General features: G+C 58.4%; 38 protein-coding genes and 2 pseudogenes. 22 read left to right on the top strand and 18 right to left on the bottom strand.

Annotated features, from left to right (window positions below; all coding sequences use genetic code 11):
* Both AB4048_RS23740 and AB4048_RS23735 read left to right on the top strand, forming a co-directional pair.
* Positions 1-132, top strand: a pseudogene (locus AB4048_RS23740) (IS630 family transposase); the annotation flags it as partial.
* A gap of 96 nt (positions 133-228) precedes the next feature.
* Positions 229-834, top strand: a complete 606-nt coding sequence (locus AB4048_RS23735; RefSeq protein ID WP_442204452.1) for a hypothetical protein — start codon at positions 229-231, stop codon at positions 832-834.
* Here AB4048_RS23735 and AB4048_RS23730 read toward each other — a convergent pair.
* The 3 genes from AB4048_RS23730 to AB4048_RS23720 form a co-directional block, all read right to left on the bottom strand.
* Positions 817-1,353: a hypothetical protein gene (locus AB4048_RS23730; protein WP_442204451.1), complete on the bottom strand. Its 537-nt coding sequence runs from the start codon at positions 1,351-1,353 to the stop codon at positions 817-819. The genes AB4048_RS23735 and AB4048_RS23730 overlap by 18 nt on opposite strands.
* 752 nt (positions 1,354-2,105) lie before the next feature.
* On the bottom strand, positions 2,106-2,918 hold the full coding sequence (locus AB4048_RS23725) for a TIM barrel protein (protein ID WP_442204450.1): 813 nt from the start codon (positions 2,916-2,918) through the stop codon (positions 2,106-2,108).
* A 192-nt stretch (positions 2,919-3,110) separates the two neighbouring features.
* Entirely contained in the window at positions 3,111-4,139 is a 1,029-nt protein-coding gene (locus AB4048_RS23720; protein WP_442204449.1) for a LacI family DNA-binding transcriptional regulator, read from the bottom strand.
* A 42-nt stretch (positions 4,140-4,181) separates the two neighbouring features.
* Here AB4048_RS23720 and AB4048_RS23715 point away from each other — a divergent pair, with 42 nt between their 5' ends.
* The 4 genes from AB4048_RS23715 (at position 4,182) to AB4048_RS23700 (ending at position 7,634) form a co-directional block, all read left to right on the top strand.
* The gene (locus AB4048_RS23715; RefSeq protein ID WP_442204448.1) at positions 4,182-5,402 is read left to right on the top strand and encodes a fatty acid desaturase family protein; all 1,221 of its coding nucleotides are present in this window, start codon (positions 4,182-4,184) and stop codon (positions 5,400-5,402) included.
* A 35-nt stretch (positions 5,403-5,437) separates the two neighbouring features.
* Positions 5,438-5,752, top strand: a complete 315-nt coding sequence (locus AB4048_RS23710; protein ID WP_442204447.1) for a MocE family 2Fe-2S type ferredoxin — start codon at positions 5,438-5,440, stop codon at positions 5,750-5,752.
* 10 nt (positions 5,753-5,762) lie between these two features.
* Positions 5,763-6,989 carry an NAD(P)/FAD-dependent oxidoreductase gene (locus tag AB4048_RS23705; protein ID WP_442204446.1) on the top strand — a complete coding sequence of 409 codons (1,227 nt, stop codon included), beginning with the start codon at positions 5,763-5,765 and terminating at the stop codon, positions 6,987-6,989.
* Between the two features lie 84 nt (positions 6,990-7,073).
* Entirely contained in the window at positions 7,074-7,634 is a 561-nt protein-coding gene (locus tag AB4048_RS23700) for an NADPH-dependent FMN reductase (RefSeq protein WP_442204445.1), read from the top strand.
* A gap of 19 nt (positions 7,635-7,653) precedes the next feature.
* Here the strand turns inward: AB4048_RS23700 and AB4048_RS23695 are convergent, their stop codons facing one another.
* Together AB4048_RS23695 and AB4048_RS23690 are read right to left on the bottom strand one after the other, a co-directional pair.
* Entirely contained in the window at positions 7,654-8,256 is a 603-nt protein-coding gene (locus AB4048_RS23695) for an SGNH/GDSL hydrolase family protein (protein WP_442204444.1), read from the bottom strand.
* Between the two features lie 44 nt (positions 8,257-8,300).
* The gene (locus AB4048_RS23690) at positions 8,301-8,750 is read right to left on the bottom strand and encodes a serine O-acetyltransferase (RefSeq protein ID WP_442204443.1); all 450 of its coding nucleotides are present in this window, start codon (positions 8,748-8,750) and stop codon (positions 8,301-8,303) included.
* 507 nt (positions 8,751-9,257) lie between these two features.
* On the opposite strand from AB4048_RS23690, the gene AB4048_RS23685 reads away from it, so the two are divergent.
* The 7 genes from AB4048_RS23685 (at position 9,258) to AB4048_RS23655 (ending at position 15,423) form a co-directional block, all read left to right on the top strand.
* Positions 9,258-10,391, top strand: a complete 1,134-nt coding sequence (locus AB4048_RS23685) for an O-antigen ligase family protein (RefSeq protein WP_442204442.1) — start codon at positions 9,258-9,260, stop codon at positions 10,389-10,391.
* Between the two features lie 245 nt (positions 10,392-10,636).
* Positions 10,637-11,032 carry a glucuronosyltransferase gene (locus tag AB4048_RS23680; protein WP_442204441.1) on the top strand — a complete coding sequence of 132 codons (396 nt, stop codon included), beginning with the start codon at positions 10,637-10,639 and terminating at the stop codon, positions 11,030-11,032.
* A complete protein-coding gene (locus AB4048_RS23675; RefSeq protein WP_442204440.1) occupies positions 11,029-11,523 on the top strand; it encodes a glycosyltransferase in 495 nt (164 codons plus the stop codon). Before AB4048_RS23680 ends, AB4048_RS23675 begins: the two co-directional genes overlap by 4 nt.
* Positions 11,520-12,380 (top strand): glycosyltransferase family 2 protein, encoded by an 861-nt coding sequence (locus AB4048_RS23670; RefSeq protein ID WP_442204439.1) that lies wholly within the window; start codon positions 11,520-11,522, stop codon positions 12,378-12,380. Before AB4048_RS23675 ends, AB4048_RS23670 begins: the two co-directional genes overlap by 4 nt.
* Before the next feature lie 8 nt (positions 12,381-12,388).
* The gene (locus AB4048_RS23665; RefSeq protein ID WP_442204438.1) at positions 12,389-12,856 is read left to right on the top strand and encodes an acyltransferase; all 468 of its coding nucleotides are present in this window, start codon (positions 12,389-12,391) and stop codon (positions 12,854-12,856) included.
* 36 nt (positions 12,857-12,892) lie between these two features.
* Complete coding sequence (locus AB4048_RS23660; RefSeq protein WP_442204437.1) at positions 12,893-13,936, top strand: polysaccharide pyruvyl transferase family protein; 1,044 nt, start codon at positions 12,893-12,895, stop codon at positions 13,934-13,936.
* Positions 13,937-13,968: 32 nt separating this feature from the next.
* Complete coding sequence (locus AB4048_RS23655) at positions 13,969-15,423, top strand: oligosaccharide flippase family protein (protein ID WP_442204436.1); 1,455 nt, start codon at positions 13,969-13,971, stop codon at positions 15,421-15,423.
* Positions 15,424-15,433: 10 nt separating this feature from the next.
* Here AB4048_RS23655 and AB4048_RS23650 read toward each other — a convergent pair whose 3' ends face one another.
* Complete coding sequence (locus AB4048_RS23650; protein ID WP_442204435.1) at positions 15,434-16,378, bottom strand: beta-1,6-N-acetylglucosaminyltransferase; 945 nt, start codon at positions 16,376-16,378, stop codon at positions 15,434-15,436.
* Between the two features lie 446 nt (positions 16,379-16,824).
* Here AB4048_RS23650 and AB4048_RS23645 point away from each other — a divergent pair, with 446 nt between their 5' ends.
* Positions 16,825-19,116: a polysaccharide biosynthesis tyrosine autokinase gene (locus tag AB4048_RS23645; RefSeq protein WP_442204456.1), complete on the top strand. Its 2,292-nt coding sequence runs from the start codon at positions 16,825-16,827 to the stop codon at positions 19,114-19,116.
* 57 nt (positions 19,117-19,173) lie between these two features.
* On the opposite strand, the gene AB4048_RS23640 is transcribed toward AB4048_RS23645, so the two are convergent.
* The 6 genes from AB4048_RS23640 to AB4048_RS23615 form a co-directional block, all read right to left on the bottom strand.
* The gene (locus AB4048_RS23640; RefSeq protein WP_442204434.1) at positions 19,174-20,322 is read right to left on the bottom strand and encodes an alginate lyase family protein; all 1,149 of its coding nucleotides are present in this window, start codon (positions 20,320-20,322) and stop codon (positions 19,174-19,176) included.
* 125 nt (positions 20,323-20,447) lie between these two features.
* Entirely contained in the window at positions 20,448-21,383 is a 936-nt protein-coding gene (locus AB4048_RS23635; protein ID WP_442204433.1) for a glycosyltransferase family 2 protein, read from the bottom strand.
* Between the two features lie 103 nt (positions 21,384-21,486).
* Complete coding sequence (locus AB4048_RS23630) at positions 21,487-22,287, bottom strand: CpsD/CapB family tyrosine-protein kinase (RefSeq protein WP_442204432.1); 801 nt, start codon at positions 22,285-22,287, stop codon at positions 21,487-21,489.
* 77 nt (positions 22,288-22,364) lie between these two features.
* Complete coding sequence (locus AB4048_RS23625; RefSeq protein WP_442204455.1) at positions 22,365-23,864, bottom strand: GumC family protein; 1,500 nt, start codon at positions 23,862-23,864, stop codon at positions 22,365-22,367.
* Positions 23,865-24,050: 186 nt separating this feature from the next.
* Positions 24,051-24,731 carry a sugar transferase gene (locus AB4048_RS23620; protein WP_442204431.1) on the bottom strand — a complete coding sequence of 227 codons (681 nt, stop codon included), beginning with the start codon at positions 24,729-24,731 and terminating at the stop codon, positions 24,051-24,053.
* Positions 24,732-25,535: 804 nt separating this feature from the next.
* On the bottom strand, positions 25,536-25,874 hold the full coding sequence (locus tag AB4048_RS23615; RefSeq protein ID WP_442204430.1) for a hypothetical protein: 339 nt from the start codon (positions 25,872-25,874) through the stop codon (positions 25,536-25,538).
* Here AB4048_RS23615 and AB4048_RS23610 point away from each other — a divergent pair.
* From AB4048_RS23610 to AB4048_RS23590, 5 genes are read left to right on the top strand one after another with little or no spacing between them, the layout of a single operon-like run.
* Positions 25,873-30,585: a DUF4082 domain-containing protein gene (locus AB4048_RS23610; RefSeq protein ID WP_442204429.1), complete on the top strand. Its 4,713-nt coding sequence runs from the start codon at positions 25,873-25,875 to the stop codon at positions 30,583-30,585. The genes AB4048_RS23615 and AB4048_RS23610 overlap by 2 nt on opposite strands.
* Before the next feature lie 12 nt (positions 30,586-30,597).
* Positions 30,598-31,812: a GTP-binding protein gene (locus tag AB4048_RS23605; protein WP_442204428.1), complete on the top strand. Its 1,215-nt coding sequence runs from the start codon at positions 30,598-30,600 to the stop codon at positions 31,810-31,812.
* A 28-nt stretch (positions 31,813-31,840) separates the two neighbouring features.
* Complete coding sequence (locus AB4048_RS23600; RefSeq protein ID WP_442204427.1) at positions 31,841-32,161, top strand: hypothetical protein; 321 nt, start codon at positions 31,841-31,843, stop codon at positions 32,159-32,161.
* A gap of 26 nt (positions 32,162-32,187) precedes the next feature.
* Entirely contained in the window at positions 32,188-34,338 is a 2,151-nt protein-coding gene (locus tag AB4048_RS23595) for a peptidase domain-containing ABC transporter (RefSeq protein ID WP_442204426.1), read from the top strand.
* Positions 34,335-35,726, top strand: coding sequence for an HlyD family type I secretion periplasmic adaptor subunit (locus AB4048_RS23590; protein WP_442204454.1), 1,392 nt, complete (start codon positions 34,335-34,337; stop codon positions 35,724-35,726). The genes AB4048_RS23595 and AB4048_RS23590 overlap by 4 nt, the downstream gene beginning before the upstream one ends.
* Positions 35,727-35,814: 88 nt before the next feature.
* On the opposite strand, the gene AB4048_RS23585 is transcribed toward AB4048_RS23590, so the two are convergent.
* Both AB4048_RS23585 and AB4048_RS23580 read right to left on the bottom strand, forming a co-directional pair.
* Entirely contained in the window at positions 35,815-36,330 is a 516-nt protein-coding gene (locus tag AB4048_RS23585; protein WP_442204425.1) for a hypothetical protein, read from the bottom strand.
* A 39-nt stretch (positions 36,331-36,369) separates the two neighbouring features.
* Positions 36,370-37,557, bottom strand: a complete 1,188-nt coding sequence (locus AB4048_RS23580; RefSeq protein ID WP_442204424.1) for a glycosyltransferase family 2 protein — start codon at positions 37,555-37,557, stop codon at positions 36,370-36,372.
* Between the two features lie 366 nt (positions 37,558-37,923).
* Between AB4048_RS23580 and AB4048_RS23575 the strand changes: the two genes are divergently transcribed.
* Positions 37,924-38,742: a WecB/TagA/CpsF family glycosyltransferase gene (locus AB4048_RS23575; protein ID WP_442204423.1), complete on the top strand. Its 819-nt coding sequence runs from the start codon at positions 37,924-37,926 to the stop codon at positions 38,740-38,742.
* A gap of 253 nt (positions 38,743-38,995) precedes the next feature.
* Here AB4048_RS23575 and AB4048_RS23570 read toward each other — a convergent pair whose 3' ends face one another.
* The 3 genes from AB4048_RS23570 to AB4048_RS23560 form a co-directional block, all read right to left on the bottom strand.
* On the bottom strand, positions 38,996-40,507 hold the full coding sequence (locus AB4048_RS23570; protein WP_442204422.1) for an O-antigen translocase: 1,512 nt from the start codon (positions 40,505-40,507) through the stop codon (positions 38,996-38,998).
* A 91-nt stretch (positions 40,508-40,598) separates the two neighbouring features.
* On the bottom strand, positions 40,599-41,912 hold the full coding sequence (locus AB4048_RS23565) for a polysaccharide biosynthesis/export family protein (RefSeq protein ID WP_442204421.1): 1,314 nt from the start codon (positions 41,910-41,912) through the stop codon (positions 40,599-40,601).
* 929 nt (positions 41,913-42,841) lie between these two features.
* Complete coding sequence (locus tag AB4048_RS23560; RefSeq protein ID WP_442204453.1) at positions 42,842-43,837, bottom strand: glycosyltransferase family 2 protein; 996 nt, start codon at positions 43,835-43,837, stop codon at positions 42,842-42,844.
* Positions 43,838-44,529: 692 nt separating this feature from the next.
* Here AB4048_RS23560 and AB4048_RS23555 point away from each other — a divergent pair.
* Positions 44,530-45,912, top strand: coding sequence for a glycosyltransferase family 4 protein (locus tag AB4048_RS23555; RefSeq protein ID WP_442204420.1), 1,383 nt, complete (start codon positions 44,530-44,532; stop codon positions 45,910-45,912).
* 541 nt (positions 45,913-46,453) lie between these two features.
* Positions 46,454-46,929: pseudogene (locus AB4048_RS23550) on the top strand (integrase core domain-containing protein); the annotation flags it as partial.
* Between the two features lie 96 nt (positions 46,930-47,025).
* On the opposite strand, the gene AB4048_RS23545 reads toward AB4048_RS23550, so the two are convergent.
* A partial coding sequence (locus AB4048_RS23545; protein ID WP_442204419.1) for a transposase occupies positions 47,026-47,271 on the bottom strand: 246 nt, incomplete at its 5' end.

The following is a 47,271-nucleotide window of genomic DNA, read 5'->3' as shown; positions in this document are numbered from 1 at the left end:
TGGCTCTCGAACCGAGTCTTCAAATCATACGACGACATTGTCGATCACTGCTGCGATGCCTGGCGAAAGCTCGAAAGCCAGCCATGGCGGATCATGTCCATCGGTCGCAGAGAATGGGTCAATGGGTTCTGATCAGCGAGGATCCGTATAAGAACTACAGCCCAACCTCGTCGTCACTTAATCCCCTATATCTTGATGGCCACGTATACGGGAACACGGTCGAGCCGAATGTTCACCGCTTCATTTGTGCGTCAAGAAGGTCGACCGTGGATCGACCTCGAACGCGGTGTTTATCATAGGGCTGCACCGCGCGAGAATGTGCCGCCAACGAAACAGGCTCCGTCAATCAAAATCCCCATGCGTCTGCTGCGATATATGCGGCGCTGGTATAGGGCGGGCCGCAAATACCCAATCGAATATCAAGGCGAACCGATCACTAAGAGCCGCGCACTTCACCGGCTCATAAAGGAGCTGTTTCCAGACAGAGGGCTCGTGCCGCATTGCTTTAGGCATACCGCCGCGACTTGGTTGATGCGCAAGTCAGAGCTTTCGGTGCACGACATCGCCGGGTTCCTTGGAATGTCCCTTGAGATGCTTGATCGGGTTTATGGGAAACATCGCGTTCACCATCAGCAGGGTATCGATGATGCAATCACAAAGGGTGGGATTGGAAAGACAAAAAGGGATGAAACCGACGGTGAAGACTTCAGCTATGGCAAGATCGCACCGGGCGATACCGGGAGAAACAACTCAAATAAGGCCAAACCAACTCAGATCAAAATGTCCGAAAGAGCCCAGAAACTGGGGAAGAAGCTACTAGTCGCGGCTGAGTAAACAAAATTCGGGAAACGCAGCTTCAAACTCATCGGTCGCCCTTTGACGGACAGAACGAAGCTTCAGCCAATCCCCAAGAAATCGAAAGCGATAATATGACGAACATAGGACCGTCGATATCGACGAGATCTTCTCCACTGCGGTCTGAATGATTGCAGGCACCTTACTCAAACCAAACGCTCGAACGAAAGGCCTCTGATTATAGGCGAGGCTGCCGTCAAAGCTATTGATCAGCAATCGTACACCCAGCGATTGGGCAATGCGCGCGTACCAGTCGACAAACCACAAAGCATCGCTAACGATCAAGTCTGGACGTTGTCGCTGCAACTCCTCACTCAATCGGGACGCCTCCCGCCCAACTCCCGCAGTGACTTTGGGGTAAACCGTTAGATAGTATAGGTAGTGACAAAAGCTGGTGAAGATACCGGGCCGCTTAAAGAAACTATCCAGTTTCTTGTCCAGTTCCTGCCGCGGAATAACGTCCAGCTCAAAAGACTCGAACTGGAAGCGCTTCAACAATGGAACACATTCGCCGGCGATATAGCATTTGATATGATACCCCGCCTACTTCAAGGTATCTGCCATCTTCAGAAGGGGCTGGAGGTGTCCGAAATCATGAATAAAACAGATGATCGCGACCGAGCGCTGTTTATGCGGTGCTAGGGGAAAGTCCACAAAGTATCTCCTTGTCTCGACGACAGAGACGCCCACCGAATCCACCGAGGCAATGCACGGGCTCTCATCAATAGATTGATCTCTGACTGTTGCAATTCACCTCAATGCGTTCATCAATACTTACGCCTTTGCCTGCCGCAATAACAGGATGTCTCGCTGTAGCCTGATGATAGCCGATAGAGTGTTGCGTCGATGACGTTCGATCCTGACATCCGGCGGGCTCATCGCGGCGAAGATTTCCTGCCAGCGGATCGATACCGCACATATGCCCACCCCGGACCAGGCGGTACTATATATTTGTTTTCGTTTGCATTTTCTGAGCGCTCAGTTTCTTTTCTCTCTGACCAATCTAATCAATCAGGAACGAGCGGATAGTCCGACAATGGGGGTTTCACTTCGTCCGTGTGGCAAGCGCGAATAATACCTTTGACGGCTACCCGCCACCTATGGATACGGATGCTACTATGGCCGTGCTTGGCGGAATAATGGCCGGAGCGCGATCGGCGAAGGGGGCAGGCGAGCGAGCTTCTCGCACAATGGGCGGCGGACGAGGTTTCCCGCAATCTTCGCGAAAGCTCGCTCTGTCGGCAATTTCCTCAGACGGCTTGCGCGATGAACGCCATGCTAGCCTTGAGCGGCCGTGCGGGATCCGTAAGCGCGTGGACTTCCGTCGCAAAGGGCTCGAAGGAGAAGGGACCGTCGTAACCGTCGGCAATCAGCGCGCGGATCTGGCCGATATTGTCGAGCCGGTCCTTGCCATCGACCAGAACCCGATGCGGGTCGCGCATCTCGGCGACCGTGACGCTCGGATCGACCACGCCGGATATATGGATGAGGCCCGTCAGATGCCCAAAAAGCGGCGCTTCACCCGCGAGATGGTGGTGGAAGGTATCGTGCACGAGCCGGAACGTTGCCTGAGCGCCGAGTTCCTCGATCGCGTTGGCGGCTTCCGTCTTCGAACTCAGCGAGCAGACGGAGAAGCCGAGCGGCTCGACGAGGCCAATGATGCCTGCGGCATCGAGCATGGGTCTGAGCGCCGCAAGCGCGGCCAGCAGATTTCTGTGGCGGACACCCTCGTCCTTCCCGCTCCCGTCATTGACCGGAACAAGCACGAGCGCCTTGGCACCGCAATCGCGCGCATAGGCGATAAGTTCCGCCGCTTCCTTGGCGCGTTCATCGTTCCATTCGTTGAAACGCTGCAACGCGTTGATCGACAGTATCGTCAAACCGTGGCGTTCGGCTGCGTCTCGGACAACGCTCGCCGGCGTGCTGCCGATATCGGCGTTGCCCGGTAGATCATTACGGATCTCGACCCCCGAAACGCCGAGCGCTTCGGCCATCGCGAAGAACGCTTCGATCGACAGTGACGGCGCGGACATATGGTTTAGCGCGAAGCGAATCTTGTTCATGCTGAATTTCCTCCTGGCAACACTTGAGCTGCGGGATGTCACCTGCCGCTCTTGGCCACATGGCTAGCGAAAATAGCCTTGCCGTTCCATGGGAACTGAGACTGACGCGCAATCATCGGTGATAGAAAAATTAAGCCTTCTGCAAGACTTCCATCATTTGACAGAACTCGCAGAGACCTCATTTCCAGTTCGCTAGAGATTTTCCGACACGAAGATGTCGAACGGCAGAAAGAACTGGCCTGGCATCTCCGCCTGTCCACGCTCAAGCGCCCCGGTCATCAGCGACACCAGCTCCTTGCAAAGGGCGGCAAGCGGCGTCGCGATCACCATCGTGACCACGTCGTCGGCGAGCGCCGCCTTCGATTCCGGCGTCAACTCGTTGACAACGACGGCGAGTTTGCCGGAAAGCCTTTCCTCACGGATCGCGGAAATGGCGCCCTCCATGCCGCCGCCGCAGACATAGAAGCCGGCAAGGTCGGGATACCGCTGCAGCAGTTCCACCGTCGCCTCGTGCGTGATCTCCGCGGTCTCGAGATTGATCAGCGTATCGACGACTTCGAATTGCGGCCCATTCTCTCGAAAATAGGAGCGGAAGCCGATCTCGCGCAGTTCGTGCCCGTGAAAACGGTGGCTGCCGACGAAGCATGCCACCTTGCCGGGCCGCCTCGCGGTTCTGGCGATCATCCAGGCTGCGGTGCGCCCCGCCTTGCGGTTGTTGACGCCGACATAGGCTTCGCGAACACCGGATGCGAAATCCGAAAGCAGCGAGAAGACGGGAATGCGCTTGTCTTTCAGCTCCTCGATCGCGGCGGTAACCGCCGGATAATCCGGAGCAACCAGCGCGATTGCCTGGCTGCGTCCGGCCTCCGCCTTGAGCGTTTCGACGATGGCAGTCGGCGTCGCGGCAGAGGCGAAATCGATGTGGACCTTGATGCGGGCATCGGTGACCGCCTGCGCGGCCGTTTCGATTTCCCGGGCGAAGGATTGGTAGAAGGCCTGCCCCGGCTTTTGCAGCACGAAGCCCAGCCGGTATTGCGGCAGGTCCTCGAAGATCCGCTGCCGAAGGAGCCCGATGGCGTAATAGCCGATCGCCTGGGCGGCATCGTAGACGCGGCGCGCCGTTTCCTCGCGTACGCGGTGACGCCCGTTCAACACCCGGTCGACGGTGGCGACGCTGACGCCGGATGCTTTGGCAAGATCGGAAATCGTGGGCCTGCGCATAGGTGATCCTGACATTTTCCATCATTAGCATGATATGAATGCATGATGGTTTTTGATAGATTACATCATTGCTGCATTGAGACCCGCCCAAAGTCAACCTATTCTGCGGTCATGGGAGCGGCGACGACCGAAGGCAGCAGCCGCGCAAGTGCCGATAGGCATCAGGAGGCGACATTGACCATCCGAAATACCAAGCGCGATTACAGCCTTCTCGGCCCAAGCGGCCAAGCTGCGGTAGAGGCGGGCCTTGCCGCGGCCGAATGGTACCATACCGACATTCCGCGCAAGGAGATGAAGGCGCTCATGCAGCGCTCCGATCACGCCGCCATTCGCGACACCGCCCTTTGGCTCGGCAGCATGGCGATACTCGCAGGCCTCGGCGTCTATTTCTGGGGATCGTGGCTCTCAGTGCCGTTCTTCCTCACTTACGGCGTTCTCTACGGTTCGGCCTCCGACAGCCGTTGGCACGAGTGCGGACACGGCACGGCGTTCAAGACGCGCTGGATGAACGATGCGGTCTATGAGATCGCCTGTTTCATGATCATGCGCAATCCGGTGACCTGGCGCTGGAGCCATACCCGCCATCACACCGACACCGTCATCGTCGGCCGCGATCCGGAGATCGCCGTCATGCGGCCTCCGGACCTGCTAAGGCTGATCCTCAATTTCTTCGGCATTCTCGACGTCTGGCATGCGCTCGTCGATATGGTTCGCAACGCTAGCGGCATCATCAGCGCCGAAGAAAAGACCTTCATCCCTGAGATGGAACAGGCGAAGGCGATCCGCGTGGCGCGGATATGGGTGGCGATCTATCTTGCGACGTTCGCGGCCGCCCTGTGGTTTGGATCGATCCTGCCCTTCGTGCTGATCGGCGGCCCACGCCTCTACGGCGCCTGGCATCACGTCATGACCGGCCTCCTTCAGCATGGCGGGCTTGCGGACAACGTCATCGACCATCGGCTGAACAGCCGCACCGTCTATATGAACTCGATCAGCCGTTTCATCTATTGGAACATGAACTATCATGTGGAGCACCACATGTTCCCGATGGTTCCCTATCATGCCTTGCCGAAGCTGCACGCCATGATCCGGCACGATCTTCCCGCACCCAATTCCTCGATCTGGTCGGGCTATCGCGAGATGATCCCCGCCTTCCTGCGCCAGCTGCGCAACGAGGACTATTGTCTGCGGAGAGAGCTGCCGCCGACAGCACGGCCCTATCGCGAGGAATTTCACCAGGACCTGGCCATGGCAGCGCAATAAGCGCCGCCACCGATGACGATGCAAGGGAGGAGAACATGAGCGGAAATTGGATCGAAGTCTGCAGCGCGGACGAAATCGACGAGGAGGATGTCATCCGCTTCGATCATGCCGGGCAGACATTTGCCGTCTACCGCAGCCCGGACGACGAATATTTCGCGACCGATGGCCTGTGCACGCACGAGCAGGTTCATATCGCGGACGGGCTGGTGATGGACGACATCATCGAATGCCCCAAGCACAACGGCCGCTTCAACTACAAGACCGGGGAGGCCAAGGGCGCGCCGGTCTGCGTCAATCTCAGGACCTATCCCGTAAAAGTCGAAGACGGAACCGTCTTCATTTCGCTCTGAGGACCGCGCCATGTCTCATTTTCTCATCATCGGGGGAGGGGAGTGCGGTGGCCGCGCGGCCTTCGCGCTCAGGGAAAAGGGCTTTGCCGGCGACATCACGCTGATCGCCGGCGAGCCGCACGCCCCTTACGAACGGCCGCCGCTTTCGAAGGTGGGGCTGATCGAGGCGGCCGAGCCGAAATGGATGGCCGCCATCGAGAAGTACAGCGAAGGCGCCATCGATCTTGTAACAGGCGTTGCCGCAACATCGATAGACACGACGGCTCAAGCCGTCGCGTTGTCTGACGGGCGCAGCCTGCGCTACGACAAGCTGCTGCTGGCAACTGGCGGAAGCGCACGCGGATTTCCCGGCGTCAAGTCGACGCATGGTCGTATCCGCACGCTTCGAACGCATGCGGACGCGTTGGCGCTTCGGCCGATGATGGAGACCGGCCGCCACGTCGTCATTATTGGCGGCGGCTTCATCGGGCTTGAGCTGGCAGCGAGCGGCCGTCACCTCGGCGCGCAGGTTACCGTCATCGAAGGCCTTCCCCGCGTCCTGAAACGCGGCGTGCCTGAGGAGATCGCGGAGGTGATCTCCGAGCGTCATCGGCAGGAAGGGGTAGATCTGCGCTGCGGCCAGGCGATCAAAGCATTGGAGGAGCACGCCCACGGCGCCTGCATACTTCTTGCCGATGGGGAAACGATCGAAGCTGACTTAGTGATTGTCGGTATCGGCGCGTCGCCGAACACGTCTCTTGCCGAGGAAGCCGGACTTGCCATCGAGAATGGCATTGCGGTCGACGCGTATCTGGAGACCTCTCACCCCGGCATCTACGCCGCCGGCGATTGCTGTTCATTTCCGCACCCGCTTTACGGCGGGCGGCGCATCCGGCTGGAATCGTGGCGCAATGCGCAGGAACAGGGGGCGCTGGCTGCTGCCAACATGCTCGGCGAAAGCATAGCCGTTTCGGCCGTTCCCTGGTTCTGGTCGGATCAATACGACATGACGTTGCAGATTGCGGGCCTATCCGAAGGCGCGACGACCACGCTGCGTCGCGATCTCGGCGAGGGCGGATTTCTGCTTTTTCATCTCGATCATACAGGGCGCCTTATTGCCGCCAGCGGCATCGGCCGCGGCAATGCTGTTGCACGCGACATCCGGCTCGCGGAAATGCTGATCGCGGCGCGGGCTTGCCCAGCGCCGGAGGCTTTGACGACAAGCAGCGTCAAGCTCAAATCGCTGTTGGCAGCATAAGTCGGCGGTCGAGTTGAAGGGCGCCCTTGACGAAGCCCGGCCGACAGCCAATGTTCGCCCAACGATAAACGTCAGGGATGAACGATGAAGTTGATTGGCATTTCGGGAAGCCTCCGCAAGGGTTCCTTCAACACGGAGCTGCTTCGCGCAGCCGTCGATCTTACGCCTGAAGGCGTCGAGATTGTTCCCGAAACCATTCACGGCATACCGCTCTACGATGCCGACGCGGAGACCTCCGACGGCATCCCGGAGAAGGTTCAGAGATTGAAGGATTTGGTTGCAAACGCGGACGGTCTCATGCTGTTCACGCCGGAATATAACAATTCAATTCCGGGGGTCTTCAAGAACGCGATCGACTGGATGACGCGGCCGGCAAGCGACATACCACGGGTTTTCAACGCCAAGCCTGTCGCGGTTCTCGGTGCATCGCCCGGCAATTTCGGTACCCTCCTCAGCCAGACGGCGTGGCTGCAGGTGCTGCGTACGCTCGGCACCAATCCCTGGTTCGGCGGACGTCTGATGGTGTCGCGCGCCACCGCTGTCTTCAACGAAGACGGCCGCATTACCGACGAGAAGGTCAAAGACAATCTCGCTGCCTTCATCAAAGGCTTCGCTGCGTTTGTCGAAAGCGCCAAACGGCCCTGACGCGGGTATCCGTCCGCCGCTATCGTCCGTGGCACAAGCGTTCGACAAGCGTCGGCACCATGGCGTCAGCCGCCTTCTCGGGGAGGGGATGTAGCCCGTCAGGGATAACGGCGGCGAGATCATCGCCGTAGAGGCGTGTCCACGCAGGGCGGTGATCGACGAACTCCATCGATCGCTTCTCGGCCTCCTCGCGGTGCGCCTCGATATAGCTCTCTGCAAACGGCCGCATCCATCCGCGCATGCCGATAAACGGGTTCATGGCCATGACGAGAACGCGTGACTGAGGCAACCCGCGGTGAAGGCCGTCAAGGATCGTCGCGACGTTGCGGCGGCTCGCGTCCACCGTCATGAAGCGGTTCAGCGCCGCGTCGTTCGCGTAGAACTCCAAGAGGACGACATCTGGCGCTGCACTTACCACCGCATCTATTTGTCCGATGGCCCACTGCGAGGTCGCGCCGGCCTTTGCGACGATCGAAATCTCCACCGGCCGCGAAAGGCATGTTGAAAGCGCTGCGCGCAACGGCTCCTGCCAGCCGCCACGGGCCGTCAACGAGGTTCCGAAAGTGACAATCTCCAGCGGTCGGTTCTCGCTTTCGGCCTGCGCGGCCCCCCCAAATATCATTCCCAACGCAAAAAGCGCTGCCAGCCGATATCGCCGGACGGCGTTCAACCAGCCGCCTCACGGCGCACCCGCGGCGTTGATACCTTACGGGGCAGGATCCGCGCCGGAACCCCAACCGCAACCGAATCGGCCGGAACATCGCAGAGCACGACCGCGTTGGCGCCGATCGCGGTGCGGTCGCCGATTGCGATCTTCCCGAGGATCTTGGCGCCTGCGCCAATATCGACGTTGTTGCCGATGGTCGGCACTTCGTTCGGCTCGTCGATCGACTTGTTGCCGATCGTGACGCACTGGCGGATGCGGACATCGTCACCGATCTTCACATCGGAGTGGATGATGATTGCTCCGAAATGTTCGATCACACAGCGCGCGCCGATCTGGACATGCGGACCTATGTAGATGCCGAGGAAAACCTCCGAAAGCTTGATCAGAATACGGTGCACGATCGCAAAGGGCAGTCGCACCACCCGGTTGGAAATACGATTGATGGTCATGCCATATCGATGAATCGCGAGCGCCCAGAAACCCTGCGCCAGCAGTGGTTTTTTATAGGCACGATAGTCCCGGCATATGTCTTGCCACATCCTTGTGAACGTCCTCGATAAACCAGTTCGTCGATACACGTTCGACCCTGCGCCTCGAAGCGCATCGGCAGATTTGCGCGTCTAATTCGAGATGGTCGATGTGCTGCTTACTGCCCCGCGCGGCCGGAAGGACGCGCAACGGACGTTCTCTTTCAACCCCGCTTACCTCTTCATATTGCAGCGAAAAACGTCAGGAAAACGGCGGGGTGCGTTTCATCATAAAGTGCATAATTTTGAAAAGGCAAGGCTTGCGAACGGGGCCTGCCGCCACGAATCTGCACCTTCAGGGTCGCCTCGGCGCCTCGCTTCCCCTATGCTTTAGCGACGAGCAATAGATGAGGGCTTGCATTGCTGTTCAGACTTTTACTCGCGGTTCACCTGGCAGTTTGGCTGATAAATCCCGAAGCGCTAGGGATCATGGGATCCGCAAACCAGCTTCACAAATCCCTGCTTTTCGCAGCCGGCGTGACCTTCCTTCTAACCCGTCGAGTGGATCGTGTGGTCCTGCTCATGATCGCCTTGATCATCGGCGCAACCGCGATCTCGGCCGGTGTTACGGACTTTCCCTATTTCGGAATCGGCCGCTATTTGAAATCGGCTTTCTCTCTGCTCAGCATCCTGCTTCTGCTTGCCGGGAGGCCGACGATCGAAGACCGCAATTTCCTGCTGCGCCTGCTCGCATGGGCGCCGATCGCTTGCGTCGCCATCGGCGCCGTCTACAACGTCGTCGGTATTCATCCCCTGTTTGCAGTCGACTTCCTGTCGGTGAACCGGCTGCAGGGAAGCAACATTCCGTCCGGGCTCGGCAGCATCTGCTACGTCGGCGCGATCGCGGCTGTCTTAGCCTCAGCGTACATCGACCGGCGCTATCTCTGGGTCTGCGCCGCCAGCATGGCGATCCTGACGCTCTGTGCCGCGCGCATGCCTTTTGCCATGGCTGCGGTCGTCTCCATCGTCGCCTTCTACACCTACCATGCCCGCACGCTCGGCAAGGCGTATCTGGCGACCTATGCGCTGATCCTTGTCGGCGGCCTCGGCGCGATCGTTGCCGGGCAAGGCATCCTCAACCGCTTCGAAAGCGACAACAACAGCGGGCGCGACCTGATCTGGCAAGCGCTCGACAGCGTGCGCCGCGACTATCCCCTCTTCGGCATCGGGCTCGGCCACCAGATCGAGGTGGTGCCGGACGAGGTCATCGAACTCACGAAGACGATCGCCGCCCACAACGAATATCTGAGGCTCGCGCTTGAGACCGGCTATTTCGGCGTCGTCACCATCGTCGGCCTGTTTGTGGGCATTTTCGTCTACATGTTCCTGACCCGTCCCCTGGCGCGAACGACGCTCTTCGTGGCGATGGTGGCGAGCTTCTTCATCTACTGCCTGACCGACAACGTCATCAGCTCGAACGTCAGTCTTTTTGCGCTCGTGATGGCAAGTTTCATCTCGATTCGCCCGCTATCGGAGCGGCCGCCCGTGCCTGCCCATATGCGGCCTCGGCGCTTCCGTCAGGGCTCGCCGCGTTGGCCACGACCTTCCTTTTCAAGGCGGTAGCACGCGATCCGAGTGGCAAACTCGATGGCCTTTTTGCGATGCAGCATCCTTGAAAAAGGCCGTCTTTGGCCAAACTATGCCCCCATTTTCGATATCTCTTAAACAGAAGCGGGGACCAAAAAACGACAATTCATCAGGCCTAAGGCCGAAACGAAACCCATTTCAAGGTCAGGGGGTACAAGCCTATGACGACAAAAGTGGACATAGTGGCCATTGGTTCTGAGGGAGGGCATTGGGAGCAACTGATGCTGCTCTGCGAAGCCTTCGCCGACATGGAAGTCCTCTTCGTAACGACCAAGCGAGAACTTCTCGAACAAGCCAAAGTGCCAAACGGCAGGGTCGTCAGCGACTGCAATCGCGACCGGCCACTCGAAACCGCCAGATGCCTTTGGCAATGTGCCAGGCTCATCTTTTCCGTTCGCCCGAAGATGGTCGTGACGACAGGGGCAGCACCCGGTCTGCTTTGCCTTGCCATGGGCAAGCTGATCGGCGCCAAAACGATTTGGGTCGAAAGCTTCGCCAACGCAGAACAACTTTCCCTATCGGGAAGGATCGCCCGCCATTTCGCTGGCACCCGCCTGACGCAATGGAAGCATCTGTCGCACTCGGGCGGCCCGCTCTACGAAGGAGAATTGCTATGATCGTCGTGACCGTTGGGACCCAGTTGCCGTTCGACCGGTTGATCCAGATGATGGACGAGCTGGCTCCTGCCCTGAAAGATCAGGTCTTTGCGCAAACCGGCGCGGGCCAATATACGCCGCGAAACATCCGCGCAAGCGCATCAATGGCACCGGCGGAATTCGAGGCAATGCTGCGGCAAGCGTCCGTCATCGTTGCCCATGCCGGCATCGGCACGGTGCTGAAGGCCTATAAGTATCGCAAGCCGATCGTGCTCGTCCCGCGCAAAGCCGAGTTCGGCGAACACCGCAACGATCATCAACTCGCAACTGTCTCCAAGCTCGGTGAACGGCGTGGCATTTACATTGCCCACAACAAGGAAGAGTTGCTGCGGCTTCTGGACGGCCCGCTGATGCCGCCGGTCCCCGAGGAAGCGGCATCGGCCGGCCGCCGGCGCCTACTCACCTTCCTGCATCGCGAAGCCCGCGACGCAGTGAGAGGCGCAAACCATTGACGGGCGGACAGGAGAGTTCCAAACGCCGCCCGGCCTTGGTGATGATCTCGACGACTGACATGCTCTCGGATCGTCGTAAGCACCTTTCGCGCATGATCGGCTCGGTGCAGGACTTCGCCGACCGCAATCCGGATGTTGCCGTCAGGCTTCTCCTCTTGCTGCAGCGATGTGACGGCGAGCGGCTGGCTGCATCAGGGGCAGCCTTTCCTGCATGGGTGCGACTCGAAGTGATCGACCGGAGGGTATCTCTTTCAAGAGCACGCAACATGCTCATCGGGCAAGCCTGGGAAGGCCTCGCCGACGAGGACATATTGTGCTTCCCGGACGACGACTGCTGGTATCCGGCGGGCACTCTGGAAACCGTCTGCGAAGCCTTTTCTGAGGAGAAGCCGCTTGATTTCTGGTTCTGCCGCTACGGAGCCGAGCCAGAGTCCGCGGCGTCCTTCCCGGCACGGCGGCCGGGGCTGCAGGACACGATCTCGCGCGCGTCCTCGAACACGATCTTCGTTCGGGGCAGAATCGCCAAGACAATAGGCGGGTTCGACGAAGGTCTCGGCGTCGGCGCAACCCTGATGGGAGGCGAGGACACAGATTATGCGATCAGGGCTTACTACGCAGCCCGCGACCGCCGCTTCGTCGACGCGCCGGTTGTCGGTCACCGCGATCCAGATCTGCAGTTTCGGACGTCCTATTATCCCGGTTCGCTCAAGGCGGTGACGCGATACGCGTTGAGGAGTTCGGCGGGCTTTTCAGCCGCGGCGCGTAAAATTGCGGTCGGAGGCTGGTATGTCGCTTCCGGCCACATGCCGTTCAGAAACTATCTCGGCGCGCTTCGAGCCGTGATCCAGACCGGTTAGGACGGACGATGCGCTCCCTCAACAAACTGATCAAACTACAGCGTTTCCTGGTCAAGTGCAGGCGCTGGTACCACGTGCACATATGGGGCATGGACATCCATCCGACCGCGGTTTTGTCGCTGAGCGCGCGGGTGGACCTGACCTATCCCAAGGGGGTCCATATCGGCGCCCATACCTACGTCGCGTTCGACGCGGCGATCCTTAGCCACGACATGACGCGGGCGATCAAGACCGATACCGTTATTGGCAAGAACTGCTTCATCGGCGCGCGCAGCATCATTCTGCCCGGCGTGACCATCGGCGACGGCAGTATCGTCGGAGCCGGCAGTGTCGTCACGAAGGACGTGCCGGCGGCCACCGCCGTCGGCGGAAATCCCGCCAGAATCATCAAATCAGGCATCGAGGTCATGGAATTCGGGCGTGTTAAAGCACGCGTGCTGCAAGCCGAAATACCGGCGTCCCGCGCCGCTGTTTGACCGGGTTCAGACCCTTCGCCCAACTCGGAGAGATAAATGCTGATCGACGCAACGGAAATCATGGACCAACACAGAGGTTCGGCCTCACACCGCTTGATGATGGCGCAGTTGAAGCAACGGCTGGCGGAGATCAAGGCGGTGCTGCCGGTGGATCGGCCCCTCGTCTACCTTGACTATCCAGTCCACGACAACGTCGGCGACCTCCTCATCCACCAGGGCGCCGACGCCTTCCTGCAGGATCACGGCTACCGCGTTCTTGGCAAATTCAGCACCCATGATTTCTGCGAACGCATCGTCAAGACCGAACCAAATATCCGACTGAAACCGTCGATCCGGCGTTTGGACGAACTGGTTTCCAGAAACGGTGCCACCATCGTCATGCACGGCGGCGGCAATTTCGGGGACATTTGGCCGGAATTCCAGCAGTTCCGCGAGTTCATCGTCGAGCGCTATCCAAACACCCGCATCGTCATCTTCCCGCAGTCCATCCATTTCGGCAGCCGGGAAGCACAGACGCGCGCCGCGCGCCTTTTCGGCAAGCATAAGCAGCTCTTCATTTTCGTCCGGGACGCCGAATCCCTGGCTTTTGTCCGCGACGAGTGCGGACTGCCTGGCGACGTCATGCCGGATATGGCCCACCAGCTGTGGGGCCGGCTCCCGGCATCCGGAAACGGAAACGGCGAGATGCTGATCCAGCGGCGACGGGACAAAGAAACCCGAGATGGCGACCGCCTCGATAGGGGCGCGTTCGACTGGGACGATCTGAAGAGCGCAAACGACGTCTTCACGATCCGCGCCTTGCGCAAATGGCAGGTCATCGACAATCCGCTCCAGGGCGTCGTCTCAAATTATGCGCTCTGGCGTATTTTCCGCGACAAGCTCATCAAGCGCGCGGTCGACAAGCTGGAGCCCTATTCGGGGATCGATACCGATCGCCTTCACGGCATGATCCTCGGCGCACTCATGGGCAAGCAGGTTCGCTTCGGCGACGGGCACTATGGCAAGCTGCATCGCTATGCACGCGCCTGGCTCAGCGAATCCCCCCTCCTCGAGAGCGCCGACAAGCAGACATCCGCCTGAATGAACAGAAAATACCGGAGAAAATCGGCCGCATGACCAAACGCCTGACCCGAAAAGTCGTTGCTGCAGTGCCGTGGGCGGTCGGCGAAGGTGTGATGAACGGCATCGTCGGCATCGGCCAGATCTTCCTGCTTACCTGGCTGTTGAAGCCCGTCGACATGGGGCATGCGGCAATCGTTATGGCGATCGTCGGCACGATCGAGATCCTTGCCTCGATGGGGATCTCCGACGCAGTCGTCGGCGCCCCGTCGTCCGACACGCGGCTTACCGACTCTGCCTTTACTGGCGCATTGGTGCTCGCAAGCGGAGCCGCAATCGTCTCCTTCCTGGTCGCTGGTCCTGTCGGCCGATTCTACGACGACCCGCTGATCACCGACCTGATCCGGGTCGCAGCGATCATTCCGCCGCTCAACGCGCTTCTTGCCGTGCCCTCCGGGCTGCTCGCACGAAAGATGCGGGCAGCCGCGCTGACGCTGAGAATGACGCTCGGGCGCCTTGCCCTTCTGGTCTCCACCGCAATCTTCGCCTATCTACACTTCGGAGCCTGGGCGATCATCTTCGGCAACATCGTCGGCGCACTCGTCTCCGGCATCGTCCTTCTCTTCACCATGTCACGGTGGCCACGCCTGAGATATCATCACGGCGACTTCAAGAGCCTCGTGCGGTTCGGCGGCGCGTTGAGTTTCGAACGCCTCGTGTGGAGCCTGATGACGCGCTTCTTCTGGCTGATCATCGGCTATATCCACGGACCCACCATTCTCGGCTATTTCCAGTTTGCGCAGAGACTGGTCGACGAGACAGCGAACCTCGTACAGACCTTCTCGATCCGCTTCGGACTATCGATTTTCGCCGCCCTGAAACGGGCGGGGCGCGATCCAACCGAGGCTTTCCTGAACGTAACCCACCTGATCACGCTGGTGGCATCGCCAATTTTCATGGGCATCGCGGTCGTCATGCCGGACACCATGGGCACGATTTTCGATGCACGCTGGGCTCGCGGCGTCGAAATCACCCAGCTTGCCGCACTCGGCTGGGTCATTGCCTTCCCGCGCAGCCTGGTCGGCCCGGCTCTTAGAGCACAGGGCCACCAGTCCTCGCTCGTCATCTATTCCGTCATCTGCTGCATCGTCACGCTTGCCGGAGGTTTCATGACCAGTGGCCAGACACTTCACTTCATCGGACTTGCCTGGGTGGCCCGCCACTTGATCGGCCTCCCATGGAGCTTCTACGCGATCGACCGATATCTGAAGATCAGCGCTTGGCGGCAGATAACCTCCTCCGCAAGACCGTTCCTGGCAACTGTCTTCATGGGCGTGATCGTCTATGCGCTGTCTCGCCAGCTCAGTGAATGGCCGCCCATGTCGCGGCTCGGCGTTCTCTGCGCGACGGGCGCGCTTTCCTATCTCGCGCTCGTTGCCTTGCTGGACCGGACCACCGTCGGTCTGCTGGTCGGACAGATCAGGCGGGCGAGAGGCAAGCCCGCTTAAGCGACTTGCCTCATGCCAACGCGATCTGGTTCAGCTTTTCATAGATGCCCGCACCACTCTCCGCCTCGATCTTGCGAGCGAAGAAGTACGCGCCGGTCGTGAACTCCGGGAGGTCGGCCTCGCGCAACACCTTCGGGTGACCGTGGCGAGACCCGCGCATATCGTAGTAGCGCCTGTTGTCATTCGTGAAGTTGAACGCGCTGTTGTTCACGAGGACGGTCTGGAAGAAGGCTTCATCCGGAATGAGGACATGGCGGAAGTAGTCGACGATGCCTGGCTTTTCCTGCGCGAAGTCAAGCAGATAGTCGCAGCACTTCCGCCGCAGGATATGCCAATAGCTCCCCGCATAGCAGCGGAAATCAGTGGAAAATGGCGCCTGCCGCGCCTCTCTGCCGACGAGCAGCCCATAGGCCGTGTTCAGCCGATACGGCAGCGAGAAGCGCTCCATGGCGATGCGGGGGGCGGCCAGCACTTTGCGCTGCGTCGCGCTCAAAGTGTCGCTGAGCTTGCGGTACTGAAAATAGTAGCGGTCGCGCCCGTGGCCCTGCGGCCAAAACATTGGCGCCATTTCCCGCGGATCCTCCTTGAGGACGTCGAAGTGATGCAGAAAACCATCCGTCCCGGTGGCCGCCAGCTCCTCGGAAAGCGTGCGCAGCGACGAAACCGGATAGTCGCTGCCGCTGAGGTTGACCAGCCACTCAAAATCGATCCCCCTGTCGCGAATGAACTTAAGGGCGGAAAGATATCCATCGACGATCAGAAAATCGCCCCGCCCGCCACGGCCAGTGGTCAAATGCACCCGCTGGTCGTTACCGAACATTGCCGGATCCAGGGGAGGCGAGCGGTCATCGTGGCTGATAACCACGTGCGATTCTGGGCAACCCCTTCGCAACGTCGCGACCAACTGGCTGATCTGAGCGGGATTGCGGTGGCTTTGAATGAGAAACAGCAACATATTCTGTAAGTGGCCTCCGTTTTCTTGATAGCGCGCATCGCACTTCGCTGCACTGCAGCAAACTTATTTCGCGCCGCCGAAGTCAACCGCGTTGACCCTTTGCCTTCTCGCCCCACATTGCGAACAGACGATGGCAGCCGAAATCAGAAATCTGCCGCATTCCTCAGGGACAAGTCGGTCCGCTAACGCGCAAGTAGGGTGCCTCCGAGGCTCCCGTAGGGAAGTCCGTACCGTCGTGCCGAGCGCTGCGGGGCGGACATATCGATGGCAACCGAAGCGGTTGTCCCATTTCGGACGAGGAGCGCCAACTCGATCCGACAACACGAATCTGACGGTACATGACGCAAGTGGCTCAGGCTGCTTTCGTCAATCGCCTCTTTGTTTCCACGGCGACCGTCTGTTCCAAACGAGGTTTGCGTTTGCAGTTACACGACCCCCAATTCGAAATCTCTCCGCAGGAGAGTTGGTCCGAAAAGCCGCCCGCTGGCCTGACGATCGATGTCGACAATCTGCTGGCAATCGTTAAGCGCCAATGGCGCGTGGTAGCCATCGCCATGCTTGCCGGTCTCGTGCTCGGCATTGTCTATCTGCTGATCGCCAAACCGCTTTATACCGCCAAGTCCAGCCTCTTGATCGACCGCGATACGAGCAAGGTAGTCGACCAGCTTGCGACGATCGGCGGGGCGATTGGCAGTGCGCTCGACGACGATGCCATGGTGTTGAGCCAGGTCGAGCTTCTGAAGTCCGATACGATCGGGCTGTCGGTGGTCGACACGCTCAAGCTTCCCGATGATCCCGCGTTCAATGCGAGCGGAGGCTCTCCAGTCGCCGCGGTCAAGTCGGCGGTCGTCTCAACGCTACGCGCAATCGGACTTATACCCGACAAGAACGTCCCGCAGGACCCAGACAGCAAGCGCCAGGCTGCACTCGAAACGCTCGGCGATTCGATCAACATCGAGCGCGTCGACCGGTCCTATGTGCTCGACATCTCCTATACCTCGCCGTCGCCGGACGTTGCGGCCAAGGTAGCGAACGCCATCTCCGACGCCTATCTCAGCGACAAGCTGAATTCGAAGTACGAGGCCACGCGGCGGGCCAGCGAATGGCTTCTGGCGCGCATTGACGAGTTGCGCCAGAAGTCGCTTGCGACCGACCTTGCGGTGCAGAAATTCCGCACCGCCAATGGCCTTGTTGCCACGGGCGGAACGCCCGGCAACGCCGGCGTCCTTGTGCAAGACCAGCAGCTCACGGAGCTCAACAGCCAGCTTATCGCTTCGCAGGCACAAATGGCGCAATCGCAGGCGAAGTACGACCGCATCAAGTCGATCCTCGACTCCGGCGATCCCGGCGCGATTGTGTCCGACGTACTCGCCAGTCAGATTTCGAACGATCTTCGCAGCAAATATCTGGACGCCTCCAAGCGCGAGGCGGAGCTTTCCGCCCGACTTGGGCCTGATCACGCGCAGGCCGTCCGTCTTCGCAACGAGATGAAGGAATACCAGCGGCTTCTGTTCGACGAGCTGTCGCGGATCTCGCAAAGTTACCAGAGCGAACTGGACGTGGCGAAGGCGCGCGTGAAGAACCTTTCCGAAAACGTCGCCAACGCGACCGGCGTCAGCGCCACGGCCAACGAAACGCAGGTACAGCTGCGCGAACTGGAGCGGGAAGCGGATTCCTACAAGAACCTCTATCAGACGTTCCTGCAGCGCTATCAGGAGGCCATCCAGCAGCAGTCCTTCCCGATCACCGAGGCGCGCATGATCAACCGCGCCACGCCGCCAGACAGCCCTAGCAAGCCGAAAACGTCGCTTTCATTGGCGCTCGCGCTCATCGCGGGCTTTGCCGCTGGCACGGGCATCGGCGCGTTTCGCGAGTTCCGCGATCGCTTCTTCCGAACCGGCCAGCAGGTCCGCGATGTGCTTGGCGTCGAATTCCTCGGCATCGCGCCCATCGTGGAGGGCGAGGATCTGGGCTCAACCATGCAGATCGCTGGCGACGATCTTCATCCGCGCGCAATCCGCAAGCCGAGCGCGCTGGCCGACTATGTCATCGAGCATCCGCATTCCGCCTTTGCCGAAACGCTGCGTGGGGCAAAGATCGCCGCTGATCTCAACATCAACAGGAAGTCGAAGATCATCGGCATCGTCTCGACGCTGCCGGGCGAGGGAAAGTCGACGATCGCCATCAATTTCGCCGAGCTTCTGGCAGGGCAGGGGGCGCGAACGCTGCTTATCGACGCTGACCTGCGCAATCCGGGCGCCACGCGCGCGATCGGTCGCCATGCGGATGCGGGTATTCTGGAAGCGGTTCTGTCCGGACGACCGATCCAGGATCTCCTTCTGCTCGATCCGAAAACAAGGATGGCCTTCCTGCCAGCGGTCGTCACGCAGAGGGTGCCACATTCCTCGGAGCTCTTGGCCTCCGCCGGTATGTCCCAACTGCTCAATACTGCGGCCGCACAGTTCGACTATATCATTCTCGACCTGCCGCCGCTCGGGCCGGTCGTCGATGCACGCGCTGTTGCGAGCAAGGTGGATGGCTTCGTCGTGGTCGTCGAATGGGGCAAGACTGCGCGCAACGTCGTGCGTCAGACGCTTGGCGCCGACCCGATCATTGCGGAAAAATGCCTCGGCGTGATCCTCAACAAGGTCGACACCGAAAAGCTCAAGCTCTATCGCGAGTTCGGCTCCAGCGAGTACTACTATTCGCGCTACAGCAGCTACTACCAGCAAGTCTGAACATCATGGAAAATGGCGCGCGGCGGCCCCAGGGCCGCCGCACCTTTTCCTGCAACCCTAATTCGTCTGTCCGTTTTCGAGCATCGTCGTGCAGGTGACGGTGCAGCCCTTGTCGAAACTTGCGCGGACGGGGTCGGCGATCCGCTCAAGATCGCTTGCAAGCTGCGGATCGCTGCGGTGAAAATGGTCGTCGAGCGCATCGATCCATTCGATCATGTCGGGCTTCTTCTCTTGTCTGATGCCGAGGCGCGCTTCAAGTTGCTCGGGGTGCTCGAAGCTTTGTGCCGAAAACCGGGCGACCGCGGAAAGCTTTTCCTCTTCTTCGCGGGAGAACCGCACGCCATTGGCGTCTGCCAGTCTCACCAGGATCGCCAACGGCTTCATGGCGTAGTTCTGATAATGAAGTGACTTTCCGCCCCGCTGCAGTTCGCGCGTCAGGCTGCCGTCGGCATTCGCCTCGGCAAGTGCGGAGTGCAGGACGCTCATCGACCAGTCGAATAGCTTCTTGTCGTCAAGATGCACGGCGATGACGCCGACCGCTGCCGCTGCCCAGTAACGGTGGTTGCTATTGCCGTCCAGCCACTGCTCCTTCTTCGGCCGCGCCGTAGCGGGCGGCGTAAACTCCGCGATGATCACGTTGGAAAGCTGCCGGAACCATCCCTCGATCTTCTCTTTGCTCGCTGGCGGAACGGGCGCGATCTCAGACGCAGCTTCATAGGCATTGGCAAAGCCGATCACGGTCCAGATCATCACCAACACCGCCTGGCGGTGGTAGGTCGGGTTGTTCTCATCCAAATTCTGCAGGAGCGCGCCGGCGTCGGCCCAGGCGTCGAGTTGCGTCAGGATACAGGACGCGATTTCTGGGCGGTCGCCCGAACTCGTTATCGCCGCCTTCACCAGCCCGGTCAGGATCTTCTTTTGCCGGTCCGGCGCCTTTGTGCGCTGGACATAATCATCCATCTTCTTCTTATCGATCACCGATTGCGTCGCGTCCGCGGCGTAGAAGGTGTGCATGTTCGACATGTCGACGAGTGGTGCGACGGGAGCCGGGCAGGAGAATGGCTGAGATGCCGTGACGTGCGGCGGCGGCAAGCGGAACATGTATTTCAGCCGCGGATTTTGCTGGCCAAGGCTTGTGCCGGGTAATGCCAGACTGATGCAGGCTACCGCAACGCCGCGCAACATCTTCCGTTTTTCGAAACCCATCTGGCACCTCGTATCCGATCGACCTGTCCTAGACCGGATATGGGCGCATAATAAGGAATTCGAGGCGGGCAAATCGCCGCGGCATCTTTTGGCCAGGCAAAAGTCACCGCAGAATTGGTTAGCAACTAGGCCGTCAGCGCCCCCCGCAGGGCTGCGCGGTGTCTCAGACCAAGCGGCGAGCGCATGATCCCGCTGACAATGGCGGCAAGTCTAAACAGACCGGTCGCGAACCGACCGTGCCTCCTCTGAAAGTACCGGATGCGATTGGCGGACATCAGGCTGCATAACGTCGGATTCTCGGTGATGTCTCCGCCAATATGGGTCGCCTTTGCAGACACGGTGTAGCAAATAGTGAACCCCCGGCGGCGAACCCTCTCCTGGTAATCGACCTCTTCGCTATACAGGAAAAACGATTCGTCCCAATCGCCGACGGCTTGGCGGACACGCGCGGAGATGGCGAGGACGGCACCAACCGCCCACTCAACCGAGCCCCCTTTTTCCAGCGTTGTCGCGTCCTCGACGATTTCGCTGAGCCCAAGCCGGATTGCGATTTTCGTACCGAGGAGCGCATCCGCCCACGCCGTCGTGATCGATGGCTCACGCCTCAACGATCGGTGGATGCTGCCGTCTTCCTCGATGATCTGGGGTGCCACGATACCGATGGAGGGGTCGCGCAGCCGTTCGTTGAGAACCCGTGCAGCGCCCGGATAGAGACGAACATCGGGATTCAAAATGAGAATGTTCTTGTGAATTGCGATCGTATCGGTTGCGGCGTTTATGCCGCCTGAATAGCCCGCATTTCTGCCGGTCTGGACGACGCGTGCCCCTATCGGATGAGCAAGAGCGATATCGACGGACCGATCTGCCGAGGCATTGTCCGCAACAACCACTTCGAAGTCTTCGACACCTTCGAGACCGGCCATCAGCGAGTCCAGCAACCCCGGCAAAACCTCCGAGCTGTTATAGGTCACGATCACCAGCGCAAGCGGTCGGGTTTCATCCCAGGAAGTCGACATCCGTTCGCGTCCTTGATCCTGAAACTCGCTTGTCAGCACTGCCATCTTCCGTCCCCTGCAAATTGCTAGCTGTTGATGGGCGTCTATCGTGACCATCGGCCGAGCGACCAAACCTCATCCCTGGCTGATCGCGTCGTCGCGAAAGTCCTCAGTAGCCGTACTTTTCGGTTTCATCTCGAGTCTTGTTCAAGACCACCCCAAGGACATTGGTGTGCGCCGCCAGTTCCTGCTCGCATGCATCGACTTCGCTTACCGTGCTGAGCCCGGCCGCAGCCACCAGGATCACGCAATCCACGTTCGCAAGAAACGCGATGACGTCGTCGGTCGGAATCATGGGTGGCATATCGAACAGGAGGACATCCGGGCGCATTCGTTGCCGCATTTCCCGCAGGGCGTTCGCCGTCTCCGGACTCTGCAACAGCTCCGCCGAGAACTGCACCGGCTCTCTATTGGCGGCAATGGCCAGATTACCGCCACAACGCACGAACGTATCATGCAGATCGGCTTTGCCCTTAAGAAGATCTTCCATTCCCGTGCTCGGCGCCATCCCGAGCGTTTTGCCGATTTGTGGTCTCTTCAAGTCCAAGTCGACGAGCAGCGTGCGGCAATCGGGTTGTTTCGCGAGGCTGAACGCAAGGTTAAGTGACACGAACGTCTTGCCGCAGCCGGGTGTCGGCGAGGTAATGGCCACCGATGTCCAATTGTTCTGTCTCAGATGCCGCAGCACCCGTGTCCGCATCTTGTCGAATGCAGTGTACGCCAGATTGGACGGGTTCGCCGCAATGATACGATTGCGAGCTAGAAGCTGCGGGTCCGTTGCAAGTGGTGGAAGATCGTCCCAAAGCGTTTCATCGCCGGGCCGCAAGCACAACGGCGTTGCCTGTTCGCCCCGTGGCTTGAAAATCGGAAGCGATTTGGCGTTCTGCAATGATATTTTCGTATGGTCCATGATCCGTGTCCCGAACTTGCTCGAAGCCGCCCTGATTATTGTTTGAGAGCGAGACGTTGACATCACCCTGAAGAGCATCAACCGGAGCGAAACTTCCGGAAGGCCCCCATCAAAGGCACGGGGTAGTAGCGGTTTGCGATGCGCCTCCTTCTAGGCTCGTCGATATACGGAATGGTAGCCAGCAGCTGGGTCTGAAGCACCTGCGTCACCTCGGACGATCTGCGGATCGTCTTGTTCAACATCTCAAGCAAAAGCGCGAAACCTAAACCGAGGGCAACCCCCGCCGCCGCCCCCATACCAACGATACGCCAGCGCTTTGGACTTATCTTCTTCTCGGGCGGCGTCGCCGACTCAAGAAGCGAAAAGCGTTCTCCGTCGGAGTTCGCCTCGACCTGTTTGCCGATCGAGGCCTCCGCACGCTTCGCAATAGCGGTATTGTACTGTGTCTGCAGGTTCGTGCGAGTGCGTTCGAGCGCGTTCATGACCGTCTCGACAGCGGGCGTCGCTTCAATTGACTTGGTAAGGTCGGCAACGTTTTTCACAATCGTCGACCGCTCGCGGGCAATGAGCTGAAGCCGCTCATCGATGTCAGCCAGTTGCATATCGAGTAGGGTGACTGGTTTCCCGCCGACCGTGCGGTCAGTTTTGGTATCGCCGGTGGGGTGGAGCCGCGCCTGCAGCGAAGCGATCCGAGCGCGAAGCGCGACGACGCTCGGGCTCGTTTCGGCGAACATCCCGAGCTGCTCTGCGAGTGCGCGGTTTAGGTCGGTGAGCATCTGTTGCTCCGGCGAGATCGGGCCCGCGGTCATCAGTTGACCGGAGGTTCCGTAGGTCTCGACAAGATTTCGCCGTCTTGACCGCAGGTCGGATTCCTCGCGATCGAGCGACACCAGTCTCGCCTGCTGGCTGTTTTGTTGCTGACGGCGAAACTCGAGACTGTCGGGAAGTGTATCCTTGTTTTCGTTCTTGAATCTGAGGATATCGGCCTCCGTGCGATTAAGCTCTTCACCAAGCCTCGCCACCTCATCGTCGAAGAACTGCAGTGTGCTCCCCGCCACGTCAGCACGTTGGCGCTGGTTCCTATGCAGAATCAAGGTTGCCAACTCGTTGGCGACCTTGGCCGCCAGGACTGGATTCTTTGCCTGAAATCCTACGCTGAAGACGGCCGCCCCGGAGCTATCGGAATTCAGCTGCAACTGATCGAACGTAATTCGAGCCCGCATGTCGTCGACGATTTTCTCGTTCGAAGGCTTGGTTTCGCTGTCGGCGTAAATATCGAGTTTGTCAGCAAGGGCAAGAAGATCGTCACGGGTGGTTATCTGCTGCTGAACAATCTGTAATTGCTCCATCCCATTCATCGATACTGTCGAGCGCACCAGATCGACCGGAATTTGGGGAGCTTCCGCCAAGATCCTCGCGCTTGCTCGATAGACAGGCGGCAGGTAACTGGCAACGCCCACGGAAATTCCTACAGCCAGGCCAGCGATCCCCAAGACATAGGGCAATCGCTGAAGCAAGATTGAAAGGTAGAACCGTACATCCACATCATTCATTTTAGGAACGCCCACGCTGAACATGGCAAACACCACACGAGCATCCATCTTAGACGGATGCCGAACCGGTCCTAGATCGTCTATGGGCGAGAAACCTAGTTCATTTGGCTGAGTTGATTGACCTAACGTAAGGTCCGAATCGAATCGGCCACCGCGCCGGCTAGGCGCGTGGCCTTCACAGAACTCGTTTATCAGCAGCCGCCGATACAGCTAGAGTCCGGTGCCCTTGAACACCACCGCAGGTGTCCGCATCAATATCCATAGATCAGTGCCGAAAGACATCGTGTTTGCGTATCGAGCGTCATAGATTGCGCGTTCTGCAAAGGTGCTTTGGTTGCGGGCTCCGATCTGCCAAAGCCCGGTCAGGCCTGGACGCAGCCTGAGATAGGCAGTGCCGGGATATGCTTGGAATTGCTGCGGCATCATTGGCCGCGGGCCTACGAGACTCATGTCGCCGCGAAGGACGTTGAGCAGCTGCGGCAACTCGTCGAGGGAATATTTGCGCAAGAAGCGGCCCGTCCGGGTAATGCGTGGGTCGTTCGCGAGCTTTTGTGTCCGCTCCCACTCATCTTTCGCGACGGGGTCCGTCTCCAGATACGACTGCAATCGCTGATCCGCGTCCGGGACCATGGTCTGCATCTTCCAAAGGTTGAAGTGGCGGCCGTCTTTCCCGAGCCGTCGTTGGCAGAAGAAAGCCCCCTGGCGGTCTACGTACCAGATCAGCAGTGCCAAAAAGCCGACAATGGCCAGAACAATCGGAGCGATCATCAGGGTCGCGGCAATGTCGAAACCGCGTTTGGCCGTCAAATAGACTGAACCGGCCTGGGAGTAACCGCGTGACCTATCCTGCACCGCAAGTGATTGCGGATATGGGTTGCTATCGAGCGACATGTGCCCTCCAAGAAAACACTGAATTTTATCAAGAGCGCGCCGCTTATCGTCCTCAAAGCGAAGAAGAAAATCCGCTTTGAGCGCAAAACCGTTTGTGTTTTATTTTTGCTGCAAGCGCACAGTTGTTCAGTTAATTCATTATTAAGCGATTTATATTGAACGCATCAATACATCCCCTGATAAGCAATTAGATTTAGGAGGTGGAGGGGCCTTCCACTTTAAGCCCAATATGGCTTCGAACGGATGCCTCTAGGTCTCAAGGAAAGTGAACTTTTCGGGAGTCTTGAAAGGGCGTGGTGGTCCCCTTTCACAACGGAATCCCACGCGAGCTTCTCGCCCGCCCTGATGGCTAGGCGAGAGCTCTGGCCCCGCCGCCGACACGCGTGAACCGTTAACCTACTACGACCAGCGGAGCTGATTCTGCGCCCAAAGGTGACTGCATCGCTAAATCGTTGCCGAAGTTAGCGAATTGAATGAGCTTGCTCAGCAAAAAGTCTTCGGTTTACGCCAAATGGATATGCTGTGCAGCGATCCAAAACGGAGGATGTTTTGCAACATACTGTAGCGTGAGTTCGCGTACGGGGGCGGCGGAATGTCCAGACAGACGAAAAGGAACAATCCGTTCCTCTCTTTTCTTGCGGAGCGGGGCGCTGCCCTCTCGGACTTCACACGAACTTTTCATATCACCGACACGAAGTGGGCAGCCGGGTCGCGGCACGCTGAATTCGTTTCCCACGGCTGCGCCGTTCCTGTTTCGGGATTGGTTGACGCTTCCGTCGCCGTCGACGTAGCCGGATCGCCCGCTCAACAATCTGTGTCCGGTTTTTCGTCGGTGAGCGCCGAAACCGCCAGTCCCGCCGTTGCTGCTGCTGTCGCGGATAGCTCAACTTCAGAAACGCCCGCAGCGACATCGATTTTCGCATTGCAATCGACCACAACCGTATCGGATCCAACTGCCACGAGCGCGGCTGATACCTCCGCGCAAGCCAGTCCGGCATCCCTACCGATCACACTGCGGACATTTTCGACCGGGTTCTCCGCAACCTCGGAACCGGCTCCGCAGTCTGACGCGGTCGGCGCGAAACAGTCCGACGTGGAACCGGCGGCTGCGCCCATGATGCTTGCCGCGCCGATGTCGATCATGGCGGAGTCGGCGCTAGCGCCGGCCACGCAGGAGGTCACGCTCAACAAGATTGCCGTTGAGAACATGAAGCAGGGCAATCCGCAGAGCGAATGGGGTCTAACCGGTGCTGGCGATACCAACATTCAGGGCTTCGCGTCGCAGATCAGCGTCAATCTCGGCGATACCGTCGATTTCAAGATCGCCACGGACTCAACGCATTATCGGATCGACATCTACCGCCTCGGCTACTATGGCGGCGACGGTGCGCGCAAATTGGATTCCATCGAAGAGAACCTCAGTTCCGCACAAGTCCAGCCGCATCCGATCGTTGACTATTCGCTGGGATTGATCGACTGCGGCAACTGGGGCGTTTCGGCCAGCTGGCAAATACCGACTGATGCGGTTTCCGGTGTCTACATCGCCAAGCTCGTGCGCGAGGACGGGACCGCCGGCGAGAACATCATTCCCTTTATCGTCCGCGACGACTCTTCCACCAGCAATATCGTATTCCAGACGTCGGACACGACCTGGGAAGCCTACAATGCATGGGGTGGCGCCAGCCTGTATACAGGCGACGTCCCGCTCAATCCCGACGACATGATGGCCTACATGCCGCCCAACTGCCATTGCGGCCTTATGGCGATCGGCCGCGCCTATGCGGTGAGCTACAACAGGCCGTTTATCACATCGACGAGCCCAGTCGGCGGCCCTTGGGATTTCGTGTTCGGCGCGGAGTCCTCGGCGATTAGCTGGCTCGAACAGAACGGCTACGATGTCTCCTATATATCTGGGGTCGACACTGCGCGCTCAGGCGCTCTGCTTCTCAATCATGACGCTTTTCTATCTGTCGGGCACGACGAATACTGGTCCGCCGACCAGCGGACCAACGTCGAAGCCGCACGCGACGGCGGCGTAAATCTCGCGTTTTGGAGCGGAAACGAGTGCTATTGGAAAGTGCGCTGGGAGACGAGTATCGACGGCAGCGGCACGCCCTACCGCACGATGGTTTGCTACAAGGAAACATGGGCGAATGCCGATATAGATCCGAGCGTTATAGGGACCGGCACCTGGCGTGATCCACGCTTCGCCGACCCTGGACAGGAACCCGAAAACGCGCTCACGGGCACGATGTTTCAGGTCGACAGCTACCGTCTCGACACAATGACGATCCCCTATGACATGTCGAAGTTCCGCTTCTGGCGCAACACCGACATCGCCAACCTTCAGCCAGGCGAGACGGCGTCGCTTACGCCGAACCTTCTGGGCTACGAGTGGGATTCGGATGTCGACAACGGTTTCCGTCCGGACGGTCTGGTCGATCTTTCCCTGTCGACGGTATCGGTCAACACCTACCTCTACGACTATGGCTCGACTGTCGGTCCGGGCGACGCAACGCATAGTCTGACCATGTACCGTGCCGCAAGCGGCGCGCTCGTGTTCGGCGCCGGCACTGTCTACTGGTCTTGGGGGCTCGATGACAATCACGAGGCCGAGGCCACGCCAGTCGACCCCAATGTGCAGCAGGCGATGGTCAATATGTTCGCTGACATGGGCATACAGCCGGATACGCTGCAGGCAAGTCTCGTGCTTGCCACCCAGTCCACCGACCACACGGCACCGGTTTCGACGATCACGTCGCCGTCTTTGGGGGCGAGCTTTGTTGAGGGCCAGCGAGTTACGATTACCGGCACGGCACAAGACACCGGCGGCGGGGTGGTGGCTGGCATAGAAGTCTCTACAGACGGCGGACAGACCTGGCATAAGGCCGATGGCCGCGAGACCTGGAGTTACAGCTGGATAGCGCAAGCCAGCGCCAGCTATGTGCTCAAATCTCGGGCGGTCGATGATAGCCTAAACTTGGAAACACCGTCCGCAGGCAAGCAGGTGACTGTCAGCCTACCGTCAACATCCAGCCTCTGGACCTTCGCAAACAAGCCGGCAGAAGAAACAGTGGTAGAGCGCAATCCCGTCTCGCTCGGAATTCAGTTTCAGGCGTCCACCTCCGGCTACGTGGATGGCATCCGTTTCTACAAGGGGTTTTACAACGCCGGCGACCATACGGTCGATCTATGGACGTCCGCCGGCGCGTTGCTCGCGAGCGGCGTTTCTGTCGATGAAACGCTTTCCGGGTGGCAGACGGTGTCGTTCTCCAGTCCTGTGCATATCAGCGCGGGCACCACCTATATCGCCTCCTACCACACGGACGGTTACTACTCCCTGACGTCGAACTATCTCGCACAGGGCTATTCGAACGGCTTTCTTTCTGTGGCAGCGAACGGCTCCGTTTATGCTTATGGCGACGGCAGCATATTCCCCAACGCCAATGTCGGCGGAAACTATTGGGTGGATGTGGTCTTCGCCCCCGATCCCAATCAGTTGCCGGTGGCGGCGAGCGATTCCGGCTTCATAGTCTCACGCGATTCCACCCTGGCCTTGACCTTCAATACGCTCACAGCGAATGACACCGATCCGAACGGGGATCCGCTGACGGTGGTTTCAGTGGGCAACGCCACTCACGGTACGGTTTCGATCGACAGCCAGACAAAAGTGGTTCATTTCACGCCGACGGCCGGCTACAGCGGTGCGGCGGGGTTCAGCTACACCATTGCTGATGGGCGGGGCGGCACATCCTCTTCGACCGTCAGCTTGACGGTCGACGCCGCCGGCCAAGGCCTCTCCATTTTCAGCGACTCAGACGGTCCCAGCGGTTCTGTTCAGCACGAAAACACGCCGGTTGAACTTGGCGTCAAGTTCGTGGCGTCGACCAACGGAACAATCACGGGGGTACGCTTTTACAAGGCCGCCGGCATGACCGGCACGCATGTCGGCTCACTTTGGTCAGCGAGCGGTACGCTCTTGGCGAGTGCCACCTTCAGCAACGAGACGGCTAGCGGGTGGCAAACGGTGAACTTTGCCAATCCCATCAGCATTACCGGCGGAACGACTTATGTCGCGGCCTATTTGTCCGACGGTTCATATGTCGTCGATTTGAACTACTTTGGTTCCGCTTTCACGAACGGGCCGCTGACAGCCCCTTCGAATGCTGATGGCAGCGGTAATGGCGTGTTTGTCTACGGCAGCGGCATCAATTTTCCGAACGGCAGCTACCAGGCTTCGAACTATTGGGTGGATGTCGTCTACAATCAGAACACGATCGCGAACCATGCGCCGGTCGCGGCAAACGACAATGGTTTCACAGCGCTCTACAACACGCCGCTCGCGGTGTCGCAGGCCACCCTTATCGCAAACGACACCGATGCCGACGGCGACCCTCTCTCCATTTCGAGCGTTGGAAATGCAAGCCACGGCTCCGTCGCGTTCGACAGCCAGAACAAAGTCGTCACCTTCACGCCAACCGCGGGCTACACCGGCGCGGCGAGCTTCTCCTACACCGTCGCCGATGGGCAGGGTGGGACGGCCAGCGCGACGGTCAGCCTGACAGTCGGCGGAGCTCCGACCTCGGAGAGCCTGTTCAGCCAAAACAGTACCCCAGCCATGACGGCGGACGACGGCGGCTCGGTCGAGCTCGGCGTCAGGTTTGTGGCCTCTTCCGATGGCACAATCACCGGGTTGAGCTACTACAAAGGCGCGCAGGATACGGGAACGCATACGGGCTCCCTATGGAGCTCGACAGGTACATTGCTCGCCAGTGCCACGTTCACCAACGAAACCGCGAGCGGCTGGCAGACGCTGACTTTCGCAAATCCGATCGCGATCAGCGGAGGCACATCCTATGTCGCCAGCTATCATTCAAACGGCCACTATGTCGCGGACCCCAACTATTTTTCTGCGGCGTACACCAATGGCGACCTGACAGCACCGGCAAGCGGCGCGAGCGGCGGAAACGGCCTTTATGCTTACGGTTCGTCATCGCTGTTTCCGAACCAAAGCTATAACGCGACCAACTATTGGGTCGACGTGCTTTACCAGCGTTCCTCGACCAACAATGTCCCCGTTGCGGCCAACGATTCAGGATTTTCGACAGAGATTAGTAAGCCCCTTACCATCCAGGCGTCAGCACTTCTGGCCAATGACAGCGATCGCGACAATGACCCTTTGTCGATCCTGTCCGTCGGGAATGCTTCCCATGGAACCGTCTCTTTCGACAGCCAGACCCACACCGTCACATTCACGCCGACTTCGAATTACCTCGGCGCTGCATCCTTCAACTATACCATTTCCGACGGTCATGGCGGTACGGCCACCGCGCAGGCGTCGCTCAATGTCACAGATCCGGCCCAATCGGTAAGGCTGTTCAGCGGCGATACCCCCAGCCAAACCTATGTCGCCGATCCGAACGAAGTCGAACTCGGCATGAAATTCCAGTCCGACGTCGCTGGCACGATCACGGGCATCAGCTTCTACAAGGGCTCGCAGAACACTGGCGAACACGACGCACATCTGTGGACCGCTTCGGGCACGCTCCTTGCCAGTGCCACTTTCACCAATGAGACAGATAGCGGCTGGCAGACAGTAGCGCTGGATAATCCGGTTCAGATTGACGCTAGAACGACCTATGTCGTTTCCTATCACACGAACGGAAACTATTCGGCGACCGGCGATTTCTTCACTTCGTCGCTTACCAACGGCCATCTGACCGGGCTGTCCGACGCGCTCGCGGGTGGCAATGGACGGTATGCCTACGGCGACAGCGGCCTCTTCCCGTCCAACAGCTACAACAAGAGCAATTACTATGTCGACGTGCTCTTCCGCCCGCAGTTGGCAGCGTAGGAGGACGCGGAGATGCAAACGGAAAAGAAATCGGACCTCCTTCCTGTAACGGTGCTTACCGGCTTCCTCGGAGCCGGCAAGACCACACTTCTCAATCACGTCCTCGCCAACCGCGAGGGCATGCGCGTGGCCGTGATCGTCAACGACATGAGCGAGGTCAATATTGACGCGGACCTGATACGCGAAAGCGGCGCCGACCTTTCGCGTACGGAAGAGACCCTCGTCGAACTCACCAACGGCTGCATTTGCTGCACGCTGAGGGAAGATTTGCTCACCGAGATCCGTCGCCTCGCTGTAGAGCGCCGTTTCGACTACCTTTTGATCGAGGGCACAGGCATAGCCGAACCGCTTCCGATTGCCGCCACCTTTTCCTTTCGCGACGAATCCGGCGTGGCGTTGTGCGATGTCGCAAGGCTCGACACGATGGTGACCGTTGTCGATGCCGTAAGTTTGCTCGCTGATTACTCCAGTCGCGATCTGTTGCGTGACCGAGGCGAGGTGCGTGCGCAAGACGATAGCCGAAGCATCACCGACCTCATGGTGGAGCAGATCGAGTTCTGCGATGTGATCGTCCTGAACAAGATTTCCGAAGTTGATGAGGAGAGGAGACGCGAGCTCCGCGCTCTGGTCGCAGCCCTCAATGCTGATGCGCGTGTGGTCGAAACCGATTTTGGCCGACTGCCGCTCTTTACCATCCTCGCAACAGGCCTGTTCAACGAGGTGAAGGCGGCCACCCATCCTCTCTGGCATAAGGAACTATACAGTCCTGCCGCTCATCTGCCGGAAACCGAAGAGTACGGCATATCGAGCTTCGTCTACCGCGAGCGCCGGCCTTTTGATCCAGCACGCTTCCATCAATTTCTAGACCGCCCTTGGCCGGGGCTGATCCGCGCCAAGGGTCATTTCTGGCTGGCGACACGGCCGCAATGGGTAGGGCATCTGTCGATTGCCGGCAGCCAACGCCTGGCGCAACCCAGAGGTTTTTGGTGGGCATCCGTTTCCAAGGACAAATGGCCCGTTGATCACCAGTTTCGCAATCACCTGGCGAAGCATTGGAGCCCGATCTGGGGCGACCGCCGCCAGGAGTTGGTCTTTATCGGCGCGGGCTTGGACAAAGAGGCACTCAAGACTGCGCTTGATGAATGCGTGGCCAATGTGGCCGCGCCGCATATGCCTCAAGCCTTGAACGACCCCTTCCCACCTTGGGTCTATCCGCACGCCGCCTGAAACTGGATTTTTCAAAAAGGAGAAGACGATGAGAGACGAACTTTATGCTGACGGCATCGGCGAAATTACCGTGACCGGATCGATCGTGCGAATTGATATGGTCAGCCTTTCCGCCACCGAGCGCGACGAGAAGAATGCCCCGAAGGCAGAGCTTCGCCAGCGCATCATCATGCCGATCGACGGTTTCGCCAATGCGGTCGATCTGATGCAGAAGGCGCTTGCCGGATTGGTCGAAGCCGGGGCCGTCCGCCGCGTTGGAGACATTGCAAAGGATGCCGACCTGACCGGGCAGGCGCCAACGGCACAGGCAGGCGCACATGCGCCGAACGTGTCGCCGAATTTCAACTAGCAGGTCAGGTCGACGAGGGGGCTAACATGACGAAGCAGCCACATACCAGCCTCCAATGCCTGGCGGCAGTTGCGCGCCATTGCGGCGTTGATCTGTCGCCAGAGCGGCTGCAACATGACTATGCGGTGAGTGAGCAACCGCCCACCCACCGGCTATTGCTGCGCATGGCGAAGGATGCGGGCCTGCGCGCCCGACGTGCCAAGCTCGACCGCAACACGCTGTTGAACTTGCGCGACGCCTATCCTCTGATTGCCGAGCTCGAGAATGGCAATTGGGTCATTATCGCCGGTGCGTCGGGCAATGAGGGCGAGGGGGAGCAATTAATCAAGGTTCTCGACCCGCTTGCCGACCGGCCCGAACCGCTGCTGCTTTCGCTTGAGCAGTTTCACCGTCAATGGGGCGGCAAGGTCATCTTCGTCAAGCGCAGCTACTCGCTTTCCGACGCTGATCAGCCATTCGGTTTCCGTTGGTTCATCCCGGAGATCGTTCGCCAGCGGAGCTTCTTCCGCGATGTGGCGATTGCCGCCTTCGTGCTGTACGGCCTCGGCCTTGCCACACCCATCTTCTTCCAGCTCATCATCGACAAGGTGCTGGTGCACGAAAGCTATGCAACGCTTACCGTACTGACGGTGGGCATAGCGATTGCCCTGTTATTCGACGCCGCTTTCACCTTCATACGGCGTTACCTGCTCCTCTACGCCACCAACCGAATAGATATCAGGGTTGCGACGCGAACGTTCGCGCACCTGCTCAGCCTGCCAATTTCACTGTTCGAACAGGCATCCGCGGGCGTGCTCGTCAAACACATGCAGCAGTCTGGGCGCATTCGCGAATTCCTCACCGGCAGGCTGTTCCTCACAGGGCTCGATGCGCTCTCGCTTTTCGTGTTCGTTCCAGTGCTCCTGCTTTACAGCGTGAAGTTGACGCTCGTGGTGCTGGGCTTTGCCTGTCTGGTTGGAATTGTCGTGATGCTGCTGGTCGGCCCCTTTCGCCGGCGGCTTCAGGCCCTCTATAAGGCCGAGAGTGAGCGCCAGGCGCTGCTGGTCGAAACAGTCCATGGCATGCGCACGGTCAAGTCGCTCGCACTCGAGCCGCGCCAGCGCAAAGTTTGGGACGATTCGTCTGCCGCATCCATTTCCATGCGCTTCCGGGTCGAGAAGATCTCAACGGTCGCTCAGTCGCTGACCGGGCTGCTCGAAAAATTGCTCAGCGTCGCTATTATCGGCCTCGGCGCGCTTGATGTTTTCAACGGCAGCATGACCATCGGTGCACTCGTCGCCTTTAACATGCTGGCCGGACGTGTCTCGGGACCCCTCGTACAGATCGTGACTATGGTGCACGAGTACCAGGAGGTCGCCCTTTCCGTGCGCATGCTTGGCGAGGTCATGAACCAGCGCCCCGAGCAGTTCGGTCGCGGTCATGGGTTGCGCCCTAGCCTGAAAGGTGGAATCGAGTTCGAAAACGTCTCCTTCCGATACTCCCCCGATGCTGCTCCCGCCCTCGACGGTATTTCCTTCAACGTCTCGCCTGGCTCCATCTTCGGCATCGTAGGCAAGAGCGGGTCGGGCAAGACGACGATCACACGGCTTATCCAGGGCCTTTATCCCGTTCAGCAGGGCCTCGTACGCATCGATGGAATCGATAGTCGTGAAATCGACCTTGTCCACTTACGCCGGAGCATCGGCGTCGTCCTTCAGGACAATTTCCTGTTTCGCGGCACTGTGCGTGACAATATCGCTGCGGCAAAGCCGGATGCGACATTGGATGAGATCGCTCGGGCTGCCCAGATTGCCGGTGCCGACGAATTCATCGAGCGGCTGCCGCGCGGCCTCGATAGCATGCTGGAAGAGAACGCTGAAAATCTGTCGGGCGGACAAAAGCAGCGTCTTGCCATCGCCCGCGCGCTGGTCACGAACCCGCGGTTGCTAATCTTCGACGAGGCGACGAGCGCACTGGACCCGGATAGCGAGGCTATCATTCGTGACAATCTACGCCGCATTGCCGAGGGGCGCACCGTCATCATCGTTTCTCATCGACTCTCAACGCTCGCAGACGCGGATGCAATTCTTGTCGTCGAACGCGGCAGAATAAACGACATTGGCCGGCATGATCAGTTGATGTCGCGTTGCATGGTCTATCGCCATTTGTGGAACCAGCAGACGAGGCAGGCGGCATGAGCAACGATCAAGAACGCACGAATACGCAGCTACCGGTTCCAGTCGGGCCGCGCGGGATCGACCTGAGCCCCGCCGAAATCATCTCCGAGTTCCAACCGGATGCGGTGGAATTGGAAGAACGCGTGCCATCGAGGGTCGCTCGGGTCACCCTCTACGGGGTGACCGCGCTGATCTCGTCAGCTGTCATATGGGCGTCCGTATCATCGATCGATGAGGTCGTGGTGGCACAGGGAAAGCTGGTGACAAGCGCGCCGACGATTGTCGTTCAGCCATTGGAAACCTCGATCATCCGTTCACTCGCGGTGAAAACCGGCGATATCGTCCATGCCGGGCAGCCACTGGCAACGCTTGATGCAACGTTCACGCAGTCTGACGTCGCCCAGCAACGATCGAAATTTGGCGCTCTTGATGCGCAAGTGAAACGCATCGATGCCGAACTCAGTGGCGTGGACTACACGACGATCGCCGGTGCGTCCTCAGACGAACTGTTGCAGATGCAGCTGTTTGGTCAACGCCGCGCATTCTACGTCGCCCAGATAGAGAATTACGACCAGCAAATCGCGGGTCAGGCCGCGGCAATCGTCGCCAACCACAATCAGGAAGGCATTCTGCAGACGCGCCTCGAGACGTTATCCGCGATCGAAGCCACCAGAAAGACGCTCTATGACAGACAGTCCGGCTCGCTCGTCAGCCTGCTTTCGTCACGCAATGACCGGCTGAATGTCGATGGCAGTATTGCGCAGCTGCACGGCAACGTTAGTGAGGCGCAACACACCCTCGATAAGCTGAAAGCCGAACGCCAGGCCTTCATCGAGGATTTCCGTCGCGCGACGATGGAGCAGTTGGTCAATCTGCGCAATGAGCGCAACACAGCAGCCGAAGAGCTGAAAAAGATGGAATTGCGCCGCGATATGGTGACGCTCACCGCGCCGGCGGACGCTGTGGTGCTGGATCTTGCCCAGCGATCGATAGGTTCAGTCGTCCGCGAAGCCGAGCCGATCGTCACGCTCGTACCGCTCAGTGTCCCGCTGGAGGCCGAGGTCTCCATCAGTGCTGGAGATATTGGCCGCGCGAAAACCAATGCGCCTGTTCGCATCAAGTTCGATGCCTTTCCGTTCCAGAAGTTCGGAACAGGCACAGGGTCGATCAAGACCATCAGCAGCGATGCCTACCCGGCGGCCGGCAAGGATGGGACGAATACGTCGGCCCCGCCGGTCTTCCATGCCCGTGTAGCACTCGCCGACACGAAGCTGCACGGCCTTGAGCAGGTGCATCTATTGCCCGGCATGACTGTTGAGGCAGAAATCAAAGTCGGCCAGCGCAAGGTCATTTCCTACTTCCTGTACCCGCTTCTGCGCGGTCTCGACAGCGCGATCAAGGAACCATGATCAGCCCCGCAGACGTTCTGATGAAACGCAATGAGAGCAGAGCCGCCTGATGGCTGGCTCCCAATACCATCGGGATTGACTGTCGTTTTCAGAGTTGATTGAGCTTCAGTCGCATTTCTTCGAAAATGGCTGCATCCGATGAGGAGTCGCGATCACACTGTTTCGACCCTACAGCCACTTTTGTGATTGAGCCGACTGGCAGGCTTGGGTGCAAGGGAAGGTCTCTTTCCATGGATCGCCCATGCCGAGACAGCCAATCCTGAAAGAAAATGGCAATCTGGTTGTCATTCTTGTCGGTGAAGATCGCGACCACGCATACATTGTCGTCGTCGGAAGGATCACGATTATTGAGCCGCAAATGCGCGATGAGTGCATTGGACTTATTGTCCGTCAGAAAAGAGAACGTGTAGCGCTGATCTCTCTTCCAGTCCCATCTATCGTCCGCAATTTGGCAGAAACCGCCCTTGTCCACCTGGATGCACTGGTCGGCTGCGCGGACCCGCCAGACGTAGTCTTTCCAGCCATCGATATCGACGACTGTCGATGCATCACTGGTCAGGAGGCCGATTGCGATCGACAGCTTCTTCAGGAAAAATCCCAGCAATGCGGGTCTCCACATCGAGGCTTCCAAACGTGACGTCCGCTACCCCTGGGGCTTCCCCCTGTCCGTTCTGGTCCAGCCGTCACTGCCGAAAAGTGCTCTCGGATAAAGACTAAGCTTCCACAAAACGTAGTGAGGGATTTGGTGGAGAATCCCTACAGGGAGCGCTTTCCGTCCCTGCGCAAACCAGGCGACGGCAGTCGCAACGATGACGAACAGTATATTTGCTATCGCTATAACGAGCGGCCAAACGGAAGCGCCAGCCGCAACGAGTATACTATTGAAAATCAGGATTGCGATAAGAAGGATAGCCAGCAGCGTCAATGGTGGGACCATGAGGTCCAAAGTCAGCACCAAGCGAGCTGGTTTTTGAGGGCGGAACAACGAAAGCGCTTCCTTTCGGATCATGTCGAGATGCCCTCCTTCCCAGCGCCGACGCTGTGAGTCGGTCCCTTCTTTGGACGAGGGGAATTGACTGTCTATATGTGCGTGTTCACAGAACCGCGTGGCGTATCCCAACTGAGCGAGATCCAATCCGAGCTTCAGATCCTCAACGCGGTTGGAACTAGCGACGCTCACCTGGCTCAACAGAGGCCACGGTATCGCGAGACCGGTTGTAGCCTGACATGGCAGGCCGAGGCGTGCGAGCCCCAAAGGCCGAACACTGTTCTTCACCACATTGGCGAACTCAGCGACGGCATGCGTGAATGCGGCACCTTCGGGTGCCGTCATCAGGTTGCATGACTGCGCCGGTTTGCCGGTGGCCACGACGACCTCAATAAGCCGCTCAAGCGCGTCGGCTCCGAGAGAGCAATCAGCGTCTATGAGAAAAACTATGTCGGGTGGCGCCGTGTGCAGATAGCGAATACCAGCGTCAAGTGCGAAGCCCTTGCCGCGGCGCTCGCTATCGAACCTCTCGATCACTTCTGCTCGCGCGGTTCTTGCCAGCTCCGCCGTGCGGTCAGAACAATTGTCCGCGATAACAACGAGACGGTCTCTATCGAGCAATTGGCGACGAATGCTAGCGAGCGTCGCCTCGATACCGCTTTCCTCATTATGCGCAGGAACAAGAACCGCCACGGTGGGACGCCTGCTTCTCTCGATCTTGGGGAAACTCCGGCTTTGCAAGGGCAGGCTGCCCACCAAACATTCAATGCCATAGACAGCAGTCGGAATCGAAAGGGCACCGGCCGCGACAAGCCCGAGGAAATCCAAAGAAGCGATCGGCATAAGATGGTCCTCTGCCGCCGAAGCGGTCGACATCTGGAAGAATAAAACTAGATAAATTGAACGTTTATCTCAATATATACGCGATACCCCTTTAGGCGTATTTCGTTATATCAAACTATTACCGAAGAAATATAGATCGATATGAGTACAAATTCGACTGTAAGTAACGTTGATAAGTCGCCATATTTGCGCAAGTTGGCACGGTTGATTTGCATAGAACATTTCACATACGCAAGAAAGGCGTAGTATACCCAGAAATACCCTTCTATTTGGCGCGTAAGAGCCAAATTGCCGAAATGCTAATCTGGCGCCTCCCGTGTAGTAACGGACTACGTTTCACACGATCCAGGATGGATGGAGGCGTCAATGACAGTTCTGGATGTATTGTCATCTAGCGAGGTACCTCACGTCGGACGACGTACATACTTTCTTGGCGCCCCTTTTGATTGCATCGCTCGAAGCGACGTTCTCGACATGCTCAAAGCCTGCGGACAAGGCACGCCGTTTCGCTATGTTGTGACCCCGAACGTCGACCACGTGGTCAGGCTGAAAAGAGACAACGCCCTCACTCCATACTACGAGCATGCCTGGTTATCGCTCTGCGACAGCCAGCCGATCAGCAAACTGGCGAAGTTGATTTCCTTGAATTTGCCGTTGGTGACGGGCTCGGATCTGACCGCGACCCTCTTCAGCTCGATCATCCAAAGCGGCGACCCCATTACCTTGATCGCAGCCAACGACCGCGTTGTCGACGAGCTTTCACGGGCCTATCCAGGAGTCCAATTCCGTGCATTTGTGCCACCCTACAACGTGCTATCCAATCCCATTGCTCTTCAGGCCTGCGTTGACTTTGCAATCTCGGAGCCCGCACGTTTTATTTTCATCGCGATCGGTGCACCGCAATCGGAAAAAATTGCCCACGCGATTTCTGCCCATCCGAGTGCCAAAGGGGTTGGCTTCTGCATAGGCGCCTCCTTGGAGTTCATCACGGGCGCGAAAAAGCGGGCCCCAATCTGGATGCGCCGCATAGGCTTCGAATGGTTGCATAGAGTGGCGAGCGATCCGAAGAGACTATGGAAACGCTACGCCTTTGCGATCATCCCGCTCGCACGCTTGTTTCTCGGAGAGCTGGCAGGGCGACAACACCAAGGGCGTGGTTGGGATACATCCACACGGCAGTCTTAGCGGAGATCGGCAACAGGTCGCCGATTTGGCTGCTGAAATCCGAGTAAGCGTAACCCAAGCCCACCCCCTCGAAAAAGGCCGGAAAACTCCACCCTCTTCTGGTCCAGAAACCCGGTGCGGCTCAAACCCGAGAAAATTCTGGTCCCGCTCGCTCAAAATCGGGGAGCGCTCAAGGCAAAACACCTGAAGGAGCCAAGATCTTCAGGCGCTTCGTCGCGATTTGTGTGTGCAATCCATGGTTGGTGTCCCGTCACTAGGATGGTGTCGAGATCCGCTTCAATCCTAAAACGCGCGTCAACCCCGAAAGCGAGCCGGGAGGCAATACGTCGAGTAGCATACGCAACGAGTAGATCCCGCTCAGCACCGTGGCAACCGTGCCTAGCGCCGTAGCTTGCCAAACTGGAAGTAGCTGAACGGAGCAAAATACCAATCCCGACGAGGTAAGAAAGATCAAACCCAACTTGCGATTGGCCAGTGATAGGCGAAATCCTGTCAGCCTTCGAACGATGAAATAGATCACTACCGTATGCCAAACATAGAGGCCAAAGAATGCGGCTCCTGCTCCGGAGAGCCCGAACTTTGCGACGAGAATCCAAGCCAAACCAACGTGTACCAGCGCCGCGGCGGTCTCGGTCCAGAATAAGATAGCCCGCGCCCCTTTTGCGAGAACAATGAAACCCATCGGCCAAGCGATGATGCGGAGCATCATGCCTAGACATATCCAACGCAAAGGAGCAACGGCGGCGTAAAACTCCGCGGAATAGAGCAACCCTATCGCCAGGGGTGCAAGGGTCAGAGTAGCGAGCAGCCCGGTTCCCGCCAACAGCATGCTGATATGAGCTTGTTCGTTGACCAGCTGGTTGCACTCGGAATGATTGCCTGCGACAGCGGTCAGTCGCGGGTAGAAATCAGTACCCATGGCTTGCAGAATGAAGGCGGCGTAAAGGCCCCCCATAGACCAGGCGGCCTGGTAAAGTCCTGCTGCAGCCACTCCATCCGCCCTCAAGACGATGATACGGATGGCGTAGGCGGTACCAGCAGTCAGCAGCCCGGTAACCATGAAAACGAAACCGAGCTTGAGCAAAGCCACCGCTTCTTGACCAAGCAGCCATGCAGAACCAGCCTTCGCGGTCGTGTTTACCTGCCTGCCGTACCACCAGGCGGTGAGAAAATAGAATAAAGCAACGGCGATCAGAGAGGGCACAATCCCATCTGTGCCGAAGAAATAGACCATCGGAAGGCTAATCAGGGTGCTGAACAACCCGGCAAGCACGTTGATACGTGCCAGCGTCGAAATCATCCTCAGGCCCTGAACGAGCGCGATCTGGCCATCCCCCGCCAAGCGGAAAAAAATAGCTAGCGACAACAATGCGACGCCAATTGCATGGCCGGGATCACCCAAGCTGAATTCTGCGATAGGAAGCGCAAATATCGCGAGTAAAAGAGCACCGATCACGCCGAGGGCGAGGGACGTCTGACGGACGGCGGCCGCTGTTTGGGCGATCCGGTCGGAGTCGCCAGTGCCTACCGCTTCGGCAATCTGTCGTACCCCACTTGCCTGGAGTCCGAACCCAGCCAAAACTTGTGTGAAATCTGCGACGGAATTGTAGAGGCCCATCAAGCCAACGCCAGTCGGACCTAAGAGGACAGCCATCGCCTTCGTTCTCACTATAGAGAAAGCGATGTTTACCATTGACGAGCCGCCCATCAACGCCGTTGCTTTGAGTATCTGGGTGTAGGACTGCCGACCAGAACCTAACGCCATGATATTGCCTCTATATTCGTCGCTGAGGTGTCGTTGCCAAAATGCACTGGCAGAGTCCGGAGTGGAGCTCGCTTTGGGGGCATGATAGCGCTCATTTTTCGGCCTGGACAGAAAGCGCTGCCGGGCCGGGCGCGCTCGACTGCACGGGCGATCGCTCAGGCGCTGGAAGCGATCGTGCAACTTTGACAACGTCGCCTGGCACAAGACCGGTTGCTTCGGATGCCATAAGATTTTCGATCTTTCCGGTGACACGCCGTATTATGGAGAAGGAAAGAGCAATCGCGTCCTTGCTATCAACCAGTGAACCATCGCCAGACTGTAGCGCGTCCAGCAGTTGCTTTTGCAACGTGTCGCGCTTCGATTTTAGTTGTTCAAGCGATGCCTGTTCCGACTGCAGGTCGGAGGCAACCTCGGTGTGACGGGCATCATACAATCCCGCCAGATTGCGTGCCGTCTCGGCAATGCTTTGGTGCGCGCGCATTGATGCAGTGATCATATCCAGGCGATCGGAACGGTAGCCCGTAAGCATGCGTTCAAGATCAATTTGACGGGAGTTTGTGGCCGCGCCTCTCTCGACCAACGATTTCGCGACCTCGAGTTGGTCTTCAGTGGATTTGATGCTCGAATCGATGCCTTTTGTTTTTTCCGCTATATTGTCGATTTCGGCGTTAATTAGATCGCGTAGCTCTGACAATGATTTCGACTGTCGATCCAGTGCGTTTGCTCGCGCATTAAAGATAATGCGCTCTTGGCTATAGATCGCGGTAGCGAGACCGCCATCCGGACCGTTAGGCTGCTCGAAGTGAATATCTTTTTCACCCGATAGTTCCGCTTGAAGTCGAGCTATTCTTGCGCCGCTTCGCAGTATCGAGTTTTCAATCCCCTTCAGCTCTCCGACCAAGTCTACGAACCGAGCATGGTCGATCTGAGTTGAGGAGCGGAGCTCCCCGCCGCTCATCGCGAGCGCTTGCAGAACAGTCAAGCCAGTATGAAATTTGTATTCTCCCGGTTTTGAAACATCCCCAACCACGTATATTGGCGGATACTCGAGAACCTCGACTGTCGCCGCAGGTGTTTCGGTTAGTCCGATTGTTGTTTTCAGGCGCGTGGCGATTTCTGCAGCGAGCTCGGCGCCGCTGAGGTCGCCAACGGGCACAGTCCCTATGACAGGGAGCGAAATGGCCCCCCCATCCGAGACCACGAATTCGCCGCTCAGTGCGCTCCACTGCACATACTCGCTTTTTGCGGGCACCCATTGCACGATCGTGACGCGAACTTTCGTCTGAGGCGCCAGTTTCGGCTCTTCTGCCGAAGCTAGCGTCAAGGTCGGCCCCAATGCCATCATCGTCACAGCAAGGACGGTCTTTCGAATAAAGCCGCAATGAGGCAGGGGGGGTACCTTCATGCACTTCTCCAACTAGCTAGTCGTTCCTTTTTAAACGTCGACCGCTATTTGCCTAGTCAACGAGCAATCGACTGCCCACTCAGGGGCGTCGATCGGCAGCTCTAGTGTGCGTATACTTCACAAAATGAAAAGGTGAGCGATAGACATTCGTGCTCATCAATATTGAGGAGGCGCATCAATACTGATGACGAATTTATCAGATATCTCACGTTTACGGCGTCGGCGGCGCCCGGCCACCAGCTATAACATTTACTTCCGCGCTGACCGAAGGGAGGGGGCCACCTTACGTCATCGGAGCAAGATGGGAGCCCTGACAATGTTTCGCGCCTGATTCGGCCTTTTTTTGCTTTGTCGCGCAATGGGCGCGTCGGATAAATGGATCGCTGGGAATATGTCCTGGCGCCAAAGTGAATTCCACAGCCGGTAACTTCATGTACAGAGGTCGGGCGATACCGGTAGTTAAAGGATGATGCCCTCAGGGCGCGTTATTCTGGTTATCTCAAACACCAGAACCGATCGTCTTCATTGGAGTGGTGTACCTGGCGGCTGACGGTCGTGCTTTCGACGGGACGGTCGAAGAACGCGACGTTTGGCTATCGCAGTAAGGCTGACGCTCTCCGCTGGCGAGTATTTCCCGCCAAGTTTGATCTCTAGCGCACGTTGCTCGCAATCAGGAAATGGGTCCGCTAGTTCCTTGACGGTGGTATGGCGAAACTTGCGGCGAAACAGTTGCAAATCCTCAGCTTCGTTCCGCGCGGGCTTTAAAGTAAAGTGATCGCCAATAGGACGGATGCAGCCGCTAAATTCCGCGATAGGCAGGCGGGATCTGGAGAAAACCATCCCGATCGGGGCGAAGCCGTGAGAACCGCCACCGGAAGAGATCTATCCATTTCACCGAATGCCGTAAGCCCTACCAGATATGCGCCCGATTAGACGCGATCCGCTTGGAGTTGTCCGACCCTTCTATATGTTGACCGCAGGGCATGCCACGCGCGCCGTCCGATTGCCCTGTTAATTTGGTGCCTAATCCAGGGGGCAGTGTAGCGAACGCCCGGGTAGCAGTCCCTTGCGACACGGGAAAGTTCAGAGGAGATACTGAATTCCCCATCGTTGAACGCTGCGCTCGCTTGGCGCATTGCATCTCGTCCAAGCGCGTCCAGCAGGATTTTGTGTAAGAGATTTTGGTCCAAGCCATCTGCGTGGTTGAAGAAATGCTCGATAGCAGCACGCCTCTGCAAAACATCGGGCAACCGAGAGGATGAATAGGTACGCGACATGTTTTGAGAATGTATCCGGTAGACCGCCTGCGGCGAGTTCAGAAAGCCGACTTCACCTTCGGCTGCCAAACGGAGCCACATGGCCATGTCGCCCGCGTGCGGCAGATCCTGGCAATATCCGCCGACGCGCTTTTGGGCGCTTGTTCTTACGATGGCGGTGGGCGTAGGTACGATGTTTCTGCCCCGCATCGATTTTAGGAAGTCAAGGCAAGAAAGAATCGTGGTTTCCGCGGATAACATTTTTCCGAAGGGTCTGCATAAAGTACGTGAGCCGTCGTCAAATAGCTCGAGCGCATCGCCAAATACAAAGCTCATGCTTGGCGTGGCCTCCATAAGTCTTGCAGCCTTTGCCAAAGCGCCCGGCAATAGATAGTCGTCCGCGGACAGGAGCAGGAACAGATCACCGGAAGCCCACTCGATACCTTCGTTATAGGTCGCGATATGTCCCTTGTTCGCTGCGTGACGCCTAAACTCTACGTTGCGGTTTAGTCTTTCTAATTCCTCTCCAACCTCCGCCGTGTTGTCGGGAGATGCGTCGTCCAGAATCAAAATTTGTGCTTCCACGTCTTGCTGCGACAATACGCTTTCGACACATTCTCGTAGAAAGTTTCCGTACCGATAACACGGGATTGCTACATCAATTTTCATAGTCAAGCTGGACCTCTCATTTTTCGGGCAATTTAGACCTAATGCCTTCGGTAAGGCCGCCATTTTCGGTCGCCCGCCGTCGACGTCAAAGCGACGACCCATCACAACCGTAACCGAGGTACGGATAGGGTCGCTGCACAACAGCGATTGGGACCGACGCCGTCTTCCGGAAGTGGCGCTCCAAGATCGAATGCTCTCAAACGATTCTAGCGAGCGTAAAAATGCATCAGGCGATAATTACTTTTCGTCCCAACCCCTCCGCTTAGCCTAGCGCCGGGCGCGCCACCGAAAAATCTCGTTAGCCGCGTTCACGGAAACCGTTCAGGCGCCATCCGATGGTATCGACAGTGTATATCAGCAAGCGAACCGGGAAAGTCGTCCAAACGGTGTATTGACCGCGTGATCGGCACGCCTTGCGAAGCGAATATGCCCACCTTGCGGTCTCCCGAGCCGGCATACTATCTATGATGTGGAACTGCTACTCCTACTGAAGTATCCGCACCGAACATTTTTGCCATATTCCCAATCACAACGGCATTTCCAATGATATGCTCTGAAATGCATAGTATTTTCGGGCACAGAACAAGAATGCGGGGAGCAAGACGGGATGGCGAATAAAAACGGCAGGCCGCAGTGCTCGGTGCTCTCATTTTTCTCTTTCGCCGCAGCTGTCTGCTGCCGGAGGAGAAGTCATGGCTGAACGGCGTATGAATCTCGCCCTCGGTCGGCTAATGAGCCGCGCGCCTGAGCCGTTGAAGGCTCTGTTGCGCCCGTTCAAGCAGGTAACCCGTGAAGCTGCCCAGCCTAAACTCGACGCCTGGGATCGCCCGCTCATCGAGCGAGTGCCTACCGGATTACTTTCCTGGCCTCCAAGCATCCCTATCGACGTGCTTTCACGCCCCCTGACGGCAGGCACCGACCTGCGTTGCCTACTCGTCACAGAGTCACTCGACGCAAGTGGAACAGACGAGTTCGTTGCTTTCCTCGCCCGGCGTCTACCGGAACAGCGAATCAAGACCGCGGTCCTGCTTGCCTCCGACGCAATCGCCTGGCGTGATGGGAGCCTAGCGTCGACCCTCCGCGAAGAGGGTGTCGCCGTCTTCTCGGGTACCGCCGCCAACGGGCCTGCTGCCATTGCCAATTGGTCGCCAGACGTAGTTTATTCGCATGGCGCTGCGGAATGGCCTCTCACGGCAGCCCGCGATCTTAACATCCCGACTCTCGAGGCCATGCACGGAATGCATAATGTGTTCGGGCGCACCGAGGCCCAACTTGCTGCCCGTAGGGCACTCCTCGACAGAATTGTCGCCGTTAGCGAATTGGTTCGCCGTCAGTACCTCGCCCGCGATTTGAAGACACCGCCGGAGAAAGTGGTGACGATCCCAAACGGAATAAACCGGGCGCGGGCGAGTCATCTCGACCGCCGCGCTGCGCGCGCTGCGCTAGGGCTCGACGGCGAGTTCCTCTTCTTGTCGCTGGCGCGTCATGTTGTTCAGAAGAACACTTACGGACTAGCGGAGGCATTTCTTGAGGTGGCGCCACGGCATCCTTCCGCGCATATGCTTATTTGTGGTCGTCCGGACGAGCAGGACTACGCCAGGCAGGTTGTGAACCTACGCAACAGGTCGGCGGTCGGGGGCCGGCTTCACATTCGCGATAACGCGCACCGGGTCGACGTGCTGCTCGCCGCCGCCGATGTGTTTGTGCTGGATTCCTTCTTCGAGGGTTGGTCGCTGGCATCGATGGAGGCACTCGGCGCGGGGGTGCCTGTCCTCCTCTCGGACGTGGGAGGTGCTCGCGAGCAACTCAGCGGAGCTGTTTCAAAGGGGATGCTTGTTGACAACCCCCTCGGCGACCCGCTTCGCGTCGATTGGCGAACTTGTTACAACGCGCGTTTTGCCCGCCAAGTGAATCGCGCGCAACTCACCGCAGCGCTTTCGGCGTTCGCCACTAGTGAGGTGGAACTGGCCCTCCGAGAGGAAATCCGAGAAGATTCGCTCGAACGCTTTAGCGATGATGCGTGCCTTCGCGCGCATGCCCAGACCGTGTACGAGATTGCAAGTATCGGGGCGTAGGCGCGCCCCGAAAAGGCACATCCCAAATAAATCGCAAGGTCGCCGCCGCGCGTGAAGCCGTCATGCATCTGAAGTTCGTCGAGGGTCTTTCGGAACGTAGCCGGTGTTCTGACCCAACGTTGGTTGCTCAGCTTGATCTGTGAAGGCCGGAGGGGATCGGCATCGTCAATGACCTGACCCGACGAAGCCAGGATCGTTGTGTGGAGCGTGTCGGGTTCACGATGGCGCACGGGGAGCGCAGGATTTGCCCGCCCGAGGATGCATGGAATTCGCGGCGATGGTTGTCGGGACGACTGCCGCCGCCGCCGCGGCCAAGGTGGTTCGGTGCCACCGAATTTCGTAAGAACAAAAGCCTATTCGCCTCTTTTGTAACCGCTGTTTTCAGGCCATGGCCACGATTTCGTGTTGTACGGCACAGGCCCACGGTTGCAGAACATCGATCTGGCTGTTTTGGACGGTCGCATCTCGATGAGCAGTGCAATGGTCGCCCAGTGTTCGGCTCCGCCATCAGATCCTGCAAACAATGTGCCCGACCCGGACAGCAGCGATCCCTGACACCTCGATCTCTGGCCGCCGTGTCGCACGCAGCTGACGACTCTGGTCGAACGGCGAGGCAAACCCGGAATGATTGTCTCCGACGACGGACCCGAACTAACCGCGGATGCCATCCTTGCCTGGTCGAAGGATCACAAGGTCGAGTGGTACTACATCGCGCCGGGAAGGCCCATGCAGAGCGGATATGTCGAATCCTTCGACGACAGGATGCGCGACGAGCTGTTTCACGAAAGTCTGTTCTTCGGTCTCGACCATGCCCGAAGCGTCATCGTGGGAATGGGCAGACGATTATAACCATTTCCGGCCGCACTCATCGCTCGGATACCAGACCCCGGCAGGCTATGCCGGGGCCATCGCCACAACCGGCTCCAACGCTGCGCAAAATGAAGGCTTCGCGTTTCGGTTGCTCAAGCCGCACCATCTGGCGTCTCGAAAACCGACGAGGCTCTAGTCAACTCTGGAGGAAATTCGCGGTGGCAGGGAAAGACGGCGAGACGTTTGACTAGCAAACAGATCGTGGATGGCATGCCAGAGGCGTTAATTACGGCTTCTCACTGGTCAAAACTCATTCGCCCATTCTCTGCGTCCGATGGACATGATGCGCCAAGGCTGGCTTTCGATCTTTCGCCAGGCATCGCAGCAGTGATCGACGATGTCGTCGTAGGATTTGAATACACGGTTTGAGAGCCAGTTTTCGCGCATGAAGTGCCAGAGGTTTTCGACCGGGTTCAGCTCCGGCGATTTCGGCGGGAGTGGCAGGATGGTGATGTTTTCAGGCACGACGAGCTTGTTGGACATGTGCCA

Source organism: Rhizobium sp. RAF56, from assembly GCF_052113965.1.
Taxonomy (GTDB): Bacteria; Pseudomonadota; Alphaproteobacteria; order Rhizobiales; family Rhizobiaceae; genus Rhizobium.
The sequence above is the reverse complement of the archived record's forward strand: the minus strand, read 5'-3'. Positions and strand labels throughout refer to the sequence as shown.

What these genes read in the sequence shown, in the direction of transcription:
- AB4048_RS23735 (WP_442204452.1), top strand. Translation starts at nt 229, where the DNA reads ATGTTCACCGCTTCATTTGTGCGTCAAGAAGGTCGACCGTGGATCGAC.
- AB4048_RS23725 (WP_442204450.1), bottom strand. Translation starts at nt 2,918, where the DNA reads ATGAACAAGATTCGCTTCGCGCTAAACCATATGTCCGCGCCGTCACTG.
- AB4048_RS23720 (WP_442204449.1), bottom strand. Translation starts at nt 4,139, where the DNA reads ATGCGCAGGCCCACGATTTCCGATCTTGCCAAAGCATCCGGCGTCAGC.
- AB4048_RS23715 (WP_442204448.1), top strand. Translation starts at nt 4,182, where the DNA reads ATGATGGTTTTTGATAGATTACATCATTGCTGCATTGAGACCCGCCCA.
- AB4048_RS23710 (WP_442204447.1), top strand. Translation starts at nt 5,438, where the DNA reads ATGAGCGGAAATTGGATCGAAGTCTGCAGCGCGGACGAAATCGACGAG.
- AB4048_RS23705 (WP_442204446.1), top strand. Translation starts at nt 5,763, where the DNA reads ATGTCTCATTTTCTCATCATCGGGGGAGGGGAGTGCGGTGGCCGCGCG.
- AB4048_RS23700 (WP_442204445.1), top strand. Translation starts at nt 7,074, where the DNA reads ATGAAGTTGATTGGCATTTCGGGAAGCCTCCGCAAGGGTTCCTTCAAC.
- AB4048_RS23695 (WP_442204444.1), bottom strand. Translation starts at nt 8,256, where the DNA reads ATGATATTTGGGGGGGCCGCGCAGGCCGAAAGCGAGAACCGACCGCTG.
- AB4048_RS23690 (WP_442204443.1), bottom strand. Translation starts at nt 8,750, where the DNA reads ATGACCATCAATCGTATTTCCAACCGGGTGGTGCGACTGCCCTTTGCG.
- AB4048_RS23685 (WP_442204442.1), top strand. Translation starts at nt 9,258, where the DNA reads ATGGGATCCGCAAACCAGCTTCACAAATCCCTGCTTTTCGCAGCCGGC.
- AB4048_RS23680 (WP_442204441.1), top strand. Translation starts at nt 10,637, where the DNA reads ATGCTGCTCTGCGAAGCCTTCGCCGACATGGAAGTCCTCTTCGTAACG.
- AB4048_RS23675 (WP_442204440.1), top strand. Translation starts at nt 11,029, where the DNA reads ATGATCGTCGTGACCGTTGGGACCCAGTTGCCGTTCGACCGGTTGATC.
- AB4048_RS23665 (WP_442204438.1), top strand. Translation starts at nt 12,389, where the DNA reads ATGCGCTCCCTCAACAAACTGATCAAACTACAGCGTTTCCTGGTCAAG.
- AB4048_RS23660 (WP_442204437.1), top strand. Translation starts at nt 12,893, where the DNA reads ATGCTGATCGACGCAACGGAAATCATGGACCAACACAGAGGTTCGGCC.
- AB4048_RS23655 (WP_442204436.1), top strand. Translation starts at nt 13,969, where the DNA reads ATGACCAAACGCCTGACCCGAAAAGTCGTTGCTGCAGTGCCGTGGGCG.
- AB4048_RS23650 (WP_442204435.1), bottom strand. Translation starts at nt 16,378, where the DNA reads ATGTTGCTGTTTCTCATTCAAAGCCACCGCAATCCCGCTCAGATCAGC.
- AB4048_RS23640 (WP_442204434.1), bottom strand. Translation starts at nt 20,322, where the DNA reads ATGGGTTTCGAAAAACGGAAGATGTTGCGCGGCGTTGCGGTAGCCTGC.
- AB4048_RS23635 (WP_442204433.1), bottom strand. Translation starts at nt 21,383, where the DNA reads ATGGCAGTGCTGACAAGCGAGTTTCAGGATCAAGGACGCGAACGGATG.
- AB4048_RS23630 (WP_442204432.1), bottom strand. Translation starts at nt 22,287, where the DNA reads ATGGACCATACGAAAATATCATTGCAGAACGCCAAATCGCTTCCGATT.
- AB4048_RS23625 (WP_442204455.1), bottom strand. Translation starts at nt 23,864, where the DNA reads ATGTTCAGCGTGGGCGTTCCTAAAATGAATGATGTGGATGTACGGTTC.
- AB4048_RS23620 (WP_442204431.1), bottom strand. Translation starts at nt 24,731, where the DNA reads ATGTCGCTCGATAGCAACCCATATCCGCAATCACTTGCGGTGCAGGAT.
- AB4048_RS23610 (WP_442204429.1), top strand. Translation starts at nt 25,873, where the DNA reads ATGGCGGAGTCGGCGCTAGCGCCGGCCACGCAGGAGGTCACGCTCAAC.
- AB4048_RS23615 (WP_442204430.1), bottom strand. Translation starts at nt 25,874, where the DNA reads ATGATCGACATCGGCGCGGCAAGCATCATGGGCGCAGCCGCCGGTTCC.
- AB4048_RS23605 (WP_442204428.1), top strand. Translation starts at nt 30,598, where the DNA reads ATGCAAACGGAAAAGAAATCGGACCTCCTTCCTGTAACGGTGCTTACC.
- AB4048_RS23600 (WP_442204427.1), top strand. Translation starts at nt 31,841, where the DNA reads ATGAGAGACGAACTTTATGCTGACGGCATCGGCGAAATTACCGTGACC.
- AB4048_RS23595 (WP_442204426.1), top strand. Translation starts at nt 32,188, where the DNA reads ATGACGAAGCAGCCACATACCAGCCTCCAATGCCTGGCGGCAGTTGCG.
- AB4048_RS23590 (WP_442204454.1), top strand. Translation starts at nt 34,335, where the DNA reads ATGAGCAACGATCAAGAACGCACGAATACGCAGCTACCGGTTCCAGTC.
- AB4048_RS23580 (WP_442204424.1), bottom strand. Translation starts at nt 37,557, where the DNA reads ATGCCGATCGCTTCTTTGGATTTCCTCGGGCTTGTCGCGGCCGGTGCC.
- AB4048_RS23575 (WP_442204423.1), top strand. Translation starts at nt 37,924, where the DNA reads ATGACAGTTCTGGATGTATTGTCATCTAGCGAGGTACCTCACGTCGGA.
- AB4048_RS23570 (WP_442204422.1), bottom strand. Translation starts at nt 40,507, where the DNA reads ATGGCGTTAGGTTCTGGTCGGCAGTCCTACACCCAGATACTCAAAGCA.
- AB4048_RS23565 (WP_442204421.1), bottom strand. Translation starts at nt 41,912, where the DNA reads ATGAAGGTACCCCCCCTGCCTCATTGCGGCTTTATTCGAAAGACCGTC.
- AB4048_RS23560 (WP_442204453.1), bottom strand. Translation starts at nt 43,837, where the DNA reads ATGAAAATTGATGTAGCAATCCCGTGTTATCGGTACGGAAACTTTCTA.
- AB4048_RS23555 (WP_442204420.1), top strand. Translation starts at nt 44,530, where the DNA reads ATGGCTGAACGGCGTATGAATCTCGCCCTCGGTCGGCTAATGAGCCGC.